Annotated in this window: 37 protein-coding genes; 16 read left to right on the top strand and 21 right to left on the bottom strand. The window is 71.1% G+C overall.

Annotated elements, in window-relative coordinates; genetic code table 11:
- Nucleotides 1-1,226 precede the first annotated feature (1,226 nt).
- Nucleotides 1,227-1,541, top strand: coding sequence for a hypothetical protein (locus ACWGE1_RS09280; protein WP_453419902.1), 315 nt, complete (start codon nucleotides 1,227-1,229; stop codon nucleotides 1,539-1,541).
- A gap of 63 nt (nucleotides 1,542-1,604) precedes the next feature.
- On the opposite strand, the gene ACWGE1_RS09275 is transcribed toward ACWGE1_RS09280, so the two are convergent.
- Nucleotides 1,605-2,483 (bottom strand): hypothetical protein, encoded by an 879-nt coding sequence (locus ACWGE1_RS09275; RefSeq protein WP_453419901.1) that lies wholly within the window; start codon nucleotides 2,481-2,483, stop codon nucleotides 1,605-1,607.
- Between the two features lie 459 nt (nucleotides 2,484-2,942).
- On the opposite strand from ACWGE1_RS09275, the gene ACWGE1_RS09270 reads away from it, so the two are divergent.
- A complete protein-coding gene (locus tag ACWGE1_RS09270) occupies nucleotides 2,943-3,116 on the top strand; it encodes a hypothetical protein (protein WP_453419900.1) in 174 nt (57 codons plus the stop codon).
- A gap of 70 nt (nucleotides 3,117-3,186) precedes the next feature.
- On the opposite strand, the gene ACWGE1_RS09265 is transcribed toward ACWGE1_RS09270, so the two are convergent.
- Together ACWGE1_RS09265 and ACWGE1_RS09260 are read right to left on the bottom strand one after the other, a co-directional pair.
- Complete coding sequence (locus tag ACWGE1_RS09265) at nucleotides 3,187-4,431, bottom strand: hypothetical protein (protein WP_453419899.1); 1,245 nt, start codon at nucleotides 4,429-4,431, stop codon at nucleotides 3,187-3,189.
- Nucleotides 4,428-5,165 (bottom strand): hypothetical protein, encoded by a 738-nt coding sequence (locus tag ACWGE1_RS09260; RefSeq protein ID WP_453419898.1) that lies wholly within the window; start codon nucleotides 5,163-5,165, stop codon nucleotides 4,428-4,430. Before ACWGE1_RS09260 ends, ACWGE1_RS09265 begins: the two co-directional genes overlap by 4 nt.
- Nucleotides 5,166-5,396: 231 nt before the next feature.
- Here ACWGE1_RS09260 and ACWGE1_RS09255 point away from each other — a divergent pair, with 231 nt between their 5' ends.
- The gene (locus ACWGE1_RS09255; protein ID WP_453419897.1) at nucleotides 5,397-6,062 is read left to right on the top strand and encodes an AAA family ATPase; all 666 of its coding nucleotides are present in this window, start codon (nucleotides 5,397-5,399) and stop codon (nucleotides 6,060-6,062) included.
- Nucleotides 6,059-7,030, top strand: a complete 972-nt coding sequence (locus ACWGE1_RS09250) for a hypothetical protein (RefSeq protein WP_453419896.1) — start codon at nucleotides 6,059-6,061, stop codon at nucleotides 7,028-7,030. The genes ACWGE1_RS09255 and ACWGE1_RS09250 overlap by 4 nt, the downstream gene beginning before the upstream one ends.
- Before the next feature lie 151 nt (nucleotides 7,031-7,181).
- On the opposite strand, the gene ACWGE1_RS09245 is transcribed toward ACWGE1_RS09250, so the two are convergent.
- The 6 genes from ACWGE1_RS09245 to ACWGE1_RS09220 form a co-directional block, all read right to left on the bottom strand.
- Nucleotides 7,182-7,934, bottom strand: coding sequence for a hypothetical protein (locus ACWGE1_RS09245; RefSeq protein ID WP_453419895.1), 753 nt, complete (start codon nucleotides 7,932-7,934; stop codon nucleotides 7,182-7,184).
- Nucleotides 7,935-8,134: 200 nt separating this feature from the next.
- Nucleotides 8,135-8,683 carry a hypothetical protein gene (locus tag ACWGE1_RS09240; protein WP_453419894.1) on the bottom strand — a complete coding sequence of 183 codons (549 nt, stop codon included), beginning with the start codon at nucleotides 8,681-8,683 and terminating at the stop codon, nucleotides 8,135-8,137.
- Nucleotides 8,684-8,827: 144 nt separating this feature from the next.
- A complete protein-coding gene (locus tag ACWGE1_RS09235) occupies nucleotides 8,828-10,438 on the bottom strand; it encodes a hypothetical protein (protein ID WP_453419893.1) in 1,611 nt (536 codons plus the stop codon).
- A 289-nt stretch (nucleotides 10,439-10,727) separates the two neighbouring features.
- Nucleotides 10,728-11,660 carry a recombinase family protein gene (locus tag ACWGE1_RS09230; RefSeq protein ID WP_453419892.1) on the bottom strand — a complete coding sequence of 311 codons (933 nt, stop codon included), beginning with the start codon at nucleotides 11,658-11,660 and terminating at the stop codon, nucleotides 10,728-10,730.
- Nucleotides 11,657-12,049, bottom strand: coding sequence for a hypothetical protein (locus ACWGE1_RS09225; protein ID WP_453419891.1), 393 nt, complete (start codon nucleotides 12,047-12,049; stop codon nucleotides 11,657-11,659). The genes ACWGE1_RS09230 and ACWGE1_RS09225 overlap by 4 nt, the downstream gene beginning before the upstream one ends.
- Nucleotides 12,050-12,089: 40 nt before the next feature.
- Nucleotides 12,090-12,821, bottom strand: coding sequence for an AAA family ATPase (locus tag ACWGE1_RS09220; RefSeq protein WP_453419890.1), 732 nt, complete (start codon nucleotides 12,819-12,821; stop codon nucleotides 12,090-12,092).
- Between the two features lie 361 nt (nucleotides 12,822-13,182).
- On the opposite strand from ACWGE1_RS09220, the gene ACWGE1_RS09215 reads away from it, so the two are divergent.
- From ACWGE1_RS09215 to ACWGE1_RS09205, 3 genes are all read left to right on the top strand, one after another.
- A complete protein-coding gene (locus tag ACWGE1_RS09215; RefSeq protein WP_453419889.1) occupies nucleotides 13,183-13,431 on the top strand; it encodes a hypothetical protein in 249 nt (82 codons plus the stop codon).
- A gap of 122 nt (nucleotides 13,432-13,553) precedes the next feature.
- Complete coding sequence (locus tag ACWGE1_RS09210; protein ID WP_327267095.1) at nucleotides 13,554-13,943, top strand: hypothetical protein; 390 nt, start codon at nucleotides 13,554-13,556, stop codon at nucleotides 13,941-13,943.
- A gap of 396 nt (nucleotides 13,944-14,339) precedes the next feature.
- Nucleotides 14,340-14,804: a hypothetical protein gene (locus tag ACWGE1_RS09205; protein WP_453419888.1), complete on the top strand. Its 465-nt coding sequence runs from the start codon at nucleotides 14,340-14,342 to the stop codon at nucleotides 14,802-14,804.
- Nucleotides 14,805-15,488: 684 nt separating this feature from the next.
- Here ACWGE1_RS09205 and ACWGE1_RS09200 read toward each other — a convergent pair.
- On the bottom strand, nucleotides 15,489-16,511 hold the full coding sequence (locus tag ACWGE1_RS09200; RefSeq protein ID WP_453419887.1) for an ATP-dependent DNA ligase: 1,023 nt from the start codon (nucleotides 16,509-16,511) through the stop codon (nucleotides 15,489-15,491).
- A 751-nt stretch (nucleotides 16,512-17,262) separates the two neighbouring features.
- Here ACWGE1_RS09200 and ACWGE1_RS09195 point away from each other — a divergent pair.
- Genes ACWGE1_RS09195 through ACWGE1_RS09185 form a run of 3 tightly spaced genes read left to right on the top strand, consistent with a single transcriptional unit; the run spans nucleotide 17,263 to nucleotide 18,196 of the window.
- Nucleotides 17,263-17,517, top strand: a complete 255-nt coding sequence (locus tag ACWGE1_RS09195) for a hypothetical protein (protein ID WP_453419886.1) — start codon at nucleotides 17,263-17,265, stop codon at nucleotides 17,515-17,517.
- Nucleotides 17,514-17,690: a hypothetical protein gene (locus tag ACWGE1_RS09190; RefSeq protein WP_453419885.1), complete on the top strand. Its 177-nt coding sequence runs from the start codon at nucleotides 17,514-17,516 to the stop codon at nucleotides 17,688-17,690. Before ACWGE1_RS09195 ends, ACWGE1_RS09190 begins: the two co-directional genes overlap by 4 nt.
- A 26-nt stretch (nucleotides 17,691-17,716) precedes the next feature.
- The gene (locus tag ACWGE1_RS09185) at nucleotides 17,717-18,196 is read left to right on the top strand and encodes a DUF6233 domain-containing protein (RefSeq protein ID WP_453419884.1); all 480 of its coding nucleotides are present in this window, start codon (nucleotides 17,717-17,719) and stop codon (nucleotides 18,194-18,196) included.
- Between the two features lie 18 nt (nucleotides 18,197-18,214).
- On the opposite strand, the gene ACWGE1_RS09180 is transcribed toward ACWGE1_RS09185, so the two are convergent.
- Nucleotides 18,215-18,745: a hypothetical protein gene (locus tag ACWGE1_RS09180; protein WP_453419883.1), complete on the bottom strand. Its 531-nt coding sequence runs from the start codon at nucleotides 18,743-18,745 to the stop codon at nucleotides 18,215-18,217.
- A gap of 191 nt (nucleotides 18,746-18,936) precedes the next feature.
- Here ACWGE1_RS09180 and ACWGE1_RS09175 point away from each other — a divergent pair, with 191 nt between their 5' ends.
- Genes ACWGE1_RS09175 through ACWGE1_RS09165 form a run of 3 tightly spaced genes read left to right on the top strand, consistent with a single transcriptional unit; the run spans nucleotide 18,937 to nucleotide 21,234 of the window.
- On the top strand, nucleotides 18,937-19,347 hold the full coding sequence (locus tag ACWGE1_RS09175) for a hypothetical protein (RefSeq protein ID WP_453419882.1): 411 nt from the start codon (nucleotides 18,937-18,939) through the stop codon (nucleotides 19,345-19,347).
- Between the two features lies 1 nt (nucleotide 19,348).
- Nucleotides 19,349-20,950, top strand: a complete 1,602-nt coding sequence (locus ACWGE1_RS09170; RefSeq protein ID WP_453419881.1) for a hypothetical protein — start codon at nucleotides 19,349-19,351, stop codon at nucleotides 20,948-20,950.
- A gap of 59 nt (nucleotides 20,951-21,009) precedes the next feature.
- Nucleotides 21,010-21,234, top strand: a complete 225-nt coding sequence (locus ACWGE1_RS09165) for a hypothetical protein (RefSeq protein WP_453419880.1) — start codon at nucleotides 21,010-21,012, stop codon at nucleotides 21,232-21,234.
- Between the two features lie 62 nt (nucleotides 21,235-21,296).
- On the opposite strand, the gene ACWGE1_RS09160 is transcribed toward ACWGE1_RS09165, so the two are convergent.
- The 9 genes from ACWGE1_RS09160 to ACWGE1_RS09120 are packed head-to-tail and all read right to left on the bottom strand — an operon-like array spanning nucleotide 21,297 to nucleotide 41,283.
- On the bottom strand, nucleotides 21,297-32,159 hold the full coding sequence (locus tag ACWGE1_RS09160) for a hypothetical protein (RefSeq protein WP_453419879.1): 10,863 nt from the start codon (nucleotides 32,157-32,159) through the stop codon (nucleotides 21,297-21,299).
- Nucleotides 32,160-32,169: 10 nt separating this feature from the next.
- Nucleotides 32,170-32,685 carry a hypothetical protein gene (locus ACWGE1_RS09155; RefSeq protein ID WP_453419878.1) on the bottom strand — a complete coding sequence of 172 codons (516 nt, stop codon included), beginning with the start codon at nucleotides 32,683-32,685 and terminating at the stop codon, nucleotides 32,170-32,172.
- 31 nt (nucleotides 32,686-32,716) lie between these two features.
- Complete coding sequence (locus tag ACWGE1_RS09150; protein ID WP_453419877.1) at nucleotides 32,717-34,399, bottom strand: type IV secretory system conjugative DNA transfer family protein; 1,683 nt, start codon at nucleotides 34,397-34,399, stop codon at nucleotides 32,717-32,719.
- A gap of 1 nt (nucleotide 34,400) precedes the next feature.
- Nucleotides 34,401-35,951 (bottom strand): type VI secretion protein, encoded by a 1,551-nt coding sequence (locus ACWGE1_RS09145; RefSeq protein WP_453419876.1) that lies wholly within the window; start codon nucleotides 35,949-35,951, stop codon nucleotides 34,401-34,403.
- Nucleotides 35,951-37,471, bottom strand: a complete 1,521-nt coding sequence (locus ACWGE1_RS09140) for an SCO6880 family protein (RefSeq protein WP_453419875.1) — start codon at nucleotides 37,469-37,471, stop codon at nucleotides 35,951-35,953. Before ACWGE1_RS09140 ends, ACWGE1_RS09145 begins: the two co-directional genes overlap by 1 nt.
- A gap of 1 nt (nucleotide 37,472) precedes the next feature.
- Nucleotides 37,473-39,317, bottom strand: coding sequence for a hypothetical protein (locus ACWGE1_RS09135; protein ID WP_453419874.1), 1,845 nt, complete (start codon nucleotides 39,315-39,317; stop codon nucleotides 37,473-37,475).
- The gene (locus ACWGE1_RS09130) at nucleotides 39,307-40,095 is read right to left on the bottom strand and encodes a hypothetical protein (protein ID WP_453419873.1); all 789 of its coding nucleotides are present in this window, start codon (nucleotides 40,093-40,095) and stop codon (nucleotides 39,307-39,309) included. Before ACWGE1_RS09130 ends, ACWGE1_RS09135 begins: the two co-directional genes overlap by 11 nt.
- A complete protein-coding gene (locus tag ACWGE1_RS09125) occupies nucleotides 40,092-40,433 on the bottom strand; it encodes a hypothetical protein (protein ID WP_453419872.1) in 342 nt (113 codons plus the stop codon). The genes ACWGE1_RS09130 and ACWGE1_RS09125 overlap by 4 nt, the downstream gene beginning before the upstream one ends.
- Before the next feature lie 16 nt (nucleotides 40,434-40,449).
- Nucleotides 40,450-41,283, bottom strand: a complete 834-nt coding sequence (locus ACWGE1_RS09120) for a hypothetical protein (RefSeq protein WP_453419871.1) — start codon at nucleotides 41,281-41,283, stop codon at nucleotides 40,450-40,452.
- A gap of 322 nt (nucleotides 41,284-41,605) precedes the next feature.
- Between ACWGE1_RS09120 and ACWGE1_RS09115 the strand changes: the two genes are divergently transcribed.
- From ACWGE1_RS09115 to ACWGE1_RS09105, 3 genes are all read left to right on the top strand, one after another.
- Complete coding sequence (locus ACWGE1_RS09115) at nucleotides 41,606-42,730, top strand: NlpC/P60 family protein (RefSeq protein ID WP_453419870.1); 1,125 nt, start codon at nucleotides 41,606-41,608, stop codon at nucleotides 42,728-42,730.
- A 23-nt stretch (nucleotides 42,731-42,753) separates the two neighbouring features.
- Complete coding sequence (locus ACWGE1_RS09110; RefSeq protein ID WP_453419869.1) at nucleotides 42,754-43,332, top strand: hypothetical protein; 579 nt, start codon at nucleotides 42,754-42,756, stop codon at nucleotides 43,330-43,332.
- 114 nt (nucleotides 43,333-43,446) lie between these two features.
- Complete coding sequence (locus tag ACWGE1_RS09105; RefSeq protein ID WP_453419868.1) at nucleotides 43,447-44,001, top strand: hypothetical protein; 555 nt, start codon at nucleotides 43,447-43,449, stop codon at nucleotides 43,999-44,001.
- 102 nt (nucleotides 44,002-44,103) lie between these two features.
- On the opposite strand, the gene mobF is transcribed toward ACWGE1_RS09105, so the two are convergent.
- Nucleotides 44,104-48,012, bottom strand: a complete 3,909-nt coding sequence (mobF, locus tag ACWGE1_RS09100) for a MobF family relaxase (protein ID WP_453419867.1) — start codon at nucleotides 48,010-48,012, stop codon at nucleotides 44,104-44,106.
- Nucleotides 48,013-48,305: the final 293 nt, after the last annotated feature.

The following is a 48,305-nucleotide window of genomic DNA, read 5'->3' as shown; positions in this document are numbered from 1 at the left end:
TAAAATAACTATTTTTAAAACCGAATTCTTACTTATTGTATTTAGGTTGTTAATAAAACAAAACCCCCCCGTTTCAGTTGTCCAACACCCCCCCCGGTGACGTACACGTCACCCCTTTAACCACCACCTATGAACCCCCACTTCCGAAACCACAGACAGCGCCTTCGGCGCGTAGTGCCGCTGACGCCCGTAGGGCTTCTGCAGGTAGTAGCGCGTGAGCGCGCGCGAGCGGCTTCGCCGCGGTCGTCGGCGCAAGCGCCGAAGAGTTCGTCTCGGCTGGAGAGGCCGGACGGGTGCTCCGGGAGCAGCTCTGTCCCAAGGCGCCAGGCCAGGCCTCGCCCCTTCGACACCCCTAACAGGCCCTTGCGCATCTCTCCTCAGTGGGTCCAGTACTCCAGTACTGGACCCACCACACCGTTCCGAGGGGACCTCCTCACGCTGAAAGCGCAGGTGGGAGCCGTAACCACGGTGTAGCCGCAGGGAATCGAGACGCGTAGCGACCCACCGGCCCGCTACGCGGACGCGAGGGCCTGTTAGGGGTCAGAGAAGAGAGGCGCGGGGCCCGTCACCCGTTCGGGTGAGCGCCGGTGGGCGGCTGACTCCATCGTCGTGGCCGGCGTAGTGACGGGCCCCGCGCGTGGGGGCTGATCTGAGTGGTTACGTGCAGGTCAAGAGATACGACGTCCCTCCGGGACGACTCATCAACCAATCGGCTCCGCCGGGGCGCCACAGGCGCCCCGGCTCCACCGATAAAAAGCAGACGCGCTCCGCGCGGCGGCTGGAGGGGCAGGGCGGTACGTCCGCAGATCGACGCCTGACGGTCGTTCATGGGCTCGGGGTGCGACGGGGCCCCCATGGTGTGATCGACGCTCTCCGGGGCATACAGGGGTGTTCCTGGGGCTCTCCTGGCCCAGGGGCCGGGCGGTCTGATCTGGCGTCAGAGCACGGGGACCAAGACGACGACGCGGCAACGGAGATCAAGGCCCTGTTCTGGCGCTGGCCCAGCACCGCCCGGACATGGTCCGCGAGCGGGCCGAAGTGCTGCAGCGGCGTCCAGTAGCCGCGACGCACTCGGTTGGCGGCCGCTGTCAGCCATCCGCTGTCAGGCGCACGATCGGGGGCTTTCTGCTGAATCCGGGTGACGGGCTGCCGGGGGTGGCTAGCGTCTCCGGGTCTGCTGCTGTCAGCGAAGGGGGAGGGGATCAGTCATGCCGAAACAGGTACCGATGACCGCGGATGAAATCGGTGAACTGCTGGGGCCCGTCGCAGCTGGCTGGCCGACGCTCGGGCTGACCGTCTACCGGGGCGGCTGGTACGCACCCAACGGGGACGACCCGCAGCAACAAGTGCGGGTGTTCCACAACCACGTGATGATCGGATGGACCCAGGAATCTCACCAGTGCCCCCGTGAACGGGAGTACCGCAGTGTGGAGTACACGGACCGGGAAGGGCTGATGTACGGCCCGCCGTACCCGGGCGGCGGCCTGCCCGCCGACCCGATCGCCGCTCACCGGGAGACTCAGGGAGGGGGGCTCTCATGAACTGAGCGACGACGGGTCCGGGAAGGCCCCGCTCGTTTGCCGCAGGCTGGGCGTCCTGGCCTTCTAGGGCTGGGGGCTGGCCTGAGGACCCGGCGCTGACGGGGCGAACGGTACGCCCTTCCGTAGGGCTCGCTGTTCGGCCGCCGAGTCGAGGTCCTTCTGCCGCAGGGTGAGTTCTCGGGTACAAACCTTCACCGCGTCCTCGGCAAGCCCCACGTCAGTCACCTGCCACCGGTACGGCTCGTACTGTTCCCGCCCCTCCCGGGCAAACCAGGTGACGAGATCGACCCCTAGCGGTTTGCTGTCGAGGGGAGTGGCACGGGCGTGGCGAATCAGCCCGAAGTCGACGAGTCGCCGGCAGCCGTCCTCCCACGCGTCACGGCGCAGACCGAAGTCCTCCAAGCGCGGCTTCCCGTACAGATACACCCCGGTCTCGGCGTGCTGGTCGCGGGCCCACTGGCTGAGCGCCCTCAGGATGAGCCACGTGGCGACCTCGGAGGGACTCAGTACCTGCACCCATCCCTTGAGGAAGAAGTCAGCGGGGACCGTGACTGTCGCCGCAGACCAGTGGTTCTGCGGGACTACGTAGATGTCAGGGGTCTGGAGGCCGCCACGGCCAGTCTCCTTCAGCAGGGAGAACTCCCCGTACAGTCGCCGGCCCCCGGTGCTCGCTCGCGGCACGGTGACCAGAGCCTGTTCGGGACCGAGTTCCTCCAGCGTCTTCAGAGCTGACTGGATCTGCCGCAGTCGCAGGTCGGCGGCCCCTTCCCTGCCCTGCTTGGTGTCACGCATGTAGGCCTTGGATTGGGCGTCATATGCGCCGTCGATGGCGATGAAGTCCGACCATGAGCCCACTCCGGCGAGTGGACGGCCGCCGACCCAAGCGTCCCCCACCCCCAGACGGCACTGCGCCTCGAATACGGCCAGCAGGTAGAAGCGCATGGCGACCCCGCGGGGCAGGACAAGCCGAACCAACGGGCCAGGGCCGCCTTCGGCCGACTGGATCAGCTGGGTACGGAGAACGACATGGCCCGGCTTCCGGCCGGCAGTCCAGACGTCATTCAGCGCTTTGGTGGCCCGGACCACGGACTGACTCTTGGCCATCTCCGTCAAGCGGCGCAGTCGGCGGGCGTTCGCCTCCCGGGCATCAGCCATGATCCCCACTTTCCGCGCTTTGATCGCAACGTCTTGATCCGCATTAGAGAGACTCTATTACTAACTAGGTTTCTCAATGCGGATCAAAGCGTTGCGGAGACCCCGGGGCGAGGCACCCGTTAGGTGGAATCCTCTAATTGGGACCTCGTCAACGAGGCTCGGCGGCTAGCCGTTCGCAGCACAAACGCGAACGGCCCCGGGGGGCAACCCGGGGCCGTCACAGAGCAGATCTCACCTAGGAGACTAGTGGAAAACACCACGAACCAGAACCGGACCGAGCCGCTACCCCAGCGGTGGGCCATCATCCTCATCGCAGGCTGCGTAGCCGGCATCGCCGTCTTCGCACTCGGCGCCCCGGTGCTCGCTGTCGGAGCCGCCGTCGGCGCGACGATCCTGGGGCTCAACCAGGTCATGGCGTAGACGGAGCCGGGCGTGGGGCGTTCTCGTACCCACGCCCGGCAGCTCCGGGCCCGCCGTCGGTGCGTGCGGGTCACATGGCGGCGGCCGCCTTCGAGGGGCGGCCCCAGCCCTGGCCCCGGTCGATCGCGTCGAGCAGCACCGGCTCCCAGCCCGCGGCCGCGAGCGAGGCGATGTCGGGCAGACCCGCGTCGGCGAGGGTGGACAGCTGCACCGTGTGCTCGATGCCCTCCGCCCACGCGTCGCGCACCGCCTGACGGACCGCGATGCGGGCCTGCAGCTCGACGGGGCCGCCCTCCTCCCCCGCACGGCGCAGCTCGGCGAGGGCGCGGCCGCGGGCGGCAACGTCGTCCAGGAGCACGGCGGCCTTCTCGGCGTCCGGCATCATCGGCGCCCGGACGGCGGTCGGCTCCACACCTCGGCGCAGCTGCTCCATGCGCGTGGGCAGCGGCTCCCAGGACGGCTGTCCGGCCATCTCCACGTTCGTTTCGACGACGGCGCGGGTCCAGGCGCGGGCCAGGCCGCGCGGCATCAGGGGCGTCCCCGCGGGGACGGTCTGGCCGTCGTGGTGGTTGCCGTGCAGGGAGACCCACAGGGCGGTGGCGGTGCCGCCGACCCGCTCCAACAGCTGCTGCCGTTCGGGCAGCCATCGCTTGAGCGCCGCCCGGGAAAGGCCTGACAGGGCGAGCAGCTCGGTGAACGCTTCCGACTGGCTCCACCCCTGGGGCCGGCGCACCACACGCAGCTCCTCCAGCGACGGCGAGAGGTCCTCGATCGTGCGCGCGCACATCTCGCCCGCCCGGACACCGGTGTCGGAGACGACGGCACCGACGGCGAGCATCCGCAGCTGGCTGGTGGTCGCGTCGGGTGAGTCGGCGAGGTCGGTCAGCTGCGAGCGGAGCAGGGAGCGGGGCCGCTTGGCGACGGGCGATTTGCTCGGCGGGTCCGGCTGCGGCGGGAGCTCGGCGAAGTCCTCGGCTCCGCACGCCGTTACCAGCAGCTTGAGGACCTCCAGGCGGGTCTGCTCGGAGTTGTCCGAACCCCGGGACGGGTCGGCGGCCTTGCGTACGCGCAGCTGCCCAGTGCGGGCCAGGCGCAGGTAGACCTCGACCGGCTCGGCGGCGAAGACCTCGCGGACGCCGGCGTCGTCGGCGAGCGGGTGCTCGGCGTGGGCCAGGGCACGGGTGTACTCACCGACCACCCACTTCACCTGGCGGGCCCGGGACGGGGAAATCGACGGCCAGGACGTCACCTCGGCGGCCGCCGCGTTCAGCAGCTCGGGGCCCGTCAGGCTGTGGTCGACGACAGTCTGCGTCACTTTGCCGCCCCGTCCGCTTCGGCCCGGAGCTGGGCGGCGCGGGCGCGGGCTTCGGCGGCCTGCTCGGCAGTCTCGGGGCGGCCGTCCTCGACAGCGATGCGTTCCAGCAGCGCCGCCTTGCGCTCGGCCAGCCGGGCGCGGGCAGCCGGGTCCGGAGGCGTGTCCGCGTCGCCGTAGAGGTGGTTAAGCGCGTCGAGGACCTGAACCAACTCCTCGGCAGTGGTCAGAGTGGGCAGATGCGCGGTGACCGGATGGTTCGTCTCCCTGTGGGCCGGGATGTGTTCGCGCACCCATTGGTCGAGTCGACGTCCGGCAGCGGTGGGCGCATACGCGGCGTCGTGCAGACGCCGGTTGCGTACCGGGCGCTCGGGCGGGGCGGGGTAGAACGGCTCCTGAAGAGCAATCTTCCACTCCTCGACGGCGGGCTTGTACCGCTCGTGGGCTGACTGCTTCTTCACTTCGAGCTGCTCGCCGATGGCTTCCCAGCTGGTGCCCTTCTGCCGCTCGTAGACCACGGCGCGGGCCAGCACTTCCTGGGCCTGGCGCACCAGGTCAAGCGCGTTGCCTACCACTTCGCCGGGGTGAGCCCACATGTCATGGGTCGTGGCGACGCCGGCGGCAGCGTTGTCGGTCAGCTCGCGCAGTTCGGCGGAGAGGACGAGACGGGCCAGGGCCGTACGGCTGTACGCGTAGCGCTCGCTGTCGTGGTCGTGGTCGTGCTCAGCATCTGTCACGACAGTCAGGCTATACCTGACGATTCAAGCCGTCAGGCAGAACCTGACAAGGGCTTCGTTCGCCGTTGGTGGTGTCGGATCGCGCGATTCCTTCGCGAGGCCGGACTCGCGGAGCTCACGCAGTACGGACCTTCTACTCCGGACGCCTCGGCTCCGGATCGCGCCGAAATCGAGAGTGTTCCGGCACCCGGACAGGCGGCGCGCAGGCCCTTCGCCGCTACGCTGCCGCCCATGACGTACATCTGGACCGTGACAAACCTCAAGCCAGGGACGGGGAAGACAACCTCCGCCGTCTGGCTCGCGTACGCGCTGCACGAGCTCGGGAAGAAGGTCGCCCTGGTGGACGCCGACCCGGGCGGAACGAGGCTCAAGATCAAGGGCGAGAAGGTCGCAGAGCTCGGCCGCGCAGGTATCTGGAATGACCTCGCACCCTTTCCGTTCACGTATCTCTCCCTGGCGTCCAGCTCCCTGCACCAGGTACTCCCTGCCGTCGGGGCGGACTTCGACGTCGTGGTCGTCGACTCCCCGCCGCTTGAGGACGCACAGGGCATCGCCACTTCTGCCATAAGGGCCGCCACCATGGTGATCCTTTCCGTGGCGCCGACATCCGGAGAAATCTCCGGCATGGCCCCGGTCCTGGAAGTCATCGAGGACATCAACCCCCTGCGTGCGGAGCCGGCGCGGACCGCCGTTCTTCTCAATCGCTGCGTGTCGAGCGCCGCCTCGACGGGGGTCTTCGCGCAGCAGCTCACGGACAAGGGGCACAACGTTCTCGGCGCCCGCATCCCGCGCCAAGAGGTGTACGCCCAGAGCCACGGCGCCAAGGTGAAGGCGGCCGGCACCCCGTTTCAGGGTGCGGTGCTGGAGATTCTGAAGATGGAGAGCGAGACCGCATGAGCCGCAAGGACGAGCTCGCCGCGCAGGCCGAACAGTTGACGAGCCGCAGCACTGCGGACGGCGCATCACGCACCGATCAGCAGAACGCCAACGAGCACCAGGCCGCTTTGAACGCCGCCCTCGCCGCCGTGGCGGCCGCCGAGGCCGAGAAGGTGCAGGCAGAGGAGGACGCCGAGCTCGGGGAATTCACCCTTCCCGAAGCCACCGGCTCCGCCACGGACCGGATCGCCCAGTTCGATCGTCTTCTCGGAGCCGAACTCAACCGGACCGTACGGGTCAAGGCCCGGTACGACATGATCCTCGGACACGTGCTTCAAGCCGTGAACGACTCGGACGACTGGGCGGAGGCCGGATACGACACCTTCGAGGCGTACGCGAAGGATCGTGGCGTGGCGCTCTCCCGCGCCTACGAGCTGATGAAGGCCGCCCCGGTGCTGCAGGTCATGCTTTCTGCGATCGCAGAATTCCCCACCATGCGGCCCGCGGTGTTGCACGGAGTGGCCCTGCGTAGCATCTTCAACAGCGACGGCGAGAGTGGTGTCCTTACGGCCCTGCGCCTGTTGCAGGAACGCGGCGAGAAGGTCACCGTCACCGCCCTCACGGCCGTCTGCGCCGAGCTGGAAGGAAGCGAGCTTCAGACGACGCCACGCCCGGCCGCTCCCCGCGCGATCCCGACCGCTCTCGCCAAGGTCCACCGCCGAGCCGAGGCCGCGCGTGTGGCCGTCGAAGGCCTCGATATCGAAGCGCTGTCAAGGCTCGCCCCTGAGGCCGACGCCGCCTTCGAGGAGATCGCGGCCGGATACGAGGAAGCCGCCAAGCGGCTCCGAGTGGCGAGGAAGCGGGCCGCCGCCGAGAGGAAGAAGCGGGAGAAGGCCACTGCCAGGACCGAGCGGCACAAGCGGGTCGTGTCGCGCGGTGAGGTTCCCCCCATTCCCGCGCAGGCCACCGAGAAGGAACCCGTGGGCTGAGTTCCGGCCCAGGCCAGACGGGTGCACGTAGCTGAGGTACAGAAACGCCCGGCGAGAACGATCTTGTGGGCTTCTTGCGCCGAGGGCGGTGGAGCGGGCGAGGCAGAGCCCGGCGCGAAAGCCGGGCCCAGGGACTCGGGCGCCTACGCCGTCACCGGCCTGCCTCGCGGGCGGAGCCGACGCTGGATTCCGCGGCTTCCCGCTCGACGACCAGAGCCTTCAACTCGTTGCGGGCCTTCACGGCCGCGGCTGCCTGCCGCCCGCAGGGCTCCGGCTGCGGCTTGCCGTAGGGCGACAGGAAGCGGTGCAGACGGGACAAGGTCCGCATCAACGCCACCCCGTTACCGCCGGCGGTCAGCGTGGCGACCAGTTCGTGGACGATCGAGGCGGCGTACGGGTCGGACGTGAGGTGCGGCCACGCAGCGGCCGTATCCACCAGGTCGTCGCAGAGGTCGCGGATACGGTCCTCGCACTCCAAGCACCAGGCCTCCCCCGCCCTCTTGCGCGCCTGGGACAGTCGCTGCGCGGCGACGTCGCGGCCGCCGGAGATGCTCGCGGCTCGCTGCAGGCGAAGCGCCCTGGTCTCCGCGGACTGCCGAGTGGCGAATCCCTGAGCATCCGCCAGCTTCTGCCAGGACGCACCACTGCTTCGGGCCTGCTCGATCAGCCCCCGCTCCAGGGTGTCGAGGCGCTGCCGCGCCTCAGCCACCTGGGTGAGCGCGGCCAGGACGTCCTCCTGCGGGACCGGGCCGCTGCCGCCGGGGGCGTAGCCGAACGCCGCTGTATGCACCTTGCGCATCGCCTCAAAGGGGTCCCAGTAGGGACTGCCATCGAAGTAGCGGTCGGTGAGCAGCTCTCGGGCCGCGTCGTGGAGTTCGCGCCGCTGCACTTCATCCATTGCCATGACGTCAGCATTTCACTGACACATCACAAATGTCAGCGAATCGCTGACATCCGCCCTGCAGGGGTGACCACCCCACCGTCGGACCGTCGCCGAGTGCATCGCCCCCCGACCCGATCACGGCCAGCGTGGACGAGTTCCGCCCCCTGGACACCTGACAGGTGCGGGTGCCAGGCGCGGCCTGAGGGGGCACTGAGGGGCGGCTACGCCGTCAGTCGTGCGATGGTCTCGGCGAACTTCCGGCGATCGGCGTGGAAGTGCCGCGCTCGGGTCCACCAGAAGCCGAAGAACTGGCGCTGGATGGGGAGGGTCAGGGCTCCCAGCAGGTCCAGCTTGGTGGTCTCCTCGCGCTCGGACAGCACCAGCATCCGGGCGTGGCCGGAGTAGGCGACGGCGAGGTCGATGAGGCTGCGGGAGGGCCATCCGCCAGCGAACGTGGCGACGTGGTCGTTCATCCATTGGGTGGCCTCGTCGATCTGCTGCAGCCAGCGTTCCCGCTCGGCAGTCAGCCGTTCCCTGACGACTGGCGTGCAGGCGGGGTCATCGGCCTCCGGAAGATGGAAGTTCCGAAGCCTCGCGGATGCCATGAGGACCGTGGTCAGGTGGGTGTTGAAGCTGTCGCGGGCGGCGTGAGCATCCCCGATGCGCTTCTTGCGGGCGTCCAGCCTGGGGGTGACGGTCAGCCCGGTCGCGGTGGCGGCCACCACGGCGGTGACGGCGGCGACAGCGATGGTCCACGCGGTGTTCGGCATGGCCGACATGGTGGCGCAACCCGTGTGCCCGGGTATCGGGTTCGACTGATCGGCCCCAGACCTTGCGGCTACAGGATGCCGATCAGCCCGGAGCCCCGCACCGATTCGGTGCGGGGCTCTCGCGGTGGGCAGGCGGTCACGAGGTCATGAGGCCGCGGTGGTGTCCTGCGGACGGAATCCCTCGACCCCGGCGGCGGCCGGGTCGCCGGCGGGGCTGACGTACTCGGTCACGGCACGGCGGCACCAGGCGGTGGTCGAGGGGGATCGGGTGCTCTCGATCTCGCTGTCGAGCTGCTCGCCCGCGATGCGCTCGGCATCCGGCGGCAGCAGATGCCGGTCCATCAGGTCGTCCAGGGCGTGCCGGACCGCTGTGCGCTCGGGGCCTTCGGGCAGGGCCCGGCGGGCGGTGTGCAGGGCCCGGCGGGCGGTGTGCAGGGCCCGGCGGGCGGTGTGCAGGGCCCGGGAGATCGCGGCCTGCCCGACGTCCAGGACCTCGCGGTACTTCTCGCCGCCCTGGGCGAGGCGGGCGACGGCCTGTTCCCGGGTGAGACCGCCCCGCTCGGCGAGCGCGTCCACCAGGGCGTCCTCCTTGGCCCGGCGCCAGGCGTCGATCAGCTCCGTGCGCTCCGGGTAGGTGGTCTCCGGGAACCGGCGGTGCAGCTCGCGGCCCTCCTGGGTCCAGTCGTGCAGGTCCCGGTCGGGGTGGCGCGGCCCCCAGTCCTCGGCCCACTCGTACGGGCCGCCGGCGCCGATCCCGAGCACGGCCGCGATGTTCGCCGACTGCCAGTCGGTCCACACCAGCGTGCGCCAGCCGGTGCCGGTCCACACGATCAGCGACGAGTTCGGCGGGTTGCGGTGGGCCGTGGACCAAGAGGGCTCCGGGATCTCGGACCGGTCCGGCGAGGCCGGTCGCGTTCCCGGCGCGGTGATGGGGCGGGGCCGCTCGGGGGCGTCCGAGGCCGGGAGGTAGGTGTCCCTGGTGAGAGAGACGATGCCGTTGTCGGTGCCGTGCTCGATGACGTCGGCGCGGGCGTAGTGGTCGCGGTGCGAGGTGTACGCACGGGCGATCATCTGGGCGTCCTCGCGGCTGGTGCACCAGCCGACCGTCTGCCAGCTCGAAGCGCTGCCGCCGTAGTCCTCCCCGAGAACCCGGCCGTCCTCGCGGCTCAAGTCGAGCCAGACCGCGACCTGCCAGCGCAGTTCCGGCGCCGGAAAGAAGTCCTGCGGCGGGTGGACGATCCGGCCGGGCGCCTCCACCGGCCAGCCGGTGTGCGCCCACACCCACTGGAAGCCGTCCAGGCGGGCCCACTCCGGCATCGCGATCACGGTCACCGTGCCGTCGGCCATGCGCACTGGCACCGGCACCCGGGGCCCGCGGCTGGTCGAGGTGTAGCCGGAGCGGTTCGGCCCGTACTGGGTCTCGCGCAGCACGTAGCCGTCGACGGCGGCCTCCACCGACGCCCACCGCTGCCACTGCGGGCTGCCGCCCTTCCCCTCGGCCCGCATCCGTGCCTCGACCACCTCCGGGTCCGGCTCGGCCTGGTGCACCGGCAGCCGCCTGCCCTCGGCCGCGAGCGCCCGCAGGCAGTCCACCACCATGCGCTCGCCCTCGGGCAGCGCCTGCTCGTCGACGAGTTCGAGGTGAGGGGGAAGCGGATGGGCGCCCGGCTGCTGCCGGAGTGAGGCGGTGTACTTGGCGCCGGCGCGGGCGGCGGTGCGTGCTCGCTTCGCGGCGGTCGACTGCTTCTTCGGCATGACGTCTCCCAGCCGGACAGACCCACGCTCCTCCGGCCGTACGTCAGGGGCCACAGAAGGAAGTACAGGGCACATCAGGGCGCCACCGTGATCATCTACGCGGGCCCCTGGAGACCTTGGCCGCCCCCGTTGCGGGGCTGCCCGCGGCGTGGGCGCGGGCGGAGCGGCGACCGGCAGTACGCGGCTGGCCGGGTGGTGCCCGACAACGGTATCGGGCACCACCGGCAGGCGCGGGGACTTCGGCGAGCCGCCGCTGGTGTGGGAGCCAGCGGCGGCGGGACGTTGACGCTCAGGCCGCAATCCGTACGGCCGTCACGCGATCGGAGTGGATCCGGTGGGCCTTGCGGCCGGCGGGCGACTGCATCAGCGCGGTCGCGGAGTGCTCGATCATCGCCCGGTGCACGCTGACCGGGGCGGTGATCCGCACTGAGTAGCCCTGGCCCCGGCGGATCGTCTGCCCGGCGGCCAAGGCCCGGCGGACCGCGTCATCGGCGACGTCGGCCAGGTGCTCGGCGACCAGGCCGGGCACGTCGACTACCACGGTCGGATCGGCGTTGGCCGCCTGCTCCTGGTCGTCGGCGACGTCGTCCTGGTCGTCACCGTCGAGCAGCGAGGACAGGTCGCCGGGCACCTCGCGGGCCCCGGCGGCGTCCAGCACGCGCCGGACGGTCTTTGGTGCGATGTCGTACTGCCGGGCGAGGGCCTTCACGGCGGTGCCCTCGCGGTACGCCTCCACCAGCTCGACCACCTCGCCCTCGTCGAGCGCGGCCGGACGCCCGAGCGTCTTCCCGGCGGCCTCGGCTGCGGCGACGCCCTCGCGGGTGTTCTCCGAGATCATGTCGCGCTGGAACTCCAGCACCGCCGCAAGCACGCTCACCATCATCTTGGTGCCCGGGTCGTCCGAGGCGAGGTCGATGCCGGACAGCAGCCCCGACTCCACCCGCAGGTGCAGGCCGCGCCGGATGAGCACCGGCCGCAGGGCGATGATGTCCGCGACCGACCGAAAGAGGCGGGCCGCGTCGGCGATCCGGATCGTGTCGCCGACAGCGGCCTCGTCGAGCAGCTGCTTGAAGCCCGCGCGGTAGAGGGACAGGACGCGGCTGGAGGTGGCCGGGTCCTCGTAGGTCGGGGCGCCGGCGGCGAGCAGAGCCGCGAGGGCGTGCCGCTGTCGGGCGTCGGTCTGCTTGTCCGTCGAGTGCCGCAGGTACAGACGGTCCGTCACTGGTCGTCCTCGTCGTCCTCGAACTCCGGGATGCCGGTGGTGTCCAGGCCCATGGGCGAGACGGCATTGTGCATCCGCTGGACGGCGGCCGTCAGCGCGGCGGAGGCGGCCTCGGCGTCATGCAGGGCAGCGACCAGCTCGGCCACCTTCGCGTCGGCGTCGCCGTTGCCGTCGATGCGCACCCGGCCGTGCTCGTAGGTGTGCATCACCGGCCGGACTGACTGCCCGATGGCCTGCTCCAGCATCCCGACCAGGTGCGAGAGGGTTCCGACCGCGTCGTACGCGTGGCCCGGGTACACCCAGTCGTCCCCGACGGCACGGGAGGTGTGGTTGAAGGCGCGGATGCCCTCAGCGGCGTCGGACAGGTGACGGGCGGGGTTCTGGCTCACGGGGTTCTCCTCGGTGGTGGTGATCGGTCGGGTGGGTTGGTCAGAGGGGCGTGACGATGTTGTGCGCGGCGGTGAAGCCCTCCGCGAGCAGGGCCTTGGGGGTGGCCGCGTGCGCGAGGGCGTGCTGCCAGGCGAGGACGTCGTCGGGCACCTGCCGGTTGGCCGGCCTCGCGCGGTTGCGGGCCCGGCAGGTGTCGAAGTGCGGGAGGAAGCGCAGGGCGACCACGGGACGGCGGTGGCGGCGGGCCCGCCCGACGAGCTCGGCGCGGACGCGGACCTCCACGTTCGTGGAGTCGAGGTAGAGGGTGGTCCCCTCGCTCAGGTGCTTCTCCAACAGGATGTTCTGCTCCGCCACGGCGGCCGGGGTGAGGGACTGATCGCCCGCGTCGCCTCCGAGCTGCTGGCGCAGGGAGTCGAGGCAGACCACCGTGACGATCCCGGCCTCGGCGGCGAAGGTGCTCTTGCCCGAGGCGCCGGGGCCGACGGCGACCAGGAGCGTGCCGGGCTCCACGGAGCGCAGCACGTCGGTGCCGGCCGCCGCACGGTCGTCGGCGGCGATCCACCGGTCCGGGCCGCCCTCGCGGGTGTGCCGCCAGTCCTGCCGCGTACCGATGATCTGCTCGGCCCAGTCCATCGCGGCCTCGACGTCGCGGTCGAAGTTCTCCTGGAAGCCCTCGTGGGCGTCCAGGAAGAGGCCGTCGCGGTTGAGCTGCCAGCCGAAGACGTCGCCGGTGAGGTGGGCCGGGGCGAGGACGTAGCGCGGTAAGGGCATGGGGTTCCCCCTCGGTTCGGCCGGGCCGGGGCGGCTTCGGCGTCCGATCAACACTCTAGGGGGGCGAAAAGGGGAGGCGCAAGTACGGAACGGATTCCAATGGATCGCAGACCCCTCTAGGGCTGATTTTCACCCATTTGAGCGATTCGGTGGAATGGATCCCGATCGGGGGGCGCAATCGACCGTTTTCGCCTCCGTTCCTTTAATGGATTGCAGCATCTACGCGCGTAGGCAACTACTCGATAGCCTCATGGAGAGAAACCCCGACGGTACGCCGAAGGGGAGACCTTGGCGTGGCCCTTGCTTGGACGGCTGGCCGCGCGGGGTCTCCCCTTCCGCGTCGTCGGTTCCCTCGGTCCCTGTGAAGGAGAAGGACACCTTGACTCCCCCCAACGCTACTGCAGTACGCCTTGAGCAGGCCCAGAGCAAGATCCGCTTCTTGTCCATCGCAATCGCCCTGCTGGTCGGGGTGATCGGAGGTATGGCTACCGGCATTGCCCTCAGGGTGCTGGAGGCGCCGGCGCTTGTCGCGGTGGGCTCGGGCGGCGGGGCCTTCATCGCCGTATCCACTCTCGCGCTCGTCGTGGAGGCCCGCGTGAACAGAACGTGAGCCGACCGCTTTCGCCCCCTCGGCCCACTGGATCGCGTATGTGGCGGTGCGACTGTTCCACCGCCATCTGGGGCAGGGTCCACCGGTCGCCGGATGGTCCGGCGCGGGGAGGGAGAACCCTGATGAGCCAAGATCTGAACGCCGAGCTGTCCCGCATCTACGAGCGCTGCATCAAACAGGTACGCACGATCGCCGCGCTCGACCCGACCAAGCCCGTCGAGGACTGGAACCAGTACACCTGCACGTCCGCCAACGAGTTCGCGTCGGACGTCGAGATGGCGTGGATCGGGGCTCACCCCGGGCACGAGGCGCGTGACACGTACTCGGCGATCATGAGCGGCGTTCCCATCGAGCGTGAAAGCGTGCTCGGGGACTCACCTACGCGATACATCACGTACGGGCTGACGTCCTTCGGCCGCGTCCTGCAGTGCATCGAGGCTATGCGCGTCGGCCGGTTCGACCCGCACGTGCCGGGTGGCATCACGGACGCTCGGGAGCAGCCCATGGAGTGATGTGACCCAGCCGACGCTGAGCCGCCCGCTTCCTGACGCCCCACGCCCCTCGAAGGTGGCCCCGCCCACACGGCGAGGCCGCCTCGACCGTTTTCGCCCCCTCGATTCGTTGGATCACCCCCTCGACACCGTGATGGTGTCGAGGAACCGGTCGGCGACGGACCGGACAGTGGCCGCTCCGGCACCGGTCGTCCGCAGGGGCACGACGGCGGCCACAGCGCTCCCACAGATAACGGGTGCTCTTCATGTCGTCGCCGGGGCGCGTGCTCCCAGGTCGGCGGTCACCGCCCCGCAGATAACAGGGCAGTTATCTGCGCCACTGGGCCTCTTGGCGGGAGCCGGGGCGGGCGAGAGGATCAACTGGCGCGCGACGGACGCGCTCTGAAGGGGGATCGCATGACTCCGGCTGATCACTGGTCGCCGCCGCCGACCGGCTTCTCCGAGCGGCAGTGGAAACTCGCGACGCTCCTGCGGCCTCGCACCGAGGACTTCTGGATGTACTACGCGCCGAGGAACGGGGCGGGGCCCCACCAGCTCCGGGTCTGCGAGCGCAGCGGCTATGACTTCGCCCGTCTCACCTGGCAGTCCTGCGCCGAGTGCCGCCGCGGCCACATCATGAAGATCCGGGTGACGGGCGAGTGGCAGCGCCAGGGCTACGCAACGCGCATGATGGCACGCGCGATGCGCGGCTGCGAGTCGTTCACGTGGACCACCACGCCGCAGTTCGAGGACGGGCAGCAGTTCTTCCCGGCGCTGGGCGCGATCTTGGGCACCGGATTCCCGGCTGCCAAGTCATTTGAGCACAACGCCGCTCGCGGCGGCGGGTACGCCGAGCCACGTCTCGAAGGCCGGCCGTCCTGACCGCCGAGGGCCGGCCCTGACAGCGCCCGCCAGACGTCCCCACCCTGATCTCTCCCTGCAGTTGGCGCGCGGGACCTCCGTTTCCAGTGCCGCGAAACGCACCCTGACCTGCGAAGCGGCCGATCGCCTGCTCTACCGAAGCCCTGCTTTGATCACCGCACGAGCCCGCTCCGGACCCCGCTTCGACCTCAGCCCGCGAACGTCAGCCCCCAACGGACGTGTCACGCGGTTGGCGGGGTGCGGAGGTACCTCAACCGCCCACTCAGCTCTCCTGAATGCCAGGGGAGCGTCGTGCCCGGACCCGGCCCGCAGGCCCCCTGGGGCCGAGGACACGGAAGCCGGGTATGACTGCGTAGGTGTCCGACGAGCGTGGGGCACGTCCCTCGCCCACGAGCGCGCGGTCGCTGAGATGTCAGACCCCTGCGGCAGGCTGCTGCATGTGCCGTCGCTCAACGACCTTCCCGAGAACCGCCGCGCCACGCTGATGTGGGAGTACGCCCTCTTCCCCGGTCTCGGCGTACTTCACGAGCAAATGCACACGCTGCGGGCGGACCCCTGTATGCCGCCTCGGATCTCGCTGCCGGTTCTCACCGCCCGGCGAGGCTGTGACGGCTCAGTCCGGTTCGACCGCTGACTGGCTGTTCTTTGGTCACGGTGAGGGTGGCCCTGGCCCCAGGGGGCCACTCAGCCAGCGGCCGCGGCCCCGCCATCTCCGAACCGCGGCACGTCCTCCACCGTCACGTCCACGCGCAGCCGCTTGAAGCGCAGCGGGTGGCGGAAAACGCCCCGGTCAACGGCCCGATCGGCGCTGACCTCTGCTACCAGTTCCGGCCGGACCAGCACCGCGTCCAGAACGTCATGGCTCCCCCACGCCGCAGTAAACCGCACCCCAGTCCAGGGATGCTCGGGGCCCGCGGCGGCCAGGTGCTCGCCGACCTGCTGGGCCGCGTCCGGGCGCAGCGGGACCGTCCGGCCGACCGCGCGCAGCCGGCCCGCCGGGTCATGGCGGCCGAGGAGGAGCAGCTGGGGGCGGGCGAGGGTGCCGGTGATCGCGCCGATGATCGCCTCTGTGGTGTCCCGGCGGCGGATCTTCGTCCACCCGCGGTAGCCAGGGAGGTAGCGCTGGTTCAGGCCCTTGATCAGGATGCCTTCGACGCCGGACACGTCGGTCCAGGACTCCAGCCACTCGCGTGCCTTGACCGGATCGGTCGTCATCGGGACGAGCGTCCATGGGGCCGTTAGTCCGTGCTCGGTGAACAGGGTCTCCAGGCGGGCGCGGCGCTCCCGGTAGGGGAGGTTCAACAGCTCCGCCCCGTCCAGTTGCAGCAGGTCGAACGCGGCGTAGTAGGCCGGCCACCGGGCGGCGAGGCCCGGGGCGCTGCGGCCGCGGGCGGCGGACCGGCGCTGCAACGCCTCGAATGACAACGCGCCGGCCTCGGGATCCCACACCAGCAGTTCGCCGTCCAGGACCAGGCCGCCCGGCAACTGCTGCCCGGCGGCGACGAGGTCGGGGAACCGGTCCTGGACCAGCGATCCGCGCCGGGTCTGGAGCAGCACCCGACCGCTCCGCTCGATCGGGGTGAACAGCAGGGCCCGGTGGCCGTCGAGCTTCTGCTCGAACGCCACACCGCCACGGATCACACCCGGGCCCGGTACCGACTCTGCGGCCTGGGCCAGCATGGGCTCAACCGGTGGTCTCAGCGTCACCCCGGGCCTCCTCACGGTCGCCCCCTTCCAGGGTCTGCCAGCTCACGTGGGCCTCGCCCGATGGACGCCTGGGCGCGTCATCCATCCGAGGGGCGCGTCGGGGCTGCTGGGGCTCTGACAGGCGCGGGTGCGCCACGGTGACGGCATGCGCCGCTGGTCTCTGCCTCTGATCCTTGCCGCCCTGCTCGCGGCCTCCGGGTGTGTCACCGTCCACACCGCCCCGGCCCCGCCCGCCGGCACCCGCGCCGTGGTGCCCGAAGACCACAAACACCCGGCCGCGCCCCGGCCTGCCCGGTCGATACCGGGACAGCACTGCCGCTCTCCCCCCTGCCGTCTGCCGGCCCGGCCCGCCCTGCTCCTGAGCCAGGCGCCAGGTCCGGCCCCTACCGCCCTGCAGCCGTGGCCCGCGATGCATCCGGCGAAGCTCGACATGCCGGGCCCGCGCCCCGCCGGACGGCCGGGCCAGGACCGGCCCGGCCCCGTCGAGCCGCCCTGCCGAGGCCGGCCCCGCGCTCCGAAGCGAAGACCAAGCCCAAGACGAAGGCGAAGGCGCGGCCGAGCAGCCGCACGCCCGCACCGCACCGCCCGGTGCGACCCGCAGCCGGAGGCGGCGCGGACATGGCGGAGCTGTGCCGCGCGGCGCACGGCGTCACCAGCCCGGCCGTCACCGCGCTGTGCCACCAGACCTACGGCCGCTGAACCCTGGCGGGTCACCTGGCGAAGGAAATCGAACACATGTTTCACTTGAGGTGTGAGAGCACCGTTCCGCTTCCCCGATGACCTGCTCGCCCTCCAAAGTGCGTGGCAGCAGACCTACACGGATCTCGCGCAGGCGCCCGCCGGAGCCGGTACGACCACGCTGCGGCGCGGGCTGATCGACCTCTCCGGGCGCCTGTGCACCCATCCCTCCTGGGCGGGCCCCACCGGCTGGCGGGCCGGCGGCGTCGAGCTGCGCCGCGCTGCCCGCAACCACACTTCGGCCCCGACGGAACGGCAGGCAGCATGAGCGAGCAGACCATCACCAAGCCCCGCCCGCAGGTCGTACCGGTCACCTGGGCTTCCAGTCAGACCGGACCCTGCGCGCGGTGCCACCAGCAAACATGCCGCTACGGCCACGGTGGGAACCCCTTGTGCAAGCCGTGCCAGCAGGCCCGGCAGGAGCAGCTCGCCCGCACCTGACCGTGACCGACCCTGCACCACCGCCCGTGCCGATAACGCTGCTCCTGCCGGACGGACAGCAGATCGAGCGCGTACGGCTCTACGAACGCCAGCAGCTCGACAGCGGCTTGTGGATGTACCGCATCGGCGTGCCCATGTGGCAGACCGCCGTCGGCGGCGGCGTTGAGGCGGCCGAGTACGGGACGTGGGTGACCTCCGACCAGCTGCGCCCGATCCCCGGGGTGAGCCTGGACGGGATCCCGAAGACCCCAAGGCCCACCACTGCGGCAGCGTCCGCCAGCCGGTGGGCATGGCTCCTGGACGGCCGGACCCGCAGCCGGGCCGCCACCGTCCACGCCGAGGGCTGTCGGCTGGCCACCGACCACGCGGTAGCGGTGAAGACGATGGCGGCGCTCGATGCTCTCTCGCGGCCCGGCACGGCGGCGTGCACCGGGTGCGACGCCGCCGAGACCCTGCTGCCGATCCTCCGTCACGGCCAGGAGGACGTGTCCGACCCCGGCGACTGACCCAAAGCAGCAGGTCAATCAAACTGTCGGGGACCCGGTGTAGTCGTGCCGCCCGTAGCCGCGGCCGTCACCGTGCCAGTCCAGGAACAGAACCGAGTCAGCCAGGGCGCCGGGGCCAGCCCTGTGGCTGATCGTCGGCGTTCGGTAATGGCCGTCGTAGTTGGCGTTCGACGTGCTGTCCTCCAGCCGGCCCTCGATCGCGGTGAAGTCGCGTTCGACCACCACGGGGTCGGCACCCTCCCGAGATTGCTTGATCTGCAACCGCAGCTTGGCTCCGTCGAAGATCGTCGAGTCGTCAACCTCGCGGAACGCGGGGCCGTCCCACTTCGCTTCGGCGTAGGCGTACACGGTGCCTCCGGAGCGGGCCGCGCACGTCTTCACCGTGATCGTCCAGTTGTCCGGCCACGGCCCGTCATAGCTGCTGTCGTCAATGTCCTGCGTGCTACTCGCGCACTTGTAGGCCGGCGCGGCCGTGGCGGTGGACGCGGCCGGTGCCGCTACTGCCGCCACGGCCAGCGCGGCCGCCGCCGCGCGCTTGATGGTGTTCATGGCCAGTCAATGCCGGTACCGCAGGTGGCGACACGGCCGAGCTCCGAATCCGCCACCAAGGGGGGACGCACCCCCCAGGTGTCCAGTCCCGCGGGGTTATCCACAAGGCGGGCCTTATCCACAGGCCGGCTCGCCGGTCGCGATCAGGGTGGGACGATCATCCCCATTCCGACACGTAGGAGGGGATGTTGATGTCTACATCAGCACTGCTGAGGCTCGACACACTGCTGGACTCCGAGGACGCGGCCGCGGTGCTGGCGGCGGCCTGGGACGTCTTGAGCATGACCACCGGGTTGTGCGACAGCATCACGTTCGACGAAGACAGCGATGAGCTTCAGGCGATGATCGCCGCGCAGAAGTGCTCGGAGGGACGGGATCGCCTCCCGCTCCCGGAGACCGGCAGGCCGGTCACGGCTCCGCCGCCTGAGCCCGGCCCTGCGGGTCTCGCCCCGTACGTACGGCTCCTGGAACGCGTCAGCAGTTCGCTGACGCGTCTGTCGGCCGCTGAGACGGTAGACGAAGGGACCTCGCGCGCCCTGGGTCAGGTCAAGGATCTGGCGTCCGGCGCCGCCGTGGCACTGGCCGCAGTCCGGGGGCAGTGAGGTGGCGACACTCGGGGAGCTGTTCGACGTCGCGGTCGCCCGCCTCCAGGAGGTGGCGCAGACTCCACTCGCGTCCGTCGCAGCTGACGAGCGGGCCGCCCTGGCCGGCGAAGTCGACGGCTTGCTGGCACAGGTGCAGAAGGGTCTCGGTCCGCGGGCGTACACGCCTGCGCCGACGACCGAAGAGCGGGACCTGACCAGGGCGGAGCAAAACCTAGAGGACTGTCTGGGGCGTGCGCGGGAATCGCTGGGCACCGCTCGCCGATACCTGTCCCCGCAGCAGGGAGAGGGGGGGCCGGCTGCGGAACGGATCGCTTCCGCGACGCAGGCCATGGGCGCCGTGCGCGACACGATCAACAGCCATCTCGGCCCCGACCGTGCCCCGCTGACGCCGTACGCCTACCTTCTGCGGCATCAGAAGGCCTTCGACTATCTCGCCCGGCGGTACTCCGAGGTCGCCTGGGAGGCCGGACACGTCGTGCACCGGCTCGCCCAGGGCGCCGAACATCCCGGCGCAATCGACGCCTTCGAGCAGGCCAGAACCTCCCTCGACCATGCGTCCGTCTACGCACGGGCGTCGACCCGCGACGCCGATCACGACGTGGCCAGCTTCCCGGCCGCCCTTCCCGTGGAACCGGTCCAGGCTGCGCCAACGGATGCGACCAGTGCAGTGACGGCTCGCCTTGCCGAGGACAGTGAGCGGCTTTCGCGCGCCGCATACGGCGCTCTGCACGACCGCTCGGAGCAGCGGCTGAGCGGGTCGGACCTCAAGCAGATCTCCCGCTGGAACGCCATGGGTCGGCTGCTGGCGGGCCGGACACTGCTGCACGTCGCGCAGGACACGGCGGACGGCGCGGTCCGGGACAGCCTCAAGAACGCCGCCACGGCACTGAGGGAGTCCTCAAAGACCTGGAGGGCCGCCGCTGATGCCTGGGAAGACGTCGTGGACACCGGTGATCCGCGGGAACATCCCCGGCTCCCGCCACCGGGCTACGCCCAGGTCCAACAGGGCAGGGTCGTCCAGATGCCGTCGACCGACCCCCACCCCGCCGTGGTGATCTCCCGGACCAGTGCCGTACGCCTGGGCCAGCTGCTGTTCGGCCCCCAGTGGACTCCCGAGCAACCGCCGGGAGCGGCCCGGCCGGCCGCTGACATCGTCGCCGATGCCGGGGGCGAGGGGGCGCTTGCCGCCTCGGCGTACCGGCTCTCCGCCACCGGCTGGCAGATGGCCGCCGCCGCCCCGTGGGTCGTCCGGCGGGCAGAGACCGGCCTGGTGACCAACTCCGCCGACTACCGGCCCCCCAGCCTCGACAAGGACAGGCGCTTCTACCCCGCCCACCCCCGACAGGTCGAGTCACTGACTGGGGCCTATTCGGCGGTGATGGGCGCGGAACAGAAGGGCGCGGCCGCCCTCCTGGCCACCGCGCAGAGCGCGGGCACTCCCGTGCCACGGGCCATGCTCGACGCGGCCGCCCATCGGTCGATCGCCCAGGAACAGAAGTGGATCACCGCGAAACCGGTTCAGGCTCCGCAACGAGTCCTGCCCCGGGCGCATGTCCCGACCGACCTGGTGATCGGCCGCCGTCCGGGGATGCGCCGGTGAGGCAGCCGAAGCTGCTCTCGTGCGACGGGTTCAGCACTCCGATCCGCAACAATCACCTGGTGAGCACACCCATACACGCCCAACGGGGCGTCAGCAGCCTTATCCCGCAGAGCGCCACCGACCAGGCCATGGCCGCGCTCACGGGGCTGGAGACGGTGCCCGTGCACGTCGGGCTCCTCCAGGCGGCAACCCTGCTGCTGGAGGACGCCGCGCGCACTGCTGCCGACGAGTCGACGAAGGCCGCCATGGCCAAGACGGCAGGGATGCTGCGCTCCGCCATGTAGCTGGCGGCCGCGCCCTTGCGGGTGGCTGTGCCGGGCAAAAGCTGCCCGGCACAGCCGGCGGCCTAAGCCGATGCCCGGGGGGTGCGGGCCGCGGGCGCCGTGGGGGTGGCAACTCGCGGGGCCGGCGCGGCCACCCGCTGGGCTGGCCTGGCTGTCCCGGGCGGCAGGGTCACCGAGAGGCGGGCGGAGTGTTTCTCGGCCGCCTGCGCCAGGCCCTGCAGGGCCTGGACGTCTGCGGGGGCGAAGCGGGCTGACCTGACGGCAATCGCCACGAGCGCCTGTGCACGTTCGGCGACCACACCGTACGGGCCGACGGCAGGACCAGGCCCGGAGTCGTGCGGCGGGAGCTGTCGCCACGCGTCCCGGAAGGCCATCACCCTCATGTGACTGGAGCCAAGAGCCTCCTGCCCCATGGGGGTGTTGATCCACTTCTGGAAGCGGGCCGTGACCTCTTCGGCGGCCCGTACGGCGTCGTCGCGGGTGGCGTACGCCGTCGGGGTCCTCCGCTCGACGAGCCGCTGCATCGCCGGCTCGGCGGCGGCCGCGTTCTCGGCCACCGGCGGCGCAGGCGTGGAGGAGGCTTCGGCGGCCGCGACGGTGCTGTAGGTGATGGTGGCGTCGGAGAGCCTCAGCAGGGCGTCGGCGGTGGGAAGGTCTCCTGTGCCGGGGCGGAGGCGATTCGCGAGGGCCGCTGCGTGTACCGAGATCGCCTCGCAGGCCCGGATGGCCGCCGTCTTCCAGAAGCCCTGGAACCGCACGTCGGCGCGCAGGGTGTCCCAGTAGGCGCCGGCCTTCTCCTTCATCACGTCCCAGACGTGTCCAAGGGCGCCGCGGACGCTCTGGATTCGCTGCCACTCGGGGTGGCCTTGGAGACTCTCGGCGTGGGCGTCAGCCCCGGCCAAGGCGGTACCGACGGCTGCCTCCGCATCCGGAACGGCTGGTGCCACGACAGGCGTGGCAGGCGGCGCAGCAGGTGGAGCGGGCGGCGCGGGAGCAGCCGCGGGCGCTGGTGGTGTGGCGGGCGGCGCGGAGGCGGCCGCGGGCGCCGCCGGGTCCGGGCTGCCGGGCGCGCTGGCTACCGGCGCGGGCTCCGCCGCTGCTGGCGGCTCCACCCGCTGGCTCAGGACGGCCACGTCTGCGGCTACCGCGGCGCGGACCTCCGCAGCCGGGACAGGGAGGCCGAGCTCGTCCCAGGCGGCCAGTGCTTCTTCGAACTCCGGCCAGTCGACGCTGTCCGGGGGCTCGGGCAGGTCGTGACCGGCCTCACCGGGCGGTGCCGCCGCAGCGGCTGGCGGGGCGGGCTGAGGCAGGAAGGGCCGCATGTGCTCCGGGGCATCGGCTTCTGTCCACCAGGGCCTATTGGGTAGGTGGTCGCCTGGTCGCCTGCTGCCAAGGCCGTTCACCTGGTCCGCTGGTGTGGCCATCGTGGGTACCTCCATAGGGTCCTGCGCCGCAGGCGGCGCGTTCTGCGGGTCTGCGGTGCGGTGCGGCGGGTCGGAAACGGGATCAGGGTGATCCTGCTGTCCGGGATCGGGCTCGGCTTCCGGCCTTCTGCCGCGGGCGTCGCGGGCGGCGGATTCCAGTACGGCTTCGAGCACGGAGTCGTCGAGCGGGTCGTGAAGGCCGGGGGTCGGGGCGCCGTGCGGCTCCGCCTCCTCGACCGTCTCGACCACCGGGATTTCGGGCGCCACCGGTGCCTGGTCCAAGTCGACCTCGTGGGCCTGGTCGACGCCGGGGTCGCCGATCGGCTCCACATCGCCTGCCGGTTCGCCGGTGGACTCCCTGGGGCTCTCCTTCGGGCCTGCCTCGACCTGGGGTGCGGGGGCGTCCTGCGCCGTTTCGGCGGTCACGGTCGACTCCTCGGGCCCAGGTGGCGGGGCCTGCGGGCCAGGCTGCCCAGGCGCCGTCTCCTCGTCCGTTTCCGCCCGGTCGAGCTCGGCGGTGGGGGCGCCGAAGAGATCCAGCTGCATCTCCTCTGCGGCTGGCGCGGAGACCAGCGGTGGCGTCATCTCCCCTGGGGGAGTGGGCGCCGCGTCGGGCTCGGGGCCCTCGTTTGTCGTGACGGTCGGCGGGACCTCGATCCAGGCGCCATCCCGGAACTCGTACCCCGTCTGCCGCTTGGAGGCGTGCGCCCGCACCCAGGGCACGAGCTGCTCCGGGTCCTCGAATCGCCGCAGCCGCTTCGGCGTCACCCCGAGCGGCGCGTCGTTGAGCGCCACCGAATAGTGGGCCCGCCGATATTCGACGGAGGGGTAGAAAACGAGGTAGCTGGCGCCGGGCAGCGTGAGCTCGTAGCGGCCGTCCCCGTGGCCCTGGTAGGTGATGCTTTCGCCGTCGACGAAACCCCAGGAGAAGGTCCGCCGCCCGCCGTTCGTGGTGGGAGCCGATGACGGCTCGCCCTGGGCGGAAGCGGCGGCAGGCGCCTCGGGGGCGGGGGCAGCGGGGCGGCCGGCATCAGCCGGCCCCGGCTGCTCCTCGGCCGGGGCGGCAGTTTCAGGCGGACCGAACAGCCCGAGCTGCTGCTCGGTGCGGGGCGTCGCAGCAGGTGCCGCGAGACCCTCCGTGGTGTCGGTGGAGGGTACGGCCGTCTCTTCCTCCGACCCGGCAGCCACCGCCAGTCGGGAGCCAGCCGGCACGGCGACGATGTCTCGCGGGTGGAAGCGGCGGCTGCGGGCGCCCGTTTCGCTGCGACCGACGTAGTAGCCGTCCTGCTCGGGGCCCTCGGCCACGGTGATGTCGCCGAACAAAAGGTGCCGGTCTTCCGCGTAGCGGCGGGAGCCGATGCGCACGGTGTCGCCTTCGTGGAGTTCCACGGAGACGTCCGTGAAGGGCTGGTACCCCTGGGGGAGCTCTTCGGGACCGGCCGTGTCCCACCAGTCGGGCTCTGCGCGCTGGACCGCCACCGGGTCACCTGGGCCCTCCTCCTGCGGAGCGGCGGGTCCGGTCTCGTCGGAGTCGGCGACGGCCGGCCCATCGGCCGCTGCCGCGAGCTCGGCCGGTGGAGTCAGCGAGATCTGCTCCGGCTCGGCAGTGACCGCCGCCTCGGCGGGCGCCGTCGCCTCCTGGGCGAAGGCCTCGATGGTGGGCTGGACCTCCTCCAAGGTCATCTGGCCCTCGGGGATGCCCTCGGTATCTCCCAGTTCGGGCGCGGGGCCTTCTTCCCGGGCCGGGAAGCGCTCGGGCGGGGTCAGCCCGAACTCGTCGAACAGGTCGGTCGTTCCGTACCCGTCGCCGTCCGGCTCCGCGGCCTGCGCTGTCGGATCCTCGGTTCTGTCGTCAGCCGGTTCCCGTGACGCTGGTGGGCCGCTGTTATGCCCCGTCGCCGCGCGGTCACCGGAGCCGTCGATCGGTCCGGGGGTCGTGGCTTCGGGCGCAGCGGCGAGGGTCGTGGGTAGTTCGGGGGCGGGGGTCGTCTGGTCGTACGCGGCGAGGGCGGCCGCGACCTGGTCCACCTTGGCCTGGTGGGGTGCGCGCTGCTCGGCGCGTTCCTGAACAGCCTTCTGGCGGCTGTCCGGGGTGCGGTACCTCTCCGGATCGAGCATGGACTCGGTCAGCTCGGGGAGCTTGTCCCGCTCGGTGATCGCCCCGACGACGGCGTCCAGCAGCTCGACGCGGCGGCGGGCGTGCTCGATGGCCGGGCCATAGTCGACCGCGGCCTGCTGTGCGGTGAGCAGCGTGATCTCGGCGTCCAGGACCGGCATGCGCTCGCGGTCCATGAGCTGGTGGTCTTCTGCTTTCTCCAGCGCGGTCGCCAGGCGGCCGATGATCGTGCCGCCGAACCGCGGGTTGGCCAGGTCGCCGATGGAGCACTTGGATTCACTGTGCCGCAGGTCGGGGAAGCCGACGTGGGCACGGATCTCCGCCCCGCCGTCCAGGATCTCCGGCCGCACCGCGAAGTCGAGTCCGCCGAAGGTGCCAAGCTTCGTCCACGGCCCCATCCCAAGGGTGCTGTGGCCGCGCAGGGCGTCGGCCACAGCCTGCCGCAGGACGGGACCGGCCTCGCCGCGCTGATCGAAGTCGCGGCCTCCGATCCGGATGCGGAAGGCGCCGCCGCGGATGGTGGCGGTGACCTTCGGCAGGGCGGCGTCCCGGGCGGCGACGGCACGCCGAGTGCTGGAGAGTTCTGTCTCCTTGGCGAGGAGCAGTTCGGCCTGGCGGACGCGGTCGGCGGCCGCGTTGCGGCGGTCGGCCTCCAGGCCCTGGAGATGGATCTTGGCCTCCATGAACTGCTTCATGAAGGGGTTGCCGCCGATCTCGGCGGCCATCGTGGCGTAGTCCCAGTCGCTCGCGCCGATCTCTTCGACGGTGTCGTTGTCGTCGTCACCGACGCCGGGCGGGCGCTGGATGTCACGCAGGCCCTCCGCTTTCGAGGTGAGCAGTCCGACCTGCCAGGCGTCCATGCTGCCCTTGGTGGCCAGGAAGTAGATGTTCACCTCCTCATGCTGGTTGCCGGGGCGGATGACGCGACCATTGCGCTGGATCATGCTGGCCGGGGTCCAGTCCTGGTCCAGGTGCATCAGGGCGTAGGCCCGGTTCTGGCCGTTGAAGCCCGTGCCGAGGACCTCGGTGGAGCCCATGAGGACCGCGATGCCGCCGTTGTTGGCGGCCTCGGACATCGCGGCCTTCTTCTCCGGGGTCGCGTTGTCCTGCGCGAACTGGACCAGGTCGCGCGGGACGCCGCGGGCGGCGAGCAGGTCACGCAACTCGGCGTAGGCCTCGAAGCCGCCCTTGTTCTTGCTGCCGGGGGTGCCGCTGTTGCAGAAAACGAAGAACAGCCCGCCGGGAACCGGGTGCGGAGTGTCGTCGCGGCTGGAGACGGCGTAGGTGTGTTCCTTGTGGGCGTGGTAGCCGGCCGCGATGATGTCGGCCGCCGTCACCAGCTTGTTCGCCGCGGGCGCGTTGGCGTCCACCAGCCGGGGGTCCAGCGCGACCGCACGTCCCTCGCCGGAGACGGCCAGCATGTTGTCCTCCTCGCGGGTGACGTCGCCGGCGTGGATCGCCTGTCCTCTCGCCACCAGGGACTGGAGCCGGGAGCGCTGGTCGGCGGTCGGCTCCACCAGCACCAGTTCGGGGGCGCCGCCGGCGAGCTTCGGTCTTTCGATCCCGACTTCGTCGCCGGTCTTGGTGTCGGCGGCCAGCCCCCACATCGTCTTCATCGTGGACTTCGAAACGAACCGGGAGAACCGCTCCACGATCGTCAGTCCGCTGCCGTCCGGCGCCATCTCAATGCGCTGGACCTTCTGCCCGAAGGTCTCCGACCACAGGTCCGGGCCGTGCACCCCGAACTGGTCCAGCAGCCACGGCGCCGCCAGTTCGAGGACCGAATACTGTTCGAAGATGGAGTTCTCCATCGGCGTGCCGGTGCCGAGGGTGACGGTGGGGCGGCCCCCGTCGTACTCCGCCATCTGGTGGTGCCAGCTGAGCTTTTGGTGCAGGTCCACCGCGCGGACGCTCGCGGTCTCGCCACCGGCCTCCTTCGAACGGAAGCCGACAGCCGTGAAGCGGTGGGCTTCGTCGATGAGCGCATAGTCGAACCCGAGGTCGTCCCAGTACACCTCGCCCGGGGTGCGCATCGGCGCGTCGTTGCGCCGGATGCGGGCCTCCACCGTGGCCAGGCGCTGTTCCAGCTTCATCAGCGCGAACGCGTTGTGCGGCACCCCTCGCTCGCGCTCCAGCTGCTCCTTGAGCGACTCGATCTCGCGGAAGAGGTACAGCTCCTGCTGCTCGGGGCTCATCCGGACCGACTGGAACGCGCCCTCGGTGAAGATGACCAGGTCCGGGGTGTTCGAGCGCAGCCACTCCAGCACCGGGCGGCGGTTCTCTCCGGCAAGGTCTTCGGAGGTGATCAGGCGGATGTCGGCGTTGCGGTAAAGGAGCTTGGCCTCGTCCAGCCACTGCCGGGCCAGGTGCGGCTGGACGACCGCGAACGGCTTGGCGATCTGCCCGGAGGCCTTGAGAGCCTGCGAGCCCATCACCATCGTGGTGGTCTTGCCCAGGCCGACCTCGTGCGCGAGGACCACACCGCGCTCGAACTGCATCCGCGCGGCCCCCGATAGCTGCCAAGGGTGCGGGGTCCGCTCGGTGGTGAACCCGGCCAGGGTCGGGGCGAGGCCGTCGTAGCTGCGGACGACGTGCCCGTTCATCTGCCGGTTGTAGGCGTCGGTGAGCAGTGTGACGCGGGCGGTGCTGGCGGTGCAGTAGTCCTCGAACGCCGACCGCATGGCGTCGGCCTTGTAGCGCATCGCGCGGGTGGCGTCCTCGTCCACCCCGACGCCGTCCAGTTGGTTCACGACCATGGAGGCCCGCCCGAGCAGGGCCTTGGCGATGTGCACCGCCGAGCGTCGGTCGGTGCCCTTCAGCGCATTGATCGCGTCGGGCACCTTCCCGGCGGCCAGTGACCAGCCGTAGCGCTCGTTGTGGCTGACCTGGAGCGTCGGGTCGCCGAGGTACTCCCGCAGGAACCCCTGCACCAGAGGGGCGGGAAGCCAGTGCGCGCCGAGCTGGGCGGTGAACTGCCCCAGGGACTTCGGCGGCGGCTGTGCCGCTTCCAGCGCGGCGACGTTGACCGCGTACGTCGGGTCGGTGGCCGCGGCCTCGCGGGCCTGGTCCAGCTTCTGCCGTACCGGCCCGGACAGGTAGGCGCCGGCGTGCTCCAGTTTCCTGGTGACCGGGTTGTCGAAGACCTCGGTGCCCAGGCGGCGACGTGCCTCTTCGGGGGTGGTGCCCAGCAGCGAGGCGATCAGCGGCAGGTCCACGCCGCCTGTGGCGCCCATCACGGCCGTCAGCGCCGTCTTCGGGTCGTCGGTGGGCTCCAGGTCGCCGCGGCGGGCGCCCGGCCGCCGGGTCAGGACCTCGGAGAGCACCGCCCGGTCGTTCGCCCGGTCCCAGTGCTCCAGACCGAGCACGACGGCCGCGTGCGGATCCTGGCGGAACCAGCCCCAGCCCGTGGGGAGTCGCTCCTCGGCGTCCAGGACGACGCCGGCGTCGCGGGCGGCCGCCCGGGCCTCATCGGTCGGCTGCGCCAGCCGGGTCTGCCGGGGCCGCGACAGCGGCCCGTACGCCGTGGTGTATGCGGTGTGCAGCCGGGAGAGCCGGCCGCGTACCTCGCTCGCGCGGTCCGGGTCGCTGCCGGTGCGGTCCAGCTCCTGCAGCTCCCCGGCGACGTCGCGCATGGACAGCAGCATCCGCAGCTGTTCGGTGCCAGTGACGCCGTCCGCCGTGATGGCCCGCACCGGGTCCGCGCCGTTGACGTGCTGCCAGATCCGCGCCTGGTCATCGGTGTAGAGGCGGCCGGTGAAGTCCGTGGCGTGCTTGTCGCGGGCGGTCTGCAGCAGCAGCGGCGCGCGGTCGGGACCGTCCTCGTGCGGCGTGTAGCCCAGGTCGGCGGCGATCGCCGCGGTGGCGGCGGCCTCCATCCGCTCGCGCAGCAGCCGTGGAGCCGCGCCCGGGTCGCCTTGCACCGTCACCTTCGGCCCGAACTGGCCCATCTCGGATGTCAGGCGGCCCAGCACGTCTTCGGGGTGCTCGGTGAAGTAGGCGTTCACGTGCAGGCGGGCGCCGCCCAGCTCGCGCTCCGGCGCCTCGATCCACCCCTGATCGCCCGGCTCCTCGCCCTCGGCGCGGCGGCGGAAGACCAGCACGTCGACGACGACGTCGGTGTCGGCGGTCTCGCCGAAGGTGCCCGCCGGCAGCCGGTACGCACCCGCCAGGTCGCCCCAGCGGGCCATAGCCCGGCGGGCGGCGGTGTCCTCGCCGTCCAGCGTCCAGCGCGAGGTGATCACGGCCATGTAGCCGCCCGGCCGCAGCAGCGCGAGCTTCTTGATGATGAAGCCGTTGTGCAGGGTCTGCCCGTCCGCGCCGAAGCGCCGTTCGCCGAACGGGGTGTGGTGCGAGAACGGCACGTTCCCGATCACCGCGTCGAACGTCCCGGTGGGGGCATCGGTGTCGGCGAAGGACTCGGGCAGCACGTTGGCGTGCGGGTAGATCCGGGCGGCGATCGCCGCGGTGGTGGGGTCCAGCTCGACGCCGGTCAGCCGGGCGGCCTGTGGGGCCACCCCGAAGAACGCGCCGGAGCCGCAGCCGGCCTCCAGGACCTCCCCGCCGTCGAAGCCGTAGGCGGCCAGGCCCTGCCACATCGCCTCGGCAACGCCTTGCGGGGTGTAGTGGGCCGACAGCACGGCCCGGGACGCCGCCCGCCACTCGAAGGGGTCCAGCAGGTCCCTCAGCTCGCCGCGCACCCGGGAGTACGCCTCCCAGCGGGCGTGATCCGTCTCGAAGCTGCCCTCCCGTTCCCCGCCGGGCCGGTAGGTCGGCTCATCGGGGTCCGGCTCGTCCAGGAACACGGTCGGGACCGATCCCCAGCCCGACCAGCGGGCCAGGACGCGCTTCTCCTCCGCGGTGGCGCCGCGGCGGTCGCCCTCCAGCGTTCGCAGCACTTTGACGGCTTCGAGGTTCGCCTCGGCGCGGGCCAACGGGCCGCGCGGCAGGTCGGCCGGATCGGGGCGGAACCGTGCTACAGGTTCTCCAGCTCCCTGCGGATCGCCGCTAGCTCCGCCGCTTCCGGACCCATCGGCGCCGCCTGGTCGTCCGCGTCCTCCGGCGGCGGCAGCATCTCGCGCAGCACCTGCTCCCGCGCCGTCGCCGCGATCTGCCGCATCTGGCCGACCCGCGCCTGGTAGTCCGTCTCCGGCTCCAGGCTCTCCTCCAGGTCCTCCTCCGCCGCGGCGATCGCCTCGCCCATCTGCGCCCCCAGCGTCCGGAAGAACCGATCCGGGTCCTCCATCGCCGCCAGCTCCCGCGGCCGGAACTCCTCCCAGTGCCTGCGCAGCAGCGTCTCGTACTGGCTGTTCGTCGCCATCCGCCTCGCCTCCCTCGTGTTCGTCGACGGTACCGACCAGGGCTGCCATCTGCGCCGCCAGCCGGGATGGGTCCACTCCGCGCCGCTCGACGTCGCCGCCGGCGGCGCGCACCTGCTCGATCACCGCGTTGATGCCGATGAGCGCAGCGCCCATCGCCGGGATGCGCCGCTTGGCCGCCTCCCGCTCCCGCTTGGGCAGACCATCGTTGAGGGACTGCTCGCGCAGGTCCTCCGTGGTCCGCTCCGCGATCCGCGCCAGCTCCGCGAGCAGCCCTTCCTCGAAGGTGAACGGGTAGGACCGCATCACCTGGTTCGTGAGCGGGTTCAGCACCTTCGTCTGCGTCGGCAGCTGGTAGTCGGTGAGGATGTTCAGCACCCGATCGAACTCGCGGGAGAGCTCCGCCGGCCTGCGCCGCAGCCACGACACCAGCGGCTCATGGGAGCTGACCGGCAGCATCACCCCCCGCTCGCGGCCCCACGTACGCCGCGGCAGCGTCTCCGGGTCCTGGTCGTAGCGCTGCACCAGGGCGGCCATCGCCGCCGGCCCGGAGTCGAAGTCCCCGATGCTGCTGCGCTGGTCCCAGCCCGCCAGGGACCGGAACTTCCGCCCCTGGCGCTCCACGTAGCCGTAGGAGCGCTCCGAACCGTCGATCAGAACGCCGCGGCGGCCGCTGACGTCCCGGCCAAGGGTCGCGCGGGCGGCGCCCGGGTGCTGCTCCAGGCCCCGCCGGTACCACTCCGCTTCCACGGCTCGCAGGCGCTCTGCTCTTGCCTCCTTAACCGACTCGCTGTGCGAGTAGGCGGACTGCTCAGCGTGTCCCGCCACGAGCGACCCCAGGTCGGCGCTCTCGGCGATCAGGTCCTCCAGCGGCATCTCGCCCACCGGCGTCCGTTCACCGTAGGACCGCGCCCGCCGGGTGACCCGTTCCTCCTTGAGGGCCTTGCGGCGATCGGTGACCTGGTCGTGGAGCTCGTGGTCGGCCGGGAGGCGCGTCCACGTCGACCCGATCTGCTCGTACGCGCTCTCCACCGCCGCGTCGTCCAGGTCAGCCACCGCCGGACCCGCCAGGATGGTCCGGGCGATGCGGACGTGCTGCTCCACGGTCACTGCCGTCTTGCGGCGATCCAAAGTCCGGAAGTTCTCATCCGAGGAGTGGAACGGCGTCTTGTAGATCGTCGTCTGCCACCACTCGGCCTCGGCGGCCAAGTCCTCAGCGCTCATCTCGGTGACCGCCGTCGACGTCGCCACCCGCTCCAGCAGGCGCTCCCCGCGCTCCTGCCGCAGCGCCTTGTACCGCTGATCCGTCTCCACGCTGTACGCCCGCGACCGCTCCGTCGCGGCGGCGTCCTCCGCCGCCACCAGCTCCTCGTACGAGAGGCCGGTGAAGTCCTCGGGCTCCGGCGGCACGGTGGCGGGTGCTGCAGCGGCCGGCGGGTCCTGCTGTGCCGGAACGACCGGGGCCGCGACCGTTGTCGGCGCGGCGGCCAGGTCCTCCGGCGTCTGCCCGGGCCCCAGGATCACGACGTTGCGGTCCTGCCGGGAGAACGCCAGCAGCACTGCTGCGAGGTTGCGATCGCGGGTGCCCGGGTTCCATTTCCGGCCCGTCGCCCACCCCTGCCGCTGCCCCGACCAGTACAGGTTGCCGGCCTTCACTGCCCGCCGGTCGGCGTCGTCGTGTTTGTCGGTGCCGTACACCGTGGCGACGCCGTCCTCCTCCCACCGCACCCACACCCGGTCGCGGACGCCCGGGTCGGCCGCCGCCCGGTGGTGGCGCGCGGCCAGTACGGCGAACTGCGTCAGCCGCCTGTCCCCGATCCCGTCGCTGACCAGCCGCGTGTCACCGACCTGGCCCACCAATGCGTCGTTGTACCCCCGGCGGGCAGCGGAGGCGATTTCGGCGCCGCCCGGGCCGAACACGGTGACCGCACTGCCTTTGACGAGGGCGTGGTAGCCCGTCACCTCCTCCACTGACTGCGCCCCCTCGGGAAGCGCCAGCGGACCAGGTGAGGCGGCCGGATCATCCTGGGGCGTGTCCGCCGAGGTGGGGCGCTCGATGTGAATGGACACAAAGCCTCCTCTACAGCGGCGCGTTCAGCTCGGCTTCGCGGCGGCTGAGCTCGGCGGCCGCCGGGTGGACGGCGGAAGCGCTCGTCGCATCGGAGAGCTTCAGGTACAGCTCGAAGGCCTCGTCGCTGCCGGACGGCGGGGGGACGATGAGCGGCGGGTCCTGGTGGGTGCCGGTCGCGCAGGCGGCGAGCTGCAGGCGCGGCACGAAGGCGTGCAGGGTGTTGATCCACTCGGCTTCGGCAAGCTCGCGCCCAGGTGCCTCCTCCCCGGCGTACGTGCGGAGCCAGCCCGCGTAGAGGGCGGTGAGGTGTTCGACGACCGCGGAGTGCCGGTACCAGCAGTGCGTGATCGTGTTGTGGAGCTCGAAGGTGCGGCGGAGCCAGTCGACCCATCCGCCGAGCTCGCGCATCCGGATCCGCCGCTCTTTGGGGTCCATGGCCGCCCACACCCAGCGCTGTGGCTCGGGCGTCTGGGGGGCTCCGGGCGGCATCGGCCAGAGATCTGCGGGGTTCAGCGGGTCCGGCACGTGCGCCTCCTGGGCTCGGTCTTCGTCAGCTCTACTTCTTGGCGGGGCTGGCCTTGGGCTCGGCGAGGAGCTTCTTGAGGTCCTTGTCGCGGAAGGTGAGGCGCATCTTCACCTTGATCGGCGGCAGGTTGGTGTATTGGGCGATGGCCGTGAAGTCGGGGAGCTGCTGCAGCGAGTGGACCGGCGCGAGGTCTGTCTCGGTGGCCTGGGTGTTGGTGGAGTGCTCGCCGCGGGATCGGCCGTGGCTGGTCTTCATGACCTCGGTCCGCCCGTACAGGCCGGAGAAGTAGCGCAGGGTCTCCAGGTCTCCGCAGCCGGGCAGCAGCATGCGCAGGCCGCTCGCGGACAGGACGGTGTTGGCCTTCTGGACGCCGAGGGATTCGCGGAGCTGGGACAGGTCGTGCCACACGGTCAGCATGGTGATGCCCATGCCGCGGCCGGTGGTGAGGATGTTGGGCAGCCGGGGGTAGCGCAGCATGTTGCCGGCCTCGTCGACGAGGACGCCGACGCTCGGGTCGATGGGCTTGCCCGTCGAGTTGTAGCGGGATTCCGCCGCGTGGATGGCGCCGGCGATCAGGGAGCTGATGAGCGGGGCGAAGCGGTCCGCGTCGGCCTCGGAGGCGATGATGCAGATGGTGCCCCGCTTGTCGAGCCACTCCTCGAAGTCGAAGTCCGAGCGGGAGCAGGTCTCGCGGACCTCCTCGTCGGCGAAGACGCGGGCCAGGACGTTGAGGCTGAACTGGATGGACCCGATGCCGTCCTCGTGCAGGCGCAACCAGGGCGAGGCGTAGTCGTCGGCGACGTCGGTGAAGCCGTGCGCGAGGAGGATCGCTCGAACGTGGTCGACGGCGTCCTTGCCCAGTGAGATCCAGCGGCGCATGTCGGAGATACCGCCGCCGGAGAGGTGGGCGGCGAGCAGGATGCCCTTGAGGACGCTCTTTGCCTGGTCGATCCAGGGGGCTGCCCGCTTGTCGTCACCGGAGGAAGAGGCCTCGGCCAGCCAAGAGGCCATGCGGTCGGCGGCCTTGGCGTCGGTGCAGTATTCGACCGGCGACCAGTGGTCGCCGACGCGGCCGGGAATGCCGGCCGGGGCGATGACCCAGACGGGACCGAACCAGCGGCGGCGGGCGTAGATGATGTCCAGGTCCGCGGCCTTGGTGGTGGTCACCACCAGGGGCCCTTCCCATTCGGCGGCGTTGGGCAGGACCAGGCCCGTCGTTTTCGACGATCCGGGTACGCCGAACACGGTGGCAGAGATGTTGGGCTGGGCGGCCACGACCTTCTGGGTCCGCAGGCCCCGGCCGGCGGTGATGCGGTTGACCCGCTTGCCCGGCTCGTTGTGGGCGGACATCTTCCGCTCGATCTTCGCTCCGCCCCACTGGGCTCCCCCCGAGCGGCCACCGAAGGACACCGCGCTGGCGACCTTGACGATGACGGCGCCCAGGGCGAGCACGAGGACGACGGTGAGCACGTAGAACAGCCAGGGGGGCGGGGCGGGCTGGTAGACGGAAGCCGGGCCCTTGACGAGGGCCGAGATCACCGTGACGGGAACACTGTCCGAACTGCCGACCCAGCCGTTGCCGGACAGCAGTCCGGCAAGCGGTCCGGCGAGCAGGACGGAGCTGCCGATGGTGACGACCATGCCCGCCCCGTACGCGGCGAGCAACGTGTTGTCGTCCAGTCCGGCGGCGGACGGGCCGGTGCGCTCGGACATGTCAGATCACCATCTTCTCGTCGGTCTCGAACAGCCGTTCCTCAGTGCGGGAGAGCATCAACTGGACCGCGTGCCCGCCGCCGCGGCCGACCTTCCACAGGGCCCGGCCGCGCTGTCCGGCGCCCCAGGAACCGATGAGGCGGCATTCGGAGTCGGTGAGTCCGATGGCCTCGCGGGTGATCTGCAGGGGCCGGGTGTCCTGGGCGAGCTGGATGCGGGTCTCGCAGGAGGCGATGAGGTCGCGTGCGATGGCGACGGCCTCAGAGCCGGCCGCGCCCACGCTCTCGAAGTCGCTGAGGCGGTGGGTGGCCAGAACCTGGATGGTGCCGGTCGCCCTCGACAGGCGCAGGTCGCTGTCGATCTTCTTGACCATCGTGGCCCCGCCGGAGCGCATCTGCCGCCACAGCTCGTCGCGGACAACGATCCACGGCTTCTGTCCGGGCTGGTCAATGGCCGACTGCGCCCAGGTCGACACGCAGGACAGCACCATCGCGACGGTCTCGTCGCCGTACTCCTGCAGGGCGGAGATGTCGACGGACTGGATCGGGGCGTCCCAGTCCAGGTCGATGGAGGTCGCCTCGTCGAAGAGGCCGCCGAGGTGGCCGGTGACCATCCCGCCGAGCGCGGAGCGGATGGAAGCCATCTGCTCGCGGGCACGCTGGACTTCCCCGTCGCGGATGCGCAGCTCGCGGGCCATCGCGTCGGTGGGGTCGCGCAGCCGGTCGTAGACGAGCGGGATGGTGGGCACGGCGAGGCGGGTGGTGCCGTGGAGTTCGCCGGTGACCTCGCGTACGGCCACGTCGAGGGCCTCCTCCTCCTGGGGCTGCAGGGTGCGGCGCAGTTGGAGTTCGAGCAGGGCCTTGAGCAGGGTCAGGCGGCGGCGGTGGATCTCGGTGAGGCGGGACTTGAGCTCGGCCGGGTCCTTGATGAGGTCCAGGCCGACACCGAGCGGACCCGCGTCCAGGGGGTTGAGGCGACCTGGCAGGCCGGGGCCGAGGCGTACGGGTTCCACGCCCAGGTGGCGGCACAGGGCCTGGTACTCGCCCTTGACGTCCCCGGCGATGAGCGTGCGGTGCCCGAACGCCATCAGCCGCAAGGCCAGCGCCTTGACGTGCGCGGACTTACCCGAGCCGGGGATCCCCGTGATCATGACGTTCGGATTCGTGCACAGCCCCTCCTTCACCCACACCGCCGGATGGGCGCTGAAGGCCTCCGTGGTCAGAACGTTGCGGCCGATGTACGCGCCGATGGGCGGCAGGCTCGCCGCATGGAGGTAGGGGTATATCCCGGCGGCGTTCGCGGTGTCGGCGCGCACCACTTCCGTGCGCGGCACAGAGGCGGCCCGACCCGCGAAGGGCTGAGTCCAGCCCTTCCTGGGGGCCACCCGCATGGCAGTGTCGGGGTCTTCCAGCAGGCGTTCGCGCCGCTGTTCACGAGCGGTCTTCTGCTGCGGAAGCTGCACGGGCGGGCGGTCTGCAATGCCGGCCGCCTCGTCGATACCCATGGCTTCCAGCAGGGTGTCGCCCGCCGGCCGGCGGGAGAAGAGGCCCATCAGAATCCCATCCGTCGGTCGGGCAGGCCCTGGCCGAGCGGCAGGGCGCCGGTGGCGAAGCCGGTGTCCTGGGCGCCCCACATCCGGCGCACCTCCAGGCCGGACGCGGCGGCGTCGGCCTGCAGTTCGGCGCAGGCGGTCTCCAGCTCGCCGAGCTCGGTGACGGTCACAGTCAGGACGGCCGTCATCCGCATGACGCCCTGCCCGGAAGCGCGGGCGACGTCCTGCTGACGGGCAATGGCCTCCTCGCGGCGCTCGTCCTCACTCTCGTCCCTGCCCGACTTCGCACGCAGGTGTCGGGCCGAGCTCCGCTTGGCCTTGTCACGGGCGAGTTCCTGGCGGGCCCGGCGCGGGCCGATCGGCTCGTAGAGCAGGGTCATGGCCCGGCGGGCGTTCTGCCGCGGCCGCATAAGGGGCTGCAGGATCGTCGCGTACACCTCGGCCTGCGGCCAGGTCCGGACCTGGTAGGACACCGACCAGGCGCCGTCGTGCCGGTAGACGCCCCAGACCGTCTCGGTTGCGGCGGGGCCGGCGAGGTCGACGTCGACACCCGGGGCGGTGCCCGTCCAGTCGGGAGCCTGGGCGGCGGCGTTGCGGGTGGCGAGCATCTGCTGGGCCTCGGGGTCGTACGCGGTACGCACGGTCGCCGCGACCTTGCGGGGCGGAAGCCACTCGGTGACCTGCAGGCTCGCGGTGGACAGCGCCTGGCCCATGGCGTGCAGTTCGCGTACGAGGACGGCCGCGGCACCGGTCTGGCCGCCGCCCGCGCCCTTGATGGCGAGGCGGGCCCGGGCACTGGAGAGGGTCACCGTCAGATACGTCTCACGGGTGGCCGCGGCGGGACCTGCGCCGTCCATCAGCTCGGCGAGCGCGGTCACCGCGGCGGCCGGCGCGTCGGAGGTGACGTGCCGGGCGGTCCAGGAGGCCAGGGCCGCGCCGTCGTCGGGCAGGCACCGCTGGTGGACTGCGATCCGGGTGACCGGGGAGTCCTCGGTGCAGTAGGACCGCAGGAACTGCGCCCAGGACGCCACCCGCGCGGCCTGCTTGTCGGTGTCGACCAGGGCGAGGCCGGGGAAGGTGATGCGGGCGATGGCGCTGTAGGTGCCGGCCACGGGGTCGTGAACGACGCCGAGCTGTCCGCCGAGCCCGTCGGGGGCGTCGAGGATCCGCAGCCGGGCCAGTACGCCCGGCAGGTCCATCGGCTGGCGCCCGGTCTTGGCGGAGCGCGGGGCGAAGGCGCCGGAGAAGAAGAGGTTGCGTCGGGTAGCCACGGAGATCTGGTGCCTTACTGCGAGAGAGATCCATTCGTCTGCGCTGAGCCCCGAGACCCGCCCGAAGGCGAGGGCGATCAAGACCAGCGCGATCGGCACGCACACGAACGCGGCCTGCCAGCCGACGTTGAACGGCATGAGCGCGAGCAGGGAGGCCGCGGCGACCATTGCGAAGCCGGGTCCGGACAGGCGTCCGATGAAGCCGGTCGTCTCGGACTGCCAGCCTCCGTAGGAAACGGGTTGTGACATGTCATCCCTCGCTTGAGGAGGAGGCTGGTTCGGGCTGCGGATCGGGCGGTACCTCGGCGGGCGCCCCAACCGGAGCGGGCGCGGGGCCCCCTCCGCGGCGCGGGGCGATCACGACGTGCCGTCCGCCGCCGGAACCCTGGTCGAGGCCTGCGTGGGCGGCCGTGTTGGACAGGCCGGACTCCAGGGAGTCCTTGCCGGCTGCCACCACCTGCAGGCCGAAGGCGGCCATGCCCAGGGCCTTGCCGCCGAAGCGGGCCGCGGCCTTGACAGGCCCGCCGCCGCCCCCACCCGCGGGAGCGGCTGTGGGCGTGGAGTTCTCCGACTCCAGGGCCTTGGTGTAGCCGGGGCCGCCGCCGACCGCTCCGGCGCCGCTGGGGTCCGGACGGTATCCGCCGCTCGACGAGGAGGCGGAGGAGCCGATCGAGCTGATCCACCCCGAGGCCATGGAGCTCCCCGCGCCGTTGGTGGTGAACACCATGAACTTCGCCAAGACCGGCCAGCAGAAGCACGCCGCCAGGAACATGACGAAGCCGACGAGCATGTTCTGCACGCCCTTGCCCTCGGACATGGCGAAGAAGCCGATGGAGAACACTGCGACGATCGCGGGCTTCATCAGGACCAGGGCGGTGAAGGCGTTGCGGGCCTTGGGCCACCACTCGGCGGTGGCGTCGGAGAGCTGCCCCGCCAGCGTGATGGGCATCGTCGCGATGATGATCACGATGCCGACCTGCCGCATGAGCATCTCCACCCACAGGGCGGCGATCGCCAGGATGCAGACGATGCCCATGACGATGACGACGCCGACCGCGGAGGCGGCCACCGTCTCACCGGCGATGAGCGCGCCGCCGATGGTGGCGGTGCCGCCGCCTCCGGTGATCAGGCCACCGAAAAGGGTGCCGAGCTGCTGCTGCATGGCCTGCGTCGCCCCGTCGCTGCCACTGCCGCCACCCTCAAAGGTCTTGTTGATGATCCAGGTCGAAATCGCGTCGGACCAGTCCAGGGCGGTCTGCGCGACGACCAGGTAGACGGAGGAGATGACGGCCCACTTGGCCAGGCCGATCAACGCGGTCGCCGCCGGCCCGCCGTCGTGGCTGACCGCGACCTTCCCGAACTGGATCAGCAGCAGGAAGACGGCGAGGACCGCAGACAACGCGGTCATCATCATCGTGAACTTCCCGACGCCGGTGTCACCCAGGTTGATCGAGGAGTTGTCGTTGAAGATCTCCGCGAACTGCGACAGCAGCCAGACGACCGACTTCCCGATGTAGCTCGCGGCTTCCTTCAAGGCGTTGGAAGCGAACTCGGAGAACTTTCCCGCTACCCAGTCCAGCGGCCCCTTGGCGGGCGGCGGATACTTCGCCTCGCCCTCCTTCTGGCACACCGAGAACGGCCTACCGTCCTTCACTACGCAGGCGGTGAGGTACTGGTTGAGGGGCTCGTAGTTCTTCCACTGCTTGTCGGGGAAGTCCTTGCGCCACCTCTCCAATCGGCGGGTCTCGGCTTCTCTCCGGTCTTCCGGGGAGCACTCGGCCGCACCGTTGCCGTCCGCGCCCTCGCAGGGAATGGTCCTGCCGGGGAAGGGCGGGTCATTCGGTCCCGGCAGGTGGCACTTGTTGATGTCGCCGATCTGGTCGACCAGGCAGTATTTGCCCTGTGGGTCGAGGCCGATGCTCCAGTCCTGCGCCCACTCCTTGGGGATGGGATCGGGCGGGCCGACGGACGCGTGGTACTTCGGATCGTCCGCAGCGACAGCGATGGAGAGGGTGGCGCCGGCACTCAGGAAGGAGAGCAGCGCGCACAGCAGGACGACAGCGCGAGTGGCCCGCTGGAAGCGGTCAGCCGGCATGGCGCACCTGGGCCCACCCGTCGGTCCAGGCGAATCGACTGGTGGGCTCGTAGGCGACTGGGAAGTCGCCCAGGCTGTCGAACTCGTCGGTGAACTTCCACGCGCCGTCCTGCCACTTCACGATGAAGTCGACCGTGTCCCCCCGCAGAGGGTTCTCGTCGCGGCCGCCCTTGGGTCCGGTGGCGAAGCGGTCGTAAGAGAGCCACACCTGCATGACGTGCCCGACCGGCAGGCCAGGCGCGTTGAGGGTCTTCGCCCGTGCCGCGTGGACGGCGGTGTTGAAGCTGACGTCGGCCGGAATGCCTCCCGACGGGGGAAGGCCGATGGCCTCGCGCATCTTGCGGATCTCGGAGACCCGCTTGTCGACGTAGGCGGGCGCATCCTTGGACGCCACCGCGGTCAGCTGCTGGCGTGCCTTCTCGTCGTCGAGCCAGGCGAACTCCTCCCAGAAGTAGACGGCAGCGGAAATGCCGCCCACCGGGGAGGCCGGGAAGCCGGTGGATACGCCGTCCTTCTGTCCGGTGCGGGGCGACAGCACGATCTTCTTCCCCTTCTCCGGGGTCATCGGGCCGTCGGAGGAAGCGCCACTGCTCGTCGGAGCGGGTGCGCTGGCGGACGGAGTTGCCTCGGCCTGCGGCTTTCCCTTGGTGTCGTCCCCCATCAGGGTGGCCGCGGTGAATCCACCAGCGACCAGCAGGGCGGCCACCGCGATGACGATGGCGGCAAGGATGAGTCGGGCTCTGCGGGCCTTGAGCCCGTTGGACGAGTCCACGCTCACGCGCTCGTCATCGTGAAGACGGCCAGGACCAGCGAGGACGTCAGCCCGATGCCGCCCGCGCCGATCAGGCTCCACAGCACGCTCTGCTTGCCGCGGGCCGCCAGCGCGGCCCTCTCGGTGTTGTGGCCGATCGCAACGAGCGCCCATCCGCTGAGCCCGCCCAGTACGGCGAGGGCCAGGCCTCCGCCGGCGGTCCAGGCCAGGATCGTCTTGGTCGGGGTGTTGACCGCTGCGGGCAGCGCCGGGTCGAAGTCGGGCACGGGCCCCACGCCGTCGGCCAGAGTGGCGACGGCGGGGTCGCTGGCAAGGGTGTACAGGCTCATCAGGAACTGGCTCATGTTCGGTGTTTCCTCGTCAGACGGCAGCAGGGACTGCAACGGCAGGGAGCGGGGCGGGCTGCGGAGCATCCGGCAGCGGGTCGCCGAAGGATTCGCGGGCGGCGGCGAGCACGGCGGTGGCCAGCTCCCGGGCCGCCTGCCGGGTTCGCGTACGGATCCGGGCCGGCTGGGCCTGGAGTCCGTTGGCGCGGATGTCTGCGTCGTGGGGCAGGTGGACCACGGCCGCCGCACGGGCGGAGAGCATGGTGGCGGCTGCCCGGACGACGGCAGGCGGGCGCCCGTCCGCGGTGGCGGCCAGAACGACCACGGTGCGCTGCAGCGGCAGTCCTTCGGCGTGCAGCACCATCACGGCCTGCTGGAGGGTCTGCATGCCGTCGGCGGTGGCCTGGGCGCACAGGACCGGGACGGAGAAGGGCAGGTCGCACCAGGCGCGGGTCAGACTCGGAGATCCAGAGCACCGGGCCGCGAGGACGTCGTGCGCTATCGGGTGGGCGGTGTCCGCGACAACGGCCTGCCATCCGCCAGCGGCGCCCAGTTGGTACCAGGCGGCCGGCTCGGGCGGCAGGCTCAGCGGGGCGGCATGCCACTCGCGTCCGTCGGTCACCACGTGCCAGCCACCCTCGGCGGCCCTGCGAATTGCCGCTGCGCCTCGGACCACACCACGTGTCAGGGGCTGGTCGTGCGGGAGCGCAGCGAGACCGGCAGCGGCCTGTGACCCGCCGCTCCAGGTCGGCCAGGGGGAGGCGAGGCGGGGGGCCAGGTCCAGCACGACGGTGTCGGCCGCCACGGCCAGTTCGTCGGCGAGGAGGTGCGCGACGGTGGAGCGCGCGCTGCCTCCGGTTGCAGCCATCACCGGCACGACAAGGCGCGCGGTCTCGGGCAGCCCCAAGGGCGCCGAGTTGCCCCTTTTACCCATGATTCCCCCAAAGCACGCCACGCAGAGCCGTCGCTAATGTGAACTTCACATGGTCACCGGCTCGAAGGTGAAACGCATCGGCACCTTACACCGGCCATTCCGAATTGACTGAGGGATATTCAGCGACCCCTCCCGCAAGCGGAAATGGCATAGTGTCACGATCTGCCACGCGATCCCAGATGGATCAAGTACCGGCCATGATGGCTGGATTGGGTCTTCGTGGGCGCAAATCAGGGGGACGGCCGAGGGGAATCGGATGGGGGCGAAACGGTGGCTGGGGGTAGCTGTTGCAGGGGTGGTCGCCACCCCTCTGGCCTTTGGGATCGGCGTCGTGATGCTCGTCGCCGCGCTCGCGGAGGACGAGAGCAAGGGACGCAGTGTCGGCACGTGGCCGACAGCAGGGTCGTTGAGGATCGGGGGTCCCGACGGTGTTCCGGCCGAGTATGCGCCGCTGATCCTCGCCGCCGCCGCTAAGTGCAACGAGGGGTTGCCGCCGGCCATTCTGGCTGCCCAGATATGGGCCGAGAGCAAATTCGATCCGACCGCGATCTCACGTGACCCCGTCACCAAGGCGCCGATCGCCTACGGCATCTCCCAGTTCATTCCCGGCACATGGGCGGTTGAGGGCCTGGACGGCGACGGCGACGGCGACAAGGACGTCATGGACCCGCGGGACGCCATCCCGAGCCAGGGCTCCATGATGTGCGGGCTGCTGAGGGACGCGAAGAAGCATCCCGAGTATTCCGGCAGCCCCATCGAACTGGCGCTCGCCGGGTACAACGCGGGCTTCGGCGCCGTCATCGAATACCGCGGCGTGCCCCCGATCGGCTTCGCCGACGGGCAGACGTACAACTACGTCAAAGCGATCATGGCGCAGTCGGTGAAGTACACCGCGGCCGTGGGCGGAGGCGGCGGGCCCGTTGAGCTTCCGGCCGGCTTCGAGCTGCCGCCCGACACCCCGCCCCAGGTCCGCACCGCCGTGGCCTGGGCCCTGGCCCAGAAGGGCGGCTGGTACCAGCTCGGCGGCGACTGCACCAACGCCCTCGGGTCGAACCCCCGGCACTGGTGCGACTGCTCGTCCCTGATGCAGCAGGCATACAAGGCGGCCGGGATCTCGATCCCTCGCGTGACCTTCGACCAGATCAACCTGCCCATCCAGGTGGGCTTGGACAGCCCGAAGCCGGGCGACCTGGTCTTCAACGCCGGCTCCGACGGCTCGGCCGCCAGCCCCGGGCACGTCGGCATGTATATCGGATCGGGTCTCCTGATCGAGTCCCCGCGGACTGGGGTCCGCACGCGGATCGTCCCGTACAGCAGCTGGCGCAACTCGACGAGCTACATGACCCGGGCGACGGGCATCCGCCGGGTGGTGGCCTGGTGACCGACACGAGCACAGGAACTCCCATGGACCAGACCCTCTTCCGCCCCTGGGGCGTCGTCGACCCAGGATTCTGGGCGGGCGCGGAAGTCGAAGAGGCCCTCTCCCCTCTCAAGGCCCCTCCTGCCGTCGAGGCCGCCGCCGACGTGAGTGGAGAAGTCGCCGAGCAGCTGGCCGCCATTCAGGCAGCTGCGTCCGTCGACCTTGTGCGCGCGAACGTCCTCGCCGAGGAACTCGACGCGAAGACCACGGCCGCGCACGGCGAACGGCACATCGAGACGGTGCGGGTCCGGGAGGTCCGGGCATACCTCGCACTTCTGACGGGTCACCATGAGATCGCGGTGGCCTGGTACCTCCACGTCGTCCGGCTGCACGCTGGCCTCCACGGACCTGAGCACACCGAGACAGTCCTCGCGGTCCGCCGGGCGTACAGCATGTGGGAGGCGCTGCCAGCCTCGGATGCCGTCCGTCTTGCAGAGGGCCTGCTTGAGGCCTTCGCGCAGCTGAACGGTGCCGGGACGGAAGCGGTCTCCCGCATGCAGGAGCACCTCCAGCAGCTCCAGCGGTCCGATGAAGGCCTCGCCGCGCCAGCGCCCACATCATGAACCGCAGCCGCTGAAGGAATCGCCGATCGTGCCCAGCGGTGGCCGGGCAGTTGCCTCTTCGCGTTCTAGGGGCACCGCGTCACGCACGTACGCCGACCTCGTTGGGCACCGGTGATGACCCCGATCTCCCGCGCCCCCGGCGCCAGGGCGCTCCGCCTGGTCGCCGTCGCCCCGCGCTGCCACCTGTGCCCGGACGAGGACCAGGTCCTCGCCGATCCGGCCCTCACAGTCACCTTCCACCCGGCCTCCGGTATCGCTCGCCGGGTCGCCCTCTGCGAGCCCTGCCACTCCGGCCGGCCCAGCCGAGGGAAGACGGACATGGGACCCGCCGACCTCGCGTGGCGGGTAGTGGAACGTGACGCCACAACCCTGCTCGCGGCGTACGAGGAACGCCGCTGGATCCCGTACCGGGGCGAGCTGGAGTTCGCCGCCGGCCTCGCGCGGATGGCCTGGACCGAGGAGTCGGTACGGGCCGCCGTGCGCGACGCGGACGACACCGTCTATGCCGGGAAGCTGGTGCAGCACGCCCTGGAGGGCGGAAGCGCCTACCTGCTGCTGCACCATGTCGCCCCCGACGACGCCGCGCTGCACTCGCTCCGGCGCCTGGTCGACGTCCTCGCCACAGCCGCGGAGCAGCCCCCGGGAGGGCACCCCGGGGACGCCGCCTGACCGTCTCGTACATCGCGAACTGGCTTGGGGGTTGGCAGTCATACCAGTCAACGGTCGGACAGGTGGCCAGCAGCGGCCTGCTGCTCGTTCAGAAGCAGGCTCTTACGCTCGCGGCGGCTGACTCCCGCGATCCATCCCGACCCCGGGCCTGGCGGGGACCTGGTGCTGCTGGGATGGGGAAGGAGTCCGTGTCGCCGGAGAGGGTCTCTGGCCCTGCGGTCCTCGCAGGGTGGCGGCCCGCTCGTCGGCCTCGCGGGCGTGCCGGATGGGCGCCGTGGCCCGCATCTCCTCGCGGAGGGCGTTCTCCTGCTGCATCTCGACCACGCTCGCGCGGTGCCGCATGGCCACCGTGCGCTGGGATAGTGCACTGGCCCGCAGCTGCTGAACGTCCTCGGCGACGCGGGTGTCGAGGCGAGCGGCCAGTACGGGGACGCGCTGCTGCATCGCCTCCAGGACAACGTCCATCGCCGGGACGTCCTTGGGCGGGATCGTGGTCCCGCCTGGCGCAAGCAGGGAGATGTGCGGGTAGGCGGTGAGGGCCTGCCAGCCCTCGCGCAGCGCCTGAGCGGATGCTCGCGAAGCCCGCTGAACCTCGTCGATCGCGGCCGCGTGCTGCTGCTGGTACTGGGTGGTGAGCGCGAGCGTTTCCTTCCGGCTGGTGCCAGCCAGCCGGAGCGCCATCCGGCCCTTCTGCGCGGACTGCTCGATCCGGTCCAGGATCCGACGCATCGACTCGGCATGCCGCTCCGCCGCAGCGTGACGCGCTGCTTCCTCTCGCGCCCGCTGCGTCCAGCCGCCGGACCGGGAGAGAACCTCGTACGCCTCAGCGGCGAGTGCCCCTCCCGGGGTGATGGGGGCGTCCAGCCTGCGCTGCTGTTCGCCGGCCTGGCGCTCGTGCTCGGCGGCCAGGTGCTCGGCGCGCTGTGCGGCGGCGGTCTCCTCGGCTGCCCGGGCGGCCAGGTGCTGTGAGGGCAGGTGCCCGTACGGGCGCTGCTGCCACGGGGTGTAGGCGGGCTCTTCCTTGACCAGGGTCCGGGCGGCGGGGATGCGGGTGAGCTCGTCGGTGACCATGGTGTCTTCGGAGTCGGCCTGCAGGATGCGGCCGTACGCGGCGACTGCACGGTCCAGGCGGTCGGCGTCGGTGCGTACCGGGCCGAGGGCGGCCCGGGTGGGGTGGTCTTCCAGCTCGTCGAGCGGCAGGTAGAGGTGGCTCTCCTGGCGGGCGCGGGACATGGCCGGGTAGAGGCTGTGGGAGTCGGCGTGCAGTCCGTAGGCGATGGTGACGTCGGCGGTGAGGCCCTGCGCGGAGCCGATCGTCATGGCGTAGGCGTGGGTGAGCCGGCCCTCGGCGATGTCGCGGGCAGACATCCAGGCCTCGTTCATCACGAACCCGCCGGCCGGCTGGGGGCGGCGCCACTGGACCAGAACACCCTGCTTGGCGTTCACCTCCAAGACGATGCCGCGGAAGCCGTTGAGGACGTCGACCGCAGACTCGTCCCGCCGGCTGCGGTAATCGTTGCGGCGGATGTGGACCAGGTCTCCGGCAGCGAACTGGATCCGTCCTCCGCCCGCGACCGCGTACGTACGGCCTGCCTCCAGCTCTCCGGAGGCGACGAGCGCGGCGCGGGCGCCGGCATTGAGGGTGGCGACGTCCGCGCGGCGGGCGGCGAGCAGCAGGAGGTCGGAGACCTGGCCGTGGGGGTCACCGGCCCAGCGGGTCCGGGCTTCGTTCCAGGCGCCTAGCATCGAGGTCAGGGCGTCGGTGGCGGTGTCCTCGGCGTGGACGCGGCCGTGGGCGGCGAAGGCGGCGAGCGCGCTGGTGCGGCCGCCGCTGCGCCAGTCCTGCAGGGCGGCCCGCTCCACGATGTCGCGCTGGCGGCGGTTCTCGGTGAGCTCCAGGCCGTCGACGATGCGGTGGATGCGGGCGAAGCCGCCTCCGATGCCGACCGCGCGGAGCTGGAGCGGGTCGCCGACGGCGACGACCTTGGTGCCGGTGCTGGCGGCATGCCGCAGGAGTGCGGCGAGCGCCCGGTCGTCGACCATCGCGGCCTCGTCGATGACCAGTACGCCGACCCCGTGCAGGCCGCGGCCGCCGCTGACCTCGCGGGTCCACGCGGCGATGGTCTGGGACTCGATGCCCGCCTCGGCGGCCAGGTTCGCGGCGGCGACGGCCGCGGTAGAGGCGCCGACTACGCGCAGTCCGGCGGCTTCCCAGCCGGTGCGGGCGGCCTGCATGAGGGTGGTCTTGCCCGCGCCGGCGACGCCGATGACCGCGTCGACCGCGTGACCGGCGGTCAGCAGCCGCATCACCACGGCGCGCTGCTCGGCGCTGAAGACGAAGGGGCGGTCGGCGGTGGAGTTGGCGACCTCGACGGAGGCGAGCGTCATCTCCGCGGCCTCGGCGGTCAGCTGGGCCAGGTGCTGCTCCAGGCCGGCCGTGGCGCACTCGATCACGGTCTGCTCGGCGGCCACGACGGTGGTGTGCGTGTAGCGCTGCCGGTGGGCGTGGTGGCCACGGTTGGAGTCGGCCAGGCGGACCGCGTGGCTGCCCACCGCGAGGACTTCGTCCGTCAGCGCGGTCAGCTGCTGCGTCGACAGCAGGAAGGGCAGCGTCTTCGCGACGGCCGCCATCACGTGCGTGTGGGAGACGGTCTTGCGGGACGCGGTCAGCCCGTGCTCGGCGTCCCAGATCTGGGCCGCGATCTCGGCCGGGCTCGGCATCCGCGGGCCGCCGCCCGCAGACAGCGGCGGCGCCGAACCGTCGCGCCCGGGCAGTGCGGCCGCGACCATCGCGTCGACCGCGGCCTCGCCGCCGAGTTCGGCGGCCGCCCGGGTGCGCCAGGCCTCCCTCGGCGCGTCCGGGCCGGCGTCTTCCTTGGCCTCCGCGCTCTGGCGGGCGGCCGTCTTCTGCTGCTCCCGTGAGGCGCCCTCGCCCGCCAGGTCGATGACCTGCTGGTGGCGCCGGGAGAACGCGTCACGCAGGCCTTCGTCGACTCCGGCGAGCTCCCACGCCCCGGTGGTCGCCGAGCGCTCGAAGCGGGCCCCATGCGTCTCCGTGAGGCGGGCCCGGAGCCGTCCTTCGGCGATCTCGTTGATCAGGTGGGCGTAGCGGTGCAGGTCCTCGCCGCCGCCCGCGATCGTGCGCCACTTGCCGTCCGCGCACTTCGCCATGTGCGCGATGTTCACGTGGACGTGCAGGTGCGGGTCGCCGGGCGAGCCGTCGACCGGGCGTGCGGAACGGTGCAGGGTGGTCCAGCCGATCAGGCCGGACGTCTCCACCCGCTCAGCCTGCTGGCCGTCCCCATGGTGGCCGGCCATCCCGTACGCCGCCCACTCCTCCAGCGCGTGCACGGCTTCGGTGACGGATGCCAGCCAGTCCTCCTCGATCCGCCCGGCGAGCTCGGCGCCGGCCAGCCCGTAGGCGGCCGAGATGCTCTTCGGCAGATCGAGGGTGATGTCCACGCCGCGCAGGCCGACGTCGACGTGGTGCCGCATCCACTTCCTGGCTTCGGCCACCGTGTCCGCGCCGTACAGCCCATCGAGGACGAGACCGGCAGCCGCGGCCAGACGCTCCGCGTCGGCCAGCGGCAGCAAGTGACTCTCGCCGTCGCGCAGGATGCCGCGCTGGGCCCGGTCGAACCGCTTCGCCAGCGCGGGCCGGCCCAGGTACTCCGAGACGCTCTTCCCGGCCGCGGCCGCCGCCTCGGAGACAGCGTCCACGAGCACGTGCGCGGTGACCTTCCCCCGCGGATCGAGTGCCTTCTTCCGGGCGACCAGCTGCTCGCCGGTACGCCAGTCCCGACCGTCCATCAGGGCGTGTGCGGCGTCCGGATCGACACGCTCACCGGCGACCAGATCCAGCTCGACCAGGCCGCCGCCGATCCACCGCAGGGCGCTTTCTCCGGCGAGCCGGTACTCGACCTGGGCGTCCTCGGCCCGGTCGCATCCGCAGTCTTCGCTCAGCCGGTACTCGACCTGCTCGGGGGCGTAGATGGGTGTCGCGTACCCCACCTGCCCACCCCCTCATCCGGTGCCCACCGCATCGCGATCCATGATCGCGTATCGAAGATACCTGGAGTGCTAACGAGATTGAAAGAACTGAGCCTGCGGACGAACAAGCGACCCCATTTAGCCATGCTCATGACAGATCAACGGACGTATATCCACCTCGAATTCGACTGCTTCCGGCATTGGAGAGTCCTGTCAGCGGATTGCTGACAGGACACTCCAATGCCCGGGTGTCTTATAAACATAACCGGTCCCACCAGACCACTCCGGATCTCGTTTTGGCGCGGGTGGGGGGT

The organism is Streptomyces sp. NPDC054932, from assembly GCF_053610205.1.
The sequence above is the reverse complement of the archived record's forward strand: the minus strand, read 5'-3'. Positions and strand labels throughout refer to the sequence as shown.

Bases quoted from the DNA above. Each gene is read 5' to 3' on its own strand.
- ACWGE1_RS09150 (WP_453419877.1), bottom strand. From the start codon at position 34,399: ATGTCCGAGCGCACCGGCCCGTCCGCCGCCGGACTGGACGACAACACG.
- ACWGE1_RS09275 (WP_453419901.1), bottom strand. From the start codon at position 2,483: ATGCGCTTCTACCTGCTGGCCGTATTCGAGGCGCAGTGCCGTCTGGGG.
- ACWGE1_RS09240 (WP_453419894.1), bottom strand. From the start codon at position 8,683: ATGCCGAACACCGCGTGGACCATCGCTGTCGCCGCCGTCACCGCCGTG.
- ACWGE1_RS09140 (WP_453419875.1), bottom strand. From the start codon at position 37,471: ATGTCACAACCCGTTTCCTACGGAGGCTGGCAGTCCGAGACGACCGGC.
- ACWGE1_RS09135 (WP_453419874.1), bottom strand. From the start codon at position 39,317: ATGCCGGCTGACCGCTTCCAGCGGGCCACTCGCGCTGTCGTCCTGCTG.
- ACWGE1_RS09105 (WP_453419868.1), top strand. From the start codon at position 43,447: ATGACCCCGATCTCCCGCGCCCCCGGCGCCAGGGCGCTCCGCCTGGTC.
- ACWGE1_RS09245 (WP_453419895.1), bottom strand. From the start codon at position 7,934: ATGGCAATGGATGAAGTGCAGCGGCGCGAACTCCACGACGCGGCCCGA.
- ACWGE1_RS09125 (WP_453419872.1), bottom strand. From the start codon at position 40,433: ATGAGCCAGTTCCTGATGAGCCTGTACACCCTTGCCAGCGACCCCGCC.
- ACWGE1_RS09235 (WP_453419893.1), bottom strand. From the start codon at position 10,438: ATGCCGAAGAAGCAGTCGACCGCCGCGAAGCGAGCACGCACCGCCGCC.
- ACWGE1_RS09175 (WP_453419882.1), top strand. From the start codon at position 18,937: ATGTCTACATCAGCACTGCTGAGGCTCGACACACTGCTGGACTCCGAG.
- ACWGE1_RS09120 (WP_453419871.1), bottom strand. From the start codon at position 41,283: ATGGCTGCAACCGGAGGCAGCGCGCGCTCCACCGTCGCGCACCTCCTC.
- ACWGE1_RS09210 (WP_327267095.1), top strand. From the start codon at position 13,554: ATGAGCCAAGATCTGAACGCCGAGCTGTCCCGCATCTACGAGCGCTGC.
- ACWGE1_RS09280 (WP_453419902.1), top strand. From the start codon at position 1,227: ATGACCGCGGATGAAATCGGTGAACTGCTGGGGCCCGTCGCAGCTGGC.
- ACWGE1_RS09205 (WP_453419888.1), top strand. From the start codon at position 14,340: ATGACTCCGGCTGATCACTGGTCGCCGCCGCCGACCGGCTTCTCCGAG.
- ACWGE1_RS09255 (WP_453419897.1), top strand. From the start codon at position 5,397: ATGACGTACATCTGGACCGTGACAAACCTCAAGCCAGGGACGGGGAAG.
- ACWGE1_RS09180 (WP_453419883.1), bottom strand. From the start codon at position 18,745: ATGAACACCATCAAGCGCGCGGCGGCGGCCGCGCTGGCCGTGGCGGCA.
- ACWGE1_RS09220 (WP_453419890.1), bottom strand. From the start codon at position 12,821: ATGCCCTTACCGCGCTACGTCCTCGCCCCGGCCCACCTCACCGGCGAC.
- ACWGE1_RS09115 (WP_453419870.1), top strand. From the start codon at position 41,606: ATGGGGGCGAAACGGTGGCTGGGGGTAGCTGTTGCAGGGGTGGTCGCC.
- ACWGE1_RS09110 (WP_453419869.1), top strand. From the start codon at position 42,754: ATGGACCAGACCCTCTTCCGCCCCTGGGGCGTCGTCGACCCAGGATTC.
- ACWGE1_RS09145 (WP_453419876.1), bottom strand. From the start codon at position 35,951: ATGGGCCTCTTCTCCCGCCGGCCGGCGGGCGACACCCTGCTGGAAGCC.
- ACWGE1_RS09250 (WP_453419896.1), top strand. From the start codon at position 6,059: ATGAGCCGCAAGGACGAGCTCGCCGCGCAGGCCGAACAGTTGACGAGC.
- ACWGE1_RS09190 (WP_453419885.1), top strand. From the start codon at position 17,514: ATGAGCGAGCAGACCATCACCAAGCCCCGCCCGCAGGTCGTACCGGTC.